This is a genomic window from Nocardia sp. CA-129566 (assembly GCF_050956075.1).
GTDB lineage: Bacteria > Actinomycetota > Actinomycetes > Mycobacteriales > Mycobacteriaceae > Nocardia.
This window is the reverse complement of record NZ_CP192085.1, coordinates 4,876,152-4,933,822: the sequence shown is the minus strand read 5'-3', so window position 1 is coordinate 4,933,822 and position 57,671 is coordinate 4,876,152. Positions and strand designations below refer to the sequence as shown.

Below are 57,671 nucleotides of genomic sequence, written 5' to 3'. Positions count from 1 at the left end.
CGGTGGCCGTGAGCTTCGCGGTCATCATCGCGACGAGCACGGCACAGCGGCGGTGGTCCCGGGCGGTCGCGAATGCCGTGGAGTTGACGCTCGTCTCGACTCCGCCGTTCTGGCTGGGAATCGTCCTGCTGTCGGTCTTCAGCTTCCAGTTGAAGATCTTTCCGGTGGCGGGGAACAAGGGATTCGCTTCGCTGGTGCTTCCCGCACTCGCACTGGGGCTTTCGCTCGGCGCGGTGGTCTCGCAGGTGCTACGCGACGGACTGGAGCGAGCGCTGGAGGAACCCTTCGCGGTGACGGTGAAATCCTGGTCGGTCAGTGAGACCGCGTTGCGGCTGCGCCACGGATTACGGCATGCGGCCGTACCGGCGGTGACCTTGACGGGATGGCTGGTCGGCGGCCTGCTGGGCGGCACGGTCATCACCGAAGCGGTTTTCGGCCGACCGGGGCTGGGCAGGGTGACCGTGGATGCCGTGCTGGCGCAAGACCTTCCGGTCGTGCTGGCGGTCGCGATCCTTGCCGCCCTCATTTATGTCGTGACCAGCACAATTGTCGATCTGCTCGCACTCTGGCTGGATCCGCGGCTGCGCACCGGCGCACGGCGAGGTGAACCGCGATGACGACACCTACTGAGGCGAGCGGAATCGTCCGCCGGATCGCTGTCCGCGACTTTGCCATCGCGCCCGGTGTCGCTGTCGCGACAGTGGTGCTTGCCGTGATCGCCATCGCGGTGCTCGCGCCCTCGATGCTGACCGGGCAGGATCCGCTGGCCGCGAATCCGCTTGCCGCGCAACTCCCGCCCGATGCGCGCCACTTGTTCGGGACCGACCATCTCGGACGCGACGTCTTCACCCGTGTCGTCTACGGCGCCCGCTACTCGCTGTTCATCGGTGCCACCGCGATCGCCATCGCGGTGGTCGCCGGAACCGCGCTCGGCCTGGCGGCCGGTCTGGCTCGCGGTCTGCTCGACGAGCTGATCACGCGATTCCTCGACGTGGTCTCCGCATTCCCGGATCTTCTGCTGGCACTGGTATTGATCTCCTTCACCGGCCCCGGAACCACGAATCTGATCTGCGCGCTCGGCGTCGCCTCGATTCCCCGCTTCGCCCGGGTCGTGCGCGCCCGGACGCTCATCGTCCGCGAATCCGGATATGTGGAGCAGGCCCGCACGTTCGGGCTCACCCGCACGACATTGATACGGCGCCATATCCTTCCGCACGCGATCGCTCAGGTCCCGATTCTCGCCACCATCGGCCTCGGCACCGCGATTCTCGGCGCCGCGGGGCTGAGCTTCCTGGGGCTGGGGCCGAAGCCGCCGACTCCGGAATGGGGTTCCATGCTCGCCGAGGGCCGCAACTATCTCCGCAATGCCTGGTGGATCGCCGTCCTTCCCGGCGTGGCGGTAACAGCCACGGTCATCGCACTGAGTTCCCTTGGGCGGCACTGGCAACGGCACTATGACGGGAGGACCCGGGCATGAGCGATCAGAGTCTGGTGTCGATCACCAATCTGCGGATCGGCTTTCCGGCGAAGACGAAGTCCGGCGATGTCGTGAAGGGCATCGATCTGCGGATCGATGCGGGCGAGGCCGTCGCGATCGTCGGCGAGTCCGGCTCCGGAAAGTCGGTGACCGCACGCACTTTGGCGGGTCTGTCCGCAACCGGCGCGGTGGTGCGGGCGGACCGCTTCGACCTCTTCGGGCAGGACGCACGCGGGTATCGAGAGCGTCAATGGCGTCGAATCCGGGGCAGCCACATAGGCTTCGTCCTGCAGGACGCACTCGTGTCACTCGATCCGCTGCGTCGGATCGGACAGCAGCTGTCCGAGGCACAGCGTGCCCTGACCGACTTGCGCGGCCGTGAGATCGGCACGCGCAGTGTGGAACTGCTCACTTCGGTCGGCGTCTCGGAGCCTCAACTGCGGCTGCGGCAATACCCGCACGAACTCTCTGGCGGACTGCGTCAGCGAGCGCTCATCGCGGCGGCCATCGCGGGTGATCCCCGCCTGATCATCGCCGACGAGCCGACCACAGCCCTCGACGTCACCGTGCAGCGGCAAATCCTGGATCTGCTGCGGCAGCGCAAGGAAGCGGGCAATGCGCTGCTGCTGATCAGCCATGACCTGGCGGTGGTCGCGGAGCTGGCCGATCGGGTGCTGGTCATGAAGGACGGCGAGATCGTCGAACAGGGAGACACCCGCGATGTCCTGACCCGACCGGCGCATCCTTATACGCACAGTCTGCTCGCGGCGGTGCCGTCGGCCTCCTCGCGCGGTACGACGCTGTCCGGCTCCGACCGCAGGCCACTTCCGCCCCGGACCGTCGACCACACGCGAATCGTGTTGTCGGTCCAGGGTCTTCGCAAGACCTACGGTGCCGGACCGGCCGCGCGCACCGTGGTCGAAGACGTCGACTTCGACCTGTTCGCCGGCGAAACCCTCGGAATAGTAGGCGAATCGGGATCCGGTAAGACAACGACTGCGCGCATGGCATTGAGCCTCATCGCACCGACCGCCGGCCGTGTCGTCGTCGACGGCGAACCGTGGAGCGAATACTCCGAGAGCGAACTACGCCGCCATCGCGGCACCGCGCAACTCATCGCCCAGGACCCGTCGAGTTCGTTCGACCCGCGCTACACCGTGGAGCGCCTCATCGGAGAAAGCCTGAACGCCATCGGCATTCGAGGCCGCGCCCGCTGCGCCCGGGTACGCGAGACCCTGGATGCGGTGCGACTCGGCCACGACCTCCTGAACCGCCATCCCCGCACCCTGTCCGGTGGGCAGCGCCAGCGGGTCGCCATCGCCCGCGCCCTCGCCCCCAACCCCACACTGATCGTCGCCGACGAGCCGGTGTCCGCCCTCGACGTATCGGTGCAGGCCCAGATCCTCGACCTGCTCGCCGAACTCCAGGCCGAATTCGGCACCGCCCTCCTCCTCATCTCCCACGACCTCGGCGTAGTGCACCACATCGCGGATCGCGTAATCGTCATGAAGGACGGCCGCACAGTCGAATCCGGCGAAGTCGACTCGGTACTCCGATCGCCCCGACACGAATACACCCGCCAACTGGTAGCCTCCGTCCCCCACCTGCCCGACCGCGAAGACCAGCCCTCGGCCGGCTTCTCCACACCGTCGAGATAGCTGTGACGTGGCGACAGCGTACTCACGGCCGCAGAATCTCCGCCCTGCAAGCGATTAGGAACAATGATGCGAACCGAGAAGATCGAATTCACCAGCGGCCGACAGCGTCTGGTCGGCGACCTTCACCTCCCCGAACCCGGCGGGGTGCGGTGGTGTTGACCGGTCCGTTTTCGGTGTGCGCGAGCAAGTTACGGGCGTCTGCGCGCAAAGGTTCGCCGATCCGGGCTATGCGGCATCGCCCTTCGATCGCGGCCACCGAGGCGAGGTTCCGGGCCGAGGTTGCCCGCGAGCATGCCTTCGGGTTGACCGCGGGCCAGTACTCGACGGTGCCGGTATCGTGCTCCCGCTGCGCGATCTGAGCGAACTGTCCGAGCAGTATGGCGAAATTCTCGACCATAGTTCCAGGAGCGCTAGTACCCGGTGCTCAACCGATGATCTTTGGAAATTCGTCGATGAATCCGCCGCGTGCTATCAGCCTGCGGGCATCTTCGTTGGTCATCGGTGCGGCGAACAGGTAGCCCTGCCCGCGAGTGCAGCCCAGCTCGATCAATGTTCGCGCAGCTTCCGGATTTTCGATGCCCGCAGCCGAGACCGCTAGTCCGAAACCGGCGGCCAGCCCGATGATGGCCCGGACGACCATGGCGTCCTCGTTGTTCGCACGCAGTTGTTGTACGAACGAGTGGTGTATCTCGAGGTAGTCGACCGGTAGCCGCCGTAGCATCGCGATGGAGCCGTTGTAGGTGCCGAATCCGCCGATGCCCACCTTGATTCCGAGTCGTTTCAGACGCCGCACGATGGCGATTGCTGTTTCGAAGTCAGTGTCGGCGTCCTCGGCGAGTTCGATCGACACCGATGTGGGTTCGGCGCCGGTTCGACGAACTATCCCATCGACGATGTCCACGAAATCCGGTTCCGCGAGCAGCAGGGGCGAGACATTGATCCGCAGTATCAGGTCTCGCGCAAGCCCCTGGCCACGCCATCCAACGAATTCCGTACAGGCTGCGCGAATGACCCACCACCCCAGTTCGACCGCGAGACCGGCCTTTTCGGCTGCGCGTAGGAAGGACGACGGCAAGAGTAAGCCCTGCTCAGGATGATTCCATCGCACTAACGCCTCGACGGCCACCAGCGCTCCGGAGTGCAAATCGACCTCGGGCAAATAGTGCAGTACCAGTTGCCCGGATCGGATGGCGTGACGTAGTTGTACTTCGATAGACGGACTGCTCGACTGTGATCGGTTGCGAATCAACCCGAGTTGGTCGAGCAGAGGGTTGAGATCGGCCTGCGGCTGACGTAACCCGACCGAGGTCAGTTCACGGCAAAGCTGCCGGTGCAGTACCGGCAGCGTCAATAGTTCATGGCCCCCTGGCACGCCGTCGCGGAGAAGGCGGATGAGCCGGGCGGTGTATGCGGGGTAGGTCTCAGCGTCAAGCTTCTTCGAGATCCCGTTGGGCGGTGCGGAAGTCAGGACGGCTGTTCCTTCGGTGACTATCTCGTTCAGCACGGCTTGCCCATCTGCCGACTGGTTGAGTCCGAGTGCGCGCCCGGAGTAGCAGCAGTCCAGGATCACGACCCTCGCCTGGGCGGGGCTGTCCACGTAGAGGTCACGGAACGCATCAAACGGAATCCCGCCTATTCCAGGGCGATCCGGATGCGTACCAGCCACAGCCAGATGCAGCTCACCACGCCGTGGACCCAGCACCCCATGCCCGGCGAAGTAGATCAGTAACAGATCACGGGCTTCAGCCGCCGCTGCCGCGATGGCCAAGCCAATCGCCAATGGTGACGCAGTCTCCGGAAGCAGCGCGCAATGTTCGACGTGGAGCGATCCATGTACCGGGTCGGTGAGCACATCACGCAACTCGATCGCCCCGGCATGCACACCCGGCAGATCCGGCAAATGCTCATAGATGTCGATTCCGATAAGTACCGCCCGCGAGGTCTTCTGATCCGGTAAGCGCATCCCGGCATTTCCTCACCCGCTGGGAATCACTGGCCAGCGTCGATCACCGTCTGTAGCAACCCGGCCACATCCGGTACCCGTTGGGCATCGATAGTCACCGATTTGCCACCAGGGCTGCGGATTTCGATATGGATATCGGAATGCCGAGGCTGCGCGAACCATGCCTTCAGCGATGTCGCCAACACCGACAACACCCCGCCGCTGCCGACCGCGACGGTCGCCAACTCCACCAGCGAACCCATGTCACCCGGATTCGGAACCGCATCGATCGCTGCCACTCTTCCGCGAAGTTCAGGCTCTCGACGCAACCAGCCGACCAACTCTGCCATCTGTCGAGCACTGTTCGCGCCGACGACCGACAGCGTAATTTCTGTGTCCATAGTGCCCCCGTGTCGCACGCTGATGATCGTCGAAGCCACTTGCACGATACCGCGAACACCGAAGTCCCAGGCCCAGAACCATTTCGAACCCCGCCCCTGCTTACCGCCCGACCAGCCGCGATTGCCGAGATGGCGATCCAGTCACGCGTTCTCTCCTGACTGATCACCCCGACATCCGAACACCGGCAGGGCGCTCCGGGTCGACCTCACCGGGGACGGGTGAAAAGGCCCTCGCCGAAGGCTTTCGTCCGGGCGGCGAGGGCGATCCGGGGATGTCGGCCGCCGAGCATCGGGTCGCAACAATACACGTCGATGAAGTCCCTTGCATTGCAAGGACTCTCGGCATCGATAGCCTCGACAGTACTCGGGTGCGCCCCGCCGTACCCGAGTACTGGCGTTGCACCCCAGCCGATTTCGTTCCCTTTTTCGGGAACCTGGTCTCGTCGCCGGCCAGCACCGCGTCGCGGTCGCCGAGATGTTCGACCACGCAGTCGCGCACGCCGTCGACATCCCAATCGGCCTTACACAGCAACCGTAGCGCGGATAGATCGCCTTCGAGTCCACAGTGGATTCGAAGGCGGTCTACTGTGCACTCGGGAGGGATTGCGGCAGGCCGAATATGGGGAGGACAGTGTTTTCGAAGCGGGTCATGGCACCGATTCGGTCGCCGGCGAGAGTGAGGACGAAGAGGCCGGATCCGTGGATGCCGGTGGAGGGGTGTCGGTAGACCCCGAATGCCGGCTGACCGTTGGCTCGCGTCGGCACCAGTTCGAATCTCTGTGCCGAGCCGAAAATGAGTGCGAAGAAGCGGGCCACGATGTCTCGGCCCTGGTATTCCAGCGGCACCGGTGGCATCGACATGAAGACGTCGTCGGTCAACAGAGCCACCAACGCGTCGATGTCGGCAGATTCGTAGGCGCTGACGAACTTCGCCACGATCGCGTCCTCGGCAGGTGAGTCGCTCGCAGGCGGCTGCTCTCGGGCAGTAGTCACCGGCAGTCGGCGCTGCATTCCTGCACGCGCGCGTTTGAGGGCGCTTTTGACCGATTCGACGGTCGTGTCCAGCATGTCGGCTACTTCGTTCGCGTGGAATCCGAGGACGTCGCGCAGGATGAGGACGGCGAGTTGGCGAGGCGGCAAGATCTGCAGGGCGGTCACAAAGGCCAGGGAAATGGATTCGGTTTGCTCGTAGCGCGCCTCCGGACCGAGCGGCACACTGATCGCACCGTCCAAAAGGGCGTCGGGATAGGGCTCGAGCCAGTGGATTTCGCCGAGTCCAGTGGGTTCCGGTAGTTCGATTCCCGGGATGTCCCACTGCTGTGCGGGACGTCGGCGAGCAGAGCGCAGCGCGTCGAGGCACCGGTTGGTGGCGATGCGGTAGAGCCAGGTGCGAAGTGAGGCGCGCCCGTCGAATCGTTCGAGACCTCGCCAAGCGGCGAGCATCGTGTCCTGGAGAGCGTCCTCGGCATCCTGAAACGATCCGAGCATCCGGTAGCAGTGCACCTGTAGCTCGCGACGGTGTGGCTCGGTCAGCGCACGGAATGCCTCGCCGTCGCCGGCCTGCGCCCTCGACATCAGGTCCGTTCTCGCCAACTCCACTCCCGCCACCTCATTCCTTGTGTGCAGTTCCATCCCGTATGGACGCCGGCCAAGGCGCGAAAGGGGCGGTCGCGCAGCGCCTCCTTTTCCGATGCCGCGGCGTCTAGACCAGTGATAGCCGACAACATTGTCAAAGGAGCACGGAAATGGGAAAGATCGTCATCAGCGCAAATGCCACACTCGATGGAGTGGTCCAAGACCCGGACGGCGAGGAAGGCTTCGAGCTGGGCGGCTGGTTCCACCAGTTCGCGGGGGGCAAGGACCTCGAAGACTGGGCCGCCAACGAGACGGAGGAAGCGCTGGGTGCCGAGGCGCTACTGCTGGGCAGGCGCAGCAGTGAGTGGTTCGCGTCCCGGATGCGATCCGGCGATGGCGCGGATGTCCGCGTAAGCCGCAAGTGGGCGGACAGAATGAACAGCATCCCCAAATACGTCGTGTCGTCGACTCTCGAACATCCTCAGTGGAGCAACACCACGGTCCTCAACGGCGATGCAGCAAAGGAGATTTCGGAGCTGAAGCGGAAAGTGGACGGGGAAATCCTGGTCTACGGCAGCTATCAGCTCGTGCGCGCACTGATAAAACAGAACCTGGCCGATGAACTGCGGCTGGTAGTTTTCCCGGTCGTGCTGGGAACCGGCCTGCGTATCTTCGACGAGACCAGCGACATGAAGCCGCTGCACCTGGTCAACACACGAAAGATGGGTGACGGCCTGGTGCTCCACACCTACGAATTCGTGCAAGGCCAACGGCTGTAGACGGCAACGAAGTCGCGGTCGTCGGTGTTGAAGCAGCGTCCCCCGTTTTGACGGAATTCGGGCGAAGCTTGGTGGCGGGCGGGTTGATGGGGTCGCGGAGCTGGCGTAGGTCATGAACGAGACCCACTCGGTGTTGATGTCGAGCTCCATCGCCCGCACCGTGCCCGCACGGTGCAGCAGTTCGCCGAGGGTGATCTGGAGCCTTCAGACCACGTCTTACGTGGTTGTGATTCGTCCGCTGTGTCGGAACCGCTTGTGTGGCGGGCGGTGTTGTTCGGGTCACACCGACTTGAACTTGACACCGATGTCATCGAATAACGTCGGATCGTCCTCGAGCCGACCGCCGGACGAGGACGTGAAGGAGGAATCCACGATGAGCACAGTCTTGGGATACCGGAATTTCGGTGCGGCCGACGTCCAGGAGTTCTTCGAGCGGCCGGATCCGTCGCCCGGTCCCACCGAGGTCCTGATCCGCGTCGCGGCCGCGGGAGTGAACCCGCTCGATCACCTGCTGCGGTCGGGGCAGATTCGCGACTTGAACGGCCACGTGCCCTTTCCTCAGGTCATGGGGATGGAGGCGGCGGGGACGGTGCTCGCGGTGGGGGACGACGTGACCGGCTTGGCCGTCGGTAACCGGGTCACCGGGTTCGCGCTGACCGGGGCGGGCACGTATGCGGGAACGACTCTGCTGCTCGGCGAGTCCACGGCGCGTATCCCCGACACGCTGCCGTGGACCTGGGCGGCGACCATCCCCGTCGCCGGCACCACCGCGCTGGACGTGCTCGACCAGCTCGCCCTGCCCGCCGGGGCCACGCTGCTGGTGAACGGGATCGGCGGTGGAGTCGGCATTGCGCTGGCCCAGCTCGCGCAGGACCGGGACCTGGCCGTGGTCGGCACGGGCAGCACGGCCAAACGGGATCTCGCTACGGCGACCGGTGCGACCTTCGTCGACTACACCGCAGGTGACGTTGTGGAACGGCTCCGCGCGCACGCCCCGGACGGGTTCGACGCCGTGGTCGACAACGTCGGCGGCGAGTCCCTGCGCGACATCGCGCCACTGGCGAAGAAGCCGGACACGCTCGTCGCCGTCGGGGACCCGTCGGTGACCGAGCTCGGGGGGTTGATGGTCCACCGCCGCCTCGACAGAGCAAGCCTCGAACGCGTTGCCGAGCTGATGGCCACCCGGCGGCTCGATCCGCACATCACCCAGACCTACCCGCTCGCGCGGGCACAGGAGGCACTGGCAGTCGTCGAATCTCGCGGCGCCATAGGCAAGCTCGTCATCGACATGAGTCTCTGACCGCGTTCCGGTCGGAGTCACCCTGGCGCACGCCTGAGCCGGTGCCGGGTGTTCACCTCGATCAGCTCGTCGAGGGCGTCTCTGGCCTCGACGAGCCGGGTGATGTCGGCGGTCAGCCGGTTGCGTTCCCCGACCATCGTGGTGAAAGCATCCTCGGCGACATCCACATCGTCGCTGTCCACGCACGGCAGCAACCGGGCGATCACCTTGCTGCTCAGGCCCGCGTCGAACAACTGCCGGATGACTCGGACCCGCGCGACCTCCGCCATCATGTAGAGCCGCTGTCCACCGACGGATCGAGAGCTGTGCAGTAGACCCTGCTGCTCGTAGTATCGCAGCGAGCGGGCGCTGACCCCTGTCCGCCGAGCCAGTTCACCAATCCGCATTCTCGGAGCAAGAGATGTTGTGGTCACGAAGCACCCATCCCGCGCACTGACAGGTATCGCACTCCACCAGCTTAGACCATGCCTCATGTCGTCGATTTCGTCGGTTTCTTAGCAGGTCAATGCTGCGCAGCCGACTCTCGGTGACGGGGAGTCGATCCAAGCATTCGTCTCAGGCGATGACGGTTTCGATCCGGATAAAGCCGCCGAACGCGACTTCGGTTTCGTCCGACTGCAACAGCTCGCACTCGAGCACCTGATCGGCTGAGGCGAACACCGGGCATCGGACCGGACAGGCCCCCATCGCATGCCGTTGCGGCAGACCGGATCCGGTCCCACCCCACCGGCAAATCCGGGGTCAGGAAAGCGCGGCCGCGCCGACCTCGGTCCTGTGCCTCGGAGTCCGGATCAATCGCGCGTTCTCAATGCGGTAGCTCGCGCTGGTTGCCTCGGCGCGGTACCGCTCGCGTCGGTGCCCGCCGAGCGGAGCGGATCGTTTCTCACCGACATCGAAACCGCGACCGGACTGGCGGTGGTGCGGGTCCGTTGCGGCGAAGACGCCTGGCTAGGGGGCGACGATCCCACCAGCGGCCGTCTCTTCGAGACCGATGACAGATCGGACCTGCCGCCGCAAGGCCTGGAGGATCCATCGGTCTGCGACGCTGTCACCCAGGTGCCTCCGAAAGCACCTGGGTGACACCACCTTCTAGGTTGCCGCCGTCAGTATCGTCCGCGGCACGAGCACCGATCGCCGTGTCCGCAGGAGCGCCAAGGCTCGGCGCAGTAACCGATGACCACCTTGGCGTCGCATACCTCACCGAGGTCATCGGGGAGTTCGACGGTGCCTATGAGTTCGGGCCGGTCGGGCTGCAACGGGCCCAGCCGGCTGCCGTCGAGATCCACGACGCCCCAATACAGCGCCGGATATTCGCTGCTGGCGACGCAGTGGACATCGATCCAGCGGCATTGGCAAGCCGCCTCGCCGTGGTCGTGTAGTCCCGGCCGGAACTTGAGCACGATATTCGTGCTCGGTTCGGCACACGGCGCCTCGATGAAGAGCTGGATCGCGTGTGCCCACCGCGCCCGCTTGGCGGGCACGAATGGGAACATCGACCCGGACAGCCGCAGGTCGAGCTTCCGATTCCACGGTCCCTGTGCTGGTTTCGGCAGGCTCACGCCCTGCCAGGCATCGGGGAGATCGCGCCGCAGATCGAACAGCCGCAGCCCGTCGCCGGGAAGGCGGCACTGAGCCGCACTCAGCGCGGCGGTGCGCAATGCCTCGCCGCCCTCGCGCGCGGTGTAGTTCAGGTGCAGCACCACATCGCTGAGCGCGTCGAAGTCGAAATAGTTCGTCTCCGGTGGCAATTCGATGCGCCACCGGCCGACCGCACCGGCGAACTCGAACGGCAGATACCGCTCGTCGTGGAAGTTCAGTTCGAACATCCCCGAATCGTTCTGACCGCTGGAGGTCGCGATGGCCTCGGTCGCGGCGTAGGAACGCAGTACCCGGCCGTCGTCAATGGCGGCGGCGTATCCGTTGTCCGAAGATATACAGCCGCAATCCGATCCGGACTGCTTGTCACAGCAGACCGCTGGCGTTTGCGCCAGTCGCGGATCGACCCGGGTGTGACTGCTCAACAAGGTGAGTCGGCAGTGCACGCCGGTGTACGGACCGACCACGCACGGAATAGTGACCGTGACGTTCTTGATCCGGCGCAGATAGTGCCCCGGGTAGTCGACGTCGAAGAGCCATTCCGGCAGCTCGATCTCGGCATAGCCGGTCGCCTGCAGGTGCACGAAGGCCAGCGGGAACGCCTGGCGCAACGAAATGTGCTTGGTGAGTTCGTATTCGCGGCAGTTCTCGTCCAGATACGCCTTGTCCATCTGCGCCACCGCGAGCTGCAACCGCTCCCCCGCCATCAATCCGGCACGCAGATTGTCGAAATCGTCCGAGCCGACGAAGGATCGGGTGGTGTGCCCGCGTTCGTAATTGAACGCGCGCTCGGCCTTGCGTGCCGCACAACGCGCGAGCTCGTACATGCGGAAGTACTGTGCCGAGGTCTCCTGCTGCAGGTACAGGTACATTTCGTGACTGGTGAACTTGTCACGCAGGAAATCCTGCACTCGGGCGGCGTTTTCCACCTCGCGTCGCTGAGTGTTCAGCTCGGTCAGCGCCATATCCCGGCGCCGTTCTGCGCCGAGGATCTGCCGTTCGATCTGCTCGATCTCGACGGAGATGACATCGACCTGCTGGCGCCAGTCGGCGAGCCTGCGATCCCAGGAACCCTCGGTATTGCTCAGGCCCGCCGCGGTGTTCGCGTTATCGCTGACGGCGTTCAGAATCCGTGCGGCGGTCGAGAATCCGGCGCCGAGCTTATTGCCGACCGGCCACTGGCTGAACATCAACGGTGTTCCAGCAATGCCGGCGATACCGATCCAGAGATCCGGAAACAGGCTGACACCCTGTGCGATCGCTTCCAACACATTGCCCGCGATCCGTGAGCCCAGCGCGACACCGGTGAGTGCCTCGTAGCCGGATTCGCCGGAGTTGAGACCGCCGACGATCAGATTCTGGTAGTAGCGCAACCGGGTCTGGGCGCCCTCCTTCGTCTTGCCGAGCGCCTGCACCTGCCAGTCGGCGTCGCGCCACTGGTTGCGACGCTGATCCAGGGTGAGTTCGACCAGCTGGCGTTCCTGCGTCTGGCGCAGGGCGGCCAGGTATTCGGCATCGGCCTTCTCGTGCGCGGCGAGCAACTGCCCACCGAGCGCTCGCACTTCACCGGCCAGCTCCCGCGCGCGCTGCACCAGAACCGTGAAACGGTATGGCTCGCAGCACGGTTCGCAGCAGCCCTCGGAGCCGCAAGCGCAGCCGGTGAGCTGCCAGCCGTCGCGGCGCGGGTCGTCGCCGAAGTACCGCATATCGATGCCGGGTGTACCGTCGCGCAGCCTGCGACCGTTCACACATTCGCGGATCGCCGCGAGCCGGTCAGCGGTCCGGTCGTAGAGCGCGAGCAGCCGTGGGTTGAGCGGCGCGCGGCGCGGGATGAACCTGCTGACTGTGCGTGCAGTCGAATCATCCTGCGCAAGGATGATTTCCGGGCGTGCGCCAAGGATCCGATCCACCTCGGTGAGGACTACTTCGGCGCGTCGCGTTGCCTCCGGATTGTTGCGGCAGCGCAGCACGTCGGCCCAGGCGAGCATCGTCTCCAGGTAGCGAAGCAGCAACGCCCGGTCGCGAGCGCGATCGCCATCCACCGGCCCGGTCGGGCAGCAGGTTTGGTCGCGCCGCGATAGGGCGAGTTCGACTTCACCGTCGGCGGAGTCGCTGTCGCCGTCGCTGTGCTCGTCCGCTGCCGTGTTGACGCATACCGACCAGGTGTTGTCGGTCGCGCCCGGAATGCGCACCAGCTCATACCATTTGAGTGCGGCGTCGAACTTGCAGTCAGCGCGCAACGCACCGCCAACTGTTGTGGCGACGGAGAACAGCGTGAGCGGTTCCAGTGGAGCACCGGGGCACACATAGGCGAAGAAGGGATAGCCATCCAGCCCGCCGACCTCGGCGCCGGGTGGCACGGCCGGTGGTGCAGCGAGCTGCGGCACCGTGATCGCGCTGTCGGTGGCCAGGTCGTACCGGAAGCCGGGCGGCGTCGGGTCTGCCTCATGGCCCTTCGGGCGGTGGCCACCGATGACCTGGAAGCGCAGCGAATCGCCCGCTCTTCCGGTGAACACCAGTTTCGGAACGGCCTGCGGATCCAGGACAACCGGGTCGGTCGATCGGCGCGAGGGCTCGAATCGGCCGTCGCGTGCGCGCGACCAGACCAGGTGCACGACCGAGCCTGTCGGCCAATCCAGCAGTGCGGGAAGCTTTTCCGGGCGATGCCAGTCCGAGATCTCGTCGGTTTTGCCGCGGCCAGCGTCCGCGTCCTGATGCACCGCATCGAAACTTCTAGCGTCCTGCAGCCAGAAGTAGTATTCGTCGACGACGGACTCGGCGGTCTGTGCGCAGGTGACACAGCGTCCAAGCGAATCATGCTCGCAGACAACGAATCCCGCACCGGCAGGTGGGAGGCCCGCCGCGGCGACCCGAACGAATCGAGTGCCGAGTCGCGCCGCTGCCTTGATCCACATCGGCAACCGCTCGTGGTCGGTATCCGACAGTTCGCCTGCGAGCACGCCATGCCGAGCTGCCTCGCGTACAACGTTTCCAGTGTGCGCATCGGCAGCAGCGGACTCACCATTGGCAGCGCGCACCTTGGCAGCTCCCTTGCCGCCACCGGGGGCCTTCGCAGCGCCGCCTCCACCTCTGGCCTTCGCAGCGGCACCCTTGGTGCGACCGCGCGCCTTGACGGTGCCGCTCTCGGCACTTGCGCCATCGGCGTTGCCATCGCCGCCATCCGAACCTCCGTCCCCATCGCCGGGCGGCAGTGCTCGCATGACCGGGGCGAGCCAGGATAGGCGGGCGTCCGCGGGCTCACCGAGCAGATCCATTCCCTCGGGCAGCGGCCCGGGCAGCAGCAGGCTGATTCGAGCGGCTTCCGCGGCCTGCGAAGCCGTCAACCCGGGATGCGCCGGTGGCCGCCGACCGGGCCACCATTCCGTACCGCCCGGCACCGCGACGGTCAGCCTGCGGCGGCGCAATTCGGCCTCGAGGAGGGTGAACGCCTCCACCCGGCGCGCCTTGGCGAGTTCGTCCCACTCGATCCAGTTCTCCCGGTACTGCTCACGTTCGGCGATGCACTGCCAGGTCAGGAAGGATTCGAAGCGGCCGTCCCAGACCTCGGCGAATTCGGCCGTGACGGCCAGCCCCGGCTCCAGACCGAGCCTGGCACGCTGCACGAACGCCTGCGCGCTGCTGATCGCGTCCTGAATCCGGCTGGCTCGCTCACCCGTTCCGGTCTCCACGTCCTGCAGCAGAAGATCGCTCAAATCCCGTGCCCTGGTGGCGAATCGGCCGGGTGCGAACGGAAGCGGCACCCGATTCATCCCGCACAGCCAGGCGACCAATGCGTCACGAGCCCGCACCCGCAGACCGTCGTTGAGCGCCTGCACATCCAGATAGCGCCGGGGCGAATCATTTTCGAAGCATCCGTCCTGGACGAACCGGGTGAGGTTGTCATTGCCCGCATCCGGTGCCAACTCGGGCCGGTCCGAAGCCCAGCGAGCCGGTTTCGCGTCCTCGATGCGCGATACGCGGAAGCGATGCTCGAGCCGATCGAGCCACATCTCACCGCGCCAGACCCGAGCGACCCATGCCTCGGACTCCAGATCCGGTGTGGCGATGTGATAGTCGCCGCCGACCGCGAAATAGGTCAGTACCAGCGGCGCGTGCCGCACATCCACCCCGAGATGACGAACCAGCTGCGCCGGGTCGTCGGGCTGACGTTCGGCCGCCTCGAGGAATACCCGCCAGGCGGGCCGTTCCCTGGCCGCCTTGGTTTCGGCGCGCAACCCCGTGTAGTCGTAAAGCCTTTCCCACCAATCGAACAGCGCGGCCTGTCTGCGACCGCTCACGCCCGCGCGCTGGTCGTTCGTCGGCGACCGATACGGATCGGTGACCGGCAGCAGGTCCAGATCGAACCAGGCGCGATGGGTTCCGAACGACGACGGGCCGGTGCGTGGATATGTCTGTCCGGCAACGGCTTCCGGATGGTCGAGCAGATACCCCAGCTCGGACTGCGGTTCGCGGGGCAGCGTAGCGGCGGAGAGCCCGAGCCGGTGCGCGATCAGGACGGATTTGAAGGCCCGCTGGTAGGTGCGCCGGATATCGCGCAGGCTGGAGGTGTAGCGGCCGTGCAGGTAGTTGTGCGCCGCGCCATCGACGTCGACGCATTCATCCAGCGGAATGTCCACCGTGTTGCGGTAGAGCCGATGGTGCGGCACCGCGACCAGTGTGTCGCCGGTGTCCGGGCCGGTGTATTTGACCTGGAATCCGGTGTGCCGTGGCCGGACCCGTTCCACCTCGTCGAATCTCGGCTCGCGCTGGTCGAATTCGACCGTGATCTCGTATGCGCCGCCACGCAATTCGATCGGGGTCGACTGGTAGTCCGCTGCGTCCTCACCGGGCCAGTTGTGGTTCAACAGGATCCACGACCGCTGACCACGGCGCAGAGTGATGCGCCAGCGCAGGTCGTCGCAGCGGTCGCAGTCGGGTGCCTCGCCGTCGGGAGTCGGTCCCCCCGCGGCGAATTCATACCGTCCGCCATTTTCCACGACCAAGCTGCCCGACCAGGTCACTGTGAAAGGCTGTGCGCCGAACAGTGGTTCGCCGTCCTCGTCGCGCAGTGCGAACCCGTTGCGCACGGCCACCAAGCGGAGTTGTTCGGGCGAGAGCGTCAGGTCCATCGTTGGGATTACGGTGGGCACGGGGGCATTCCACTCGTTGCGGCCCGCGTCGAACATCGACAGCGGCCCGCTCAGTTCGCGCCAGGCGGGAGCGTTTCCAGCCACCGAGAATTCGCCGAGCAGACCGGTGCCGAGCAAGCCCAGCAGCGCGGCGTACGCACCGCCGGTTGGTGCGGTGGGCCAGATCGGGACAGGTGGTTTGCCGGAATCATCCTCCCACGGGGTGTGCCCGGTGTTCTCGTCACCGTGCAGCGCCCGCAGCAGCCGTGCCACCTCGACTGCACCCACCTCGGTGGTGCCCTGCGGCGCGGCCGCGCGCACATGGTCGGCGAGATGTTCGGCGATGATTTTGCAGCGCCGATGGAACAGGGCGAATTCCCTTTGCACGAAGGCGAAGCGGGTCTGCTCATCCGGTTCGTGCACGAGGGTGTGCACAGCGACCTCGAACGAACCGAACAGCAGCGCGAACGGCACCAGTGCCGCACGCGGCATGAAGTACAACTCCGACACCGCTTTTCGCTCCACCTCGGTCAGCGGCCGCAGGTGGCTGAGCCGCTGTGCGAGCGCCGCGTCGTCCAGCGGGAGCTGGGTCCACAGCGTCTGCGTCGCGATGTCGTAGTGCAATGGCCCGCTGGGCTCGGCATTCCACATGGCGGGCGTGGTGTCGGCTGCGGCCAGCGGCGTGGCGAAGCGCCGCCGGTCCGCCGGTACCGGTGTGCCCTCGCATTCGAGTACCGACGGGAAGAACCGCTCGGCAAGTGAGCGCAGCGAATCAGCGGGAACCGTTGGCAGATAACCGAATTCATCGGTCAGTGCGGCACCGATCCGGGACAGCGTCCAGGTGCCCGCGTCGTCGGCGGTCACTTCGAGCAGCTGACGCCGCAACGCCCAGAGGCCGTGACCGTCCTCGTCGTCGGGGAGGCCGAGCGGATCGTCGAGCGATTCGTTCGGTGTCGGCAGCGGGAATGGGTCGTCGCCATCGAGGTGGGCATCGGCGAACAGGAACAAGACCTCGCCGACGGTGAATTCGGACAGGTAGATCTTCAGCAGCACCTCGGCGAAGCGCAGGGTGCTTGTTGGCTGGCCATACCAGGTGTCGGTGGCCACATCCGGGTTGAATCCGGCCAGCCGCGACAGCGGCGCCAGATTCTGCGCCATCAGCTTGGCGAGCTCGGGTTGGTCGGCGAGTTCTGGACGGACGCGTTCGGCGGAGCCCTCGATGCCATCGATCAGCGTCCGCAGCGCCCAGTTCCAGTGTTGCGCGTCCGGGCCCAGCCATAGTGCGAGCAGATGGGTTCGGTCGGCGCCGGTGCCGGACGGGTCGGTCGCGTCCGGATCGGCCAGCGGCAGGCACAGCAGTTCGCGCAGCACGAACAGCGCACACAGCTGGCGCAGGAACTGCGGGTTGATCTTCGGGCCGTGGAACAGCTCCAAGACCGTGCAGATATCCGACAACTCGTCGAAAGTCACGGTGCTGACGGGATTCTCGCGCAAACGCCGCCACAGTCGAATGAAGACGGCGAGTCGGCGAAGTGCGTCGGTGGTGCTGTGATCGCCGAAATCGATGGTCAGGTCATCCGGGCAGCACGGCTGGCACGGCGGATACACCAGCCCCTCGCCGTCCCGCGATCCGCTGCCTGACCCACCGTCGGGGCCGAACGGCACGAACCCGCACTCCCACAGCGCGAGGAATTCGCAGTAGTCCAAACCGGTGCGCCGCAGGAACTCCGGCACCCGGCGCACCACATCGAGCCAATCCTCGTCGCCTTCGCCGTCCTGGTCCGCCGGGAAACCGTAGACCTCGCGCAGTACGAGTCGTCCCGGCGTCGCGGCATCGGCGATATCGTTGCGATAGAGCAGTTCGGACTCCTCAGGAGTGATCCGCAGATACTCCAATACCAGCGGCAACCGAAGCGGAAAACGCCACTGGTGCCGCACATAGGTGTCCGGCTCGTATTCGGCATCGATCGCGAATTCGGTAATGTCCCTGCGGAAGTGACGCATGGCCGAGTACCTGCTCGAACCCGTGGCCTCCAGGTAACTGCGATTGATATCGAGCGCTTGCGGATACGGCAGTGCCGGATCGGTGAAATCGGACCGCAGTACGTCATAGGCCGCGGGGACCTCGACCGGGGTCGCAGGCGAAGAATGCTGCGGCAGCGCGGCGAACAGGGTGTCCGAATCATGTGCCCAAGGATCGCCACCGACGCTGCCATCCGTGGACAGTCGATGACCGGCCAATTCGTATGCGGCGGTGTCATATACGGCCCCCGAGCCGTCCGTCGGCCGCGTTACCAACGCTTCGAGGCTCTCGTTGACCAGGTCGATCACCGGAATCTGGGTTGTCAGATCGGCTTCGGTCGCATGCAGCTGACCGACTGGGCCTCTGCGGGCCGCGAGCAGGGCTCCGAGGTCGGCCTCTTCTCCGTGGCCTCGCGGGTCCTCGCAGGTCGACCCCGCCGAAACCTGGAGCAACTCGTGCAGGTAGGCAACCGGGCCCAGTGGCGAAAGATGTTCGGGTGGAATGCAATCGATCAGCGATCCGTCGGGATTGACCGGTTGGAACGGGCCGGGCGGCGCCGGCGGATACGGTTCGAACTCGCTCGCCTGGTGATAGATCGCAGCGGCGTAGTTGTAGGCGACCGAACCCGACAGCGCGAACCCGAAGTCGGCGAGCGAGAGCCGGGCGACGTGAACGGCGTCGGTGAATCCGCGCGCGTAGAGCGCCTCCATCAGGGAGAATCGCAGGTCCTGCGCACCGATATCGGTGAGCACCCACAGCTGCCGAATCGCGTTGAGTGCGAAGGTAAGCCAGCGCTGCGCCGCCGGATCTTCGGGGAGCACATCCGTGACGGTCGCGGCAAGTGCTGCCGGATCCAGATCGGCGGCGAAGGTGAACGCGGTTCCGCCGGAATGGGACGGATACGTATTCGCGAAGGCCGCGAAGACGTCCCGGCCGGATCGTCCGAGCATCGGCGGTCCAGCATTGCCCGGGTTCTGCGCATTGCCGGGATCCTTGTTCACCGTGAAGAATCGGCGCAGATGTCGGATGAACGCCTCCGTGCGCTCCGCGGGTGTGCCAGGTGCGGTGAACGGTGGTAACAGGTCTGCGCGCGCGGCGAAGAACTCGCGCCACTGCTTGTCGGTAACCGCGACCAGCTTCGCGACAGTGTCGATACCGAGCGGCGGCTGCTTCAGCGCCGTGATCAGATCCGCGGAATGCCCGGTGACGGCCAGCAGCAACAGTTCCAGATAGGCCGCGGGCCGCTTCGTGGTCGCTTCCGGCTGCCAGAAGTCCGCGTCGATGGTCGCGGTCGGCTTGTCATGTGCCAGCCAGTCGGTGATCAGTGCGTCGATCGGAGCGGCCAGGGGGACCTCCGCCAATCCGCTCGTTCCACCTAGCGCATGCAGCCGCCGGGCCACCTGGATGGCCGTGAGCGCAGCGCCGGACACCGTCGACGGTGCTGCGGGCGTGGTGATCACACCACTGTCGCGAGCCACCTCGATGGCTGTCAGCAGTTGCGGTTCGAGAGTGAGGCGCGCCATGTCGAATCGTTGTTCCGGGCCGACCTGGCTCGGCACCTGTGCGGTCAGCGCGTAGAAGTACGCGGCCGGAACGACGAAACTCGGCTTCAGTCCTGCCTTTTCGGTCGCTTCGGTGAGCACCACACCGGCGGTCGGTATCGTGGTCGCCGTCCCGGCACCGGTGATCAACGGGAAATCGAACCGCGCCCGGCTGGCGGCGATGCTCAACCGCTCCTCGGCAATGGCCGCCGCGGCCGAGTAGACGAAACCGGCCAGTCGCAGCGCCTCCGCCTCATGCGTGCCGTAATAGCCGTTCAGCTCGGCATCGAAACGGCCTCTTGCCTTTTCGATGTTGTCGTCGCTGATGTACGGATCGACCTTCGGTTTGGTGTAGAGCGCGCCGAACGGGTCGAACCCGAGTGTGGGATCCGGCTGAGGCGGCGGGAAAGCGGTTCTGTTCCACACGATTTCGTTGGCGATCTGGCGACACTGTGCCGGGGTCAACGGCGCCGCGTCCAGCAGTGTCCCCGTGGCACCACCCGGATCCTTGGCCAGGACCTTGTCGATCGCCTTGACCAGCTCACTGAACAACGGCGCCTGCCCGTCGGGCGGCAGGTCGACGAAGGCCAGATTCGGATCGCGCCCTGCGGCGGACGCGGGCAAGGTGACGAACGCGCTCGCCGACGCGTGGAAGTAGTCCGTCTGATCGGTCGAAAGCGTCCCTTGCGTGGTGATCGCGACGTTGTAGTGCACACGACGCTGGGCGATCACGAGAGAGCCCTTGCTCAGCTCCAGTCGCAGATCGTACGAGGTCGAGGTCGGGTATTCCGCGGATGTATGCGCAGGATCGACCACGATGACCGCCGTCGCCGCCGATTCCAGACGTCGGACAGTCGGCTTCGGCGGGCCGAGCGGATCGGGCGGGTCGGCGGCATCAATGTAGTGCTGCAGGATCTGGGTGTTGTTGATATCGACCGAATTGTCGACAGTGCTGGCCAGATGCGGATCCGCCAACCCAGCGGCCTTGCCCAGCAGCGCACCCCGGACGCTATCGGCGAAGCTCGAGTCGTATGCGGTGATCTTCAGATCGGCGAGAATGGTTTTGAAATCATTCGGAGCCATGGGTTCCGACGGCGCAAGCCGCAGGATGATCAAATCGGGCACAGGTCCTCCCCCTGCCGTGAGCCGTTGGGCTCGAATTTTCATGGATACAAAGAGTTCCTGTGCGAACGCCGACCAGCACAGGGCGACACGAACACCGTGCCGAAGACTTCTGTTCACTTATCGAGATGCCCGGTCGCGGTGTCGACTCGATGGACTTATCGTGCACCGAGTCGACCGCACCGCGGAAGCCTACGGTCGAGTCACCGGACCGTGGCATCACCATGGTCGCCGCTACTTTTTCCTGGGCAGATACAGGTTCCAAACCTGCTTTTCGGCGGTGGCCGTATAGTCGCGAAGAACGTGGTCGTACCGGATCATTTGCTGTATCGGCTTCTGCCCTGGGGCATATGGGATGTACGGCGCTCGCAGGCCGGCCGTCAATGGCGACGCAAAAACTGGATGCCCTGTCAGGTCCGCGAAAGCCTGCGCTTGCTCAGGAGAGAGTTGGCAGCTCACCATTCGTATAGGTTGCCCCGGCAACAGATTTGGGTTCGTCAGTGTTGTGGACGCCACCTGCGCCTCATGCACGATAAGCATCCCGTGCGGAGTGGCTGTTATGAACCTGTCCCCTTTCCCGTCGATCGCGGCGTGGATGATGACATCGTGTGTGCCGGGCCATGGTTTTCCGAATTGGGCGACTGTCGCACTACTGGTGTCGCCACCTATACGCGTGAATGTCTTCCCGAATTCCACTTCGGCATCATTTTCGAGAAATGACATGGTACGACCCATGATCACGGTTTCCGGTACGCGCAGACGCAGACGCGGACGTGGAAGAACGAACTCGGCGCCCGCCCCGAGCAGCGTCTCGGCGACACCAAGTGCGACGGTCGTGTAGAACTCGGCTCCCTGCGCTACTTCGGATTTCGGCTCCGGTCCATCGATCACACTCAGTATCGACTGCGCTGTCTTGGGGTTGAACTGATGGGCAACAATTGCAGACACGACGGTCGGTACAGCTACCAGCGGGTTGTTGCGCAGAGCTGATTTGACCCCGATATCGCGCTCTTGTGCCACATACTTCCGCGTGGCGTCATTGCTGACCGTAGGGACCAACCCCTGGCTGGCGAGTTCCGGCGGTAGCGCGCCTCCCTCAGGGAGTTCGGCGTGTTCTTGGCGTGCCTGTTCTTCCGGCAACACATAGATACCTTCACCGGCTTCATTGACCGCGTCCGGCGGGGGTATCGGGGTCGGCTCCGGCGCGCCCGCATCGAGATCCGGTTCCGTCTGGGTGCCGGTAGGATCCATTCCGCCTACGGGATTTGCTTTGCAATACATGTAGATGTTCGTGCCGTCAACGGGGCCTGCTGGATCGCAACTGGCCCAGCGCGCGAGCCAGGACGCGTAATAGCGCGCACCGTGATAGGACAGCCCGCTTTCGTCGTCGCGCTCTTTCCCGGTGTGGCGGTAGCGTTTCAGGCTGACCTCGGCAGCGTTGCGCCCGGTTTGGAATGCCGTAGTGCCGTAGGGGTGATAGTCCTCATAAGTGATCAACGCACCGTGCTGGTCGAGTTCGACGCTGCTCGTTTCGAGATGGTTCCCGAGTTGGTATCGGATCTGTGCGGTGGTCTCGGTCTCGACGAGAGCGATACGATGCTTGTCGTCCATGACATGCAAGGTTGCGCGTTCTCGGATCATGTCTCCGGCAGTGTATTCACGGTAGATCTCGAAGCCGCCCAAATAGATTCGCTCGTTCTTGACTGCGCCGGTTCGCGTTTCGGTGACCTTGCGGGCCCGCTGGCCGGTGACGTCGTAGGTGTAGTACGTGGTTTCTGGTGCGCCGTCGTGGACCACCTGCTGGGCACTGGCGCTCAGCTGATCTCTGTGATCCCAGCGCATCAGAGCCAGGTGCGTCATTGCTGTCATATCGCCGTGCGGGTTGTAGTCGTATCTGGCGCGGTAGCTGCCCGAGGCCACATATTCCGGGAGGTCGTCCGGGTCGCCGGGCAGGCTGGTGGCCAGTAGACGATTGCTGTCCAGTGCGTACTGGTATCGGCGCTGCCATAGGGTCTGTCCGGGTTGGTCGATGTTGCTTCCTGAATGATGGACAAGCGCCATGATGTTACCGACGGCGTCGTGACGGTAGAGTTCGATGTAGTCGCGCAGGCCCTGCAGGTCGTTCGGGTGGATACGCGCACCGACGAACGGGTAATCGCGGCGGTTGATATCACCGGGGGTGAGCGCGAAATCGGTTTGCCCGCCGTGCTCGCGCCCGCTGGCCGCAATCAATCGATAGCGCGCGTCGTACACGTAATCGCTTGTGGCGCCAGCTCGTACAGTGGCATTCACTGCGGCGTCGGCTATGCGGACGATATTGCCGACCGCGTCGTATGTGTAGTGCAGATCCTGGACCACAGCCGGATCATGGAAGAGCGCCGAGGCGGTGGCGTCGGGGCTGGTGGGGCGGGTCGTGCGGAGATCGGTCAGGCGGAAAGTGAATGGGTCGTAGTGGTATTCGGTCGAGGCGCCGTTGCCGTACTCGATGCGAACTCGTTGACCTTTCGCGTTGTAGTCGATTTTGGTGACGAACGACGTGGCCATAGCCGCACCGCCCAGATTCACCGCTACCTGTTCGAGCAGGTTGGCCTCGTTGAATGTCGCGCGGTAGGCGCTGCCGTCGGGCGACGTCATCGTCGTCGGGCGGTTGAGGGCGTCGAAGCATGTCTCGGTTGTCAGCGGTGTTTCCGACTCCAGCATGGATTCTGCGGCGGAGGCGATTTCGTCGAGATCGGTCAACCCGGCAAGAGCCGACCAGTCCGGGGTGGTCTTGTAGTCGCGTACGAAGCGGCGATCGTTGGTGAGCAGGTTGCCTTTGAAGTCGTAACGTCCGCTGGTCAACACGCCTGCGCTGTCGTAGACGCGAAACACCTTGCCACGCAGATTGGCACCGGGGTCGGAATGTGCCTCGCCGTACACATGCCGTTGAACGAGTATCTCCGGTTCCGGCGGCAACGCAGGGTTGCGCGGGTCACCCGAGAGTGTCGTATCGCCTGCGGCACAGACAAACATACTGTCCGCGCGATGCAGGCCGTCATAGGTCAGGTGGGTGCGGAAACCACGACTGTTCCAGCCGAACCAGGATTTTCCTGCCGCATCGAGCAAGGTCCAGCGCTCACCGGCGTCCATACTGTGTTGGAAGAGCAATCGACCGGCGATGTCGTAGCCAGGGGCGATACCTGCCGGGGCCAGGTTCTGGGGATCGTCGAACGGGTGCTGGCCGTCGGGCAGCGGCGCAGTGACGTACTGCGTGGCGCGGTTACCCCGCGCATCGTGCACCCAGAGCGGTTTGCCCTCGGCGTCGAACTTGGTGAAAGTGATGTGCTTTTCGTCGATCCCGCCCGCGCGGTTGTGGGCGATGGTCACTACCGGGCGCGCGAGGCTGTCGAGCAGCGTGAGCGCGGGCGTAGCGGCATGCGCGACGGTCAGCTGCGCTGCGCGGCGCTCGGCGGGGATTGCCGATGCGCTCATCCGCGCGTACCAGGCGTTTCCAGGCTCGAGGACAGTATCGTTCGCGTCGTATTCGGTGCTGTGCCACGGCGAGAACTCGACCCGGCTGAAACTGCCGTCGGGTGAATTGGCGCGGACCTGTCGCCCGACCGCATCGTAGAAGATCACCGGTGTGACGCCGATTTCGCGAGGTTCTTCGAATCGGTGACCGACCTCGGCCGGGCTGAAGTAGGACTCGTACTGTTTTACCGGCTTGCCCTTGTTGTTCAGGATCGTCTTGCCGGTGGCCGCCCAACGTATCGGACCGCCGGGCGATTCGGGCTCGGCCTGGACCTTCTTGACGATGACCTGCGCGCCACCGTCGGAGTACTCGAACGCCGTCTGGAGCGGGCTGTGGGTTTGCTGGTCGGCGTGCCGCTCGCGCATTATCGCCGCCGCGGACGGCGGATGTTCGCCCCAGACGATCGTGCCATTACGGACGGTCCCGCCGAGGTAGTAGAGGAAGCGGGATGTCGCGCCGCCGAGCAGACTCTGTGCGATCGTCGCAGCGAAGTCTTCGGTTACGAAGAAGGCCGCCAAACGGGCTGGATCCGGATCGATTGCCGCATCGTCGAATTCATCGAGGCTGTCGCCCTCACCGTTCTTGCCACTGACTGCAGTCACCGCCAGCAGGCCGAGAATGTCATAGCGGGCATGCGAGAAGTTGCCGTTGATATCACGAATCCGCCGTGGCGACAGTACCCTGAAGTCGAAATCCGTTACCTCGGTACGATTTCCGAGCGCGTCCGTACTCGACAGCAGGTACAGATCGCGTGGATCCAACGCGACCACGGTGACATTTCCGAACGGATCGGTGTATCGCTCGGGCAGAAAGAAATGCTGCGGCGCGTCGACCTGATAGCCGGCGATCCCGGAGCAGATCCAATGCTGGCCCGCCGTATCCGCACCCAGCCGTTGAGCCAGCACCGGTCCACCGAGATAGCCACTGGCCGAACCATTTTCCAGCGCGGCGGCGACATCTGCGACCAGCTTGTCACCGAATACAGCCGTCAGCAGCGCATCGGTCAGTGCCAGCGTGTAGGTCTCGAAGGGCAGAGCCCGAGCGTTGAGCGTGCCGAATGGAAGTGGGGTGTCCAGAGCGGCGTCGAAGAACAAAGAGCGCGTCAACTCGACGACCCGCTGTTGTGGCCGTGCGCGATTGGGCAACTGGTGATAGGGAATCGATTCGATCGGCATCCCGACAACGGGATAGCGGTCACTCAGCTGCAATCCACGCAACTGCTCGAGCGCGAAATAGCGCCCTGCGGCCGGTGTGATACCGCTCAGCTCGGATGCCTTTGTCTCACACGACAAGCGCAGCCGGTAGTTGTCCGGCTCGGTGACCACGTCGTCGGTGTAGCGCGTCTCGACATAGGCGAGGTGGAGCTCGCCCTGGACAGCGGCGACCAATGTCTCCGCTCCGGGCGGCAGCAGCGGGTCATTTAGCGGCACCGCCTGCCAGCGCGGGTATCCAACCGTCACGGACTGAAGGATGTTGCCGTACTCGTCGACCCGCACATTCAGCGCATGGGTGATGCGCGGGTCGGGCATCACCGTCTCCGCGCGGAGATCGAGCTCGTAGTGATAGCTGATCGACTCACTCTCCGTCGTGTGGAAAACGGCGTGCCGCTCGCCGATTCGCGGCTGCACCAGCCGGATGTGGCAGGAATGTGCGGTGGCCGAGAAGAGCCGCACAGGTATCTGCTGTCCCCGTGCCAGCGCTGCCATGTCGAGTTCGTAAACCTCCTGCCGCAGTGGCGCATCGCGGCAGGCCCGCATCGCCTCCCGTCGCTCATCAGCGGTGAGGTTCTGGGCATCGAGATCCGGTTCTGGAAACGCGCCCTCCTGGAAGGTCCCGAGGAATTGTCGATGGTTCTCGAGCGAGTGCGGAAAATACTCGTGGTCGAACTGGTGCAGGATCTGTTCACTGATGGTCGCTCCGGTGTGGTACCACGTCACAGTCTTGACCGGTGGCTGATAGAGCCGGTGATCCTGAGTTATGTATGGGCTGTTGATGTTTGCGCCAGCGAAGATGCCGAAATCCTCGACATCGACCTGCTCGACGCGGCCGAAGCCCCGAAACTCGCGTTCCGGGCCGTCGAAGTAGCCGTGATGGTAGCTGTAGGTGCTGGAGAAACTCGTATTGCGCCAGCGGTCGCGCGCGGTCACCTGCTCCACTACGTATACCGGGAAGGGCAGCTTGGTCTTCCAAGGAGCACCCGCCAGCCTGTCCTGTAGGTAGAACTTGGTCGAAGGTGCGTAGCGGATTTCGGTCTCAGCGCCGAGGTTGTTCTTCATCGCGACGAGCAAGTGCGGCTTCTTGCCGCCCATCAGATCGACATAGCGCAGTGGTCGGCCCGCTTCACTCGGCAGCGGCGAGGACCACACCAGGCATGCGGTGCCGTTACCGAGGAGATCGAGTGCCTGCACGCCGGTCGGCGCAGCGACCGGCGGAACAACGTTGATTGCCACTGGATCTCCCCAACAGTTGCCCGACTGGTTGAGGAAGACGCGGATGCCGTCGGCATGCAGATAGAGGATGTCTGTCGTGCCGGAGCCATCGATGTCGGCTACCAGCACGCGCTTGCTGTCGAACTGGTCGGGCCGGTCGAACCATGGCGCGCGATCCATTGTCACTTTGGGGCCGAAACGACCGTAGCCGAGGTTCGGCCAGTAGCTGACTTCGCCATTGCGGATGCGGACCAGATCGGTCAGTCCGTCTCCGCTCATATCGGCGAGGTGGATCGTCTGCTCGGGATCGGCAAAGATCAGTGCCGGGCCGCGGGTTTCGTCTCGCGCCGTTGGGACGCGCCGCTCGGCACCGAAGCCGTCCTCACCGAGTGCGGGATGCCAGACCAGCGCGTCGTCTTCGGTGATCAGCACATCGGCCAGCCCGTCGCCGTCCAGGTCGACGAACCGCAGATTCGGATCATTCCAATTGTGGTTGGGGAGCTGGCCGAACAGTGTGAACGGGGCCCAGTCGGCGTCCTCGCGTTCGTAGAAACCTGGATCGGGTCTGTCGAACCGAACAATGTCCGGGCGTCCGTCTCCGGCTAGATCGACGAACTTGAGGCCGGCCAACGCCGCTGCGGGCTTCGGAGTGACCAGTTCGGGCGGTGCGAATCGGGCAGTGCGGTGCGCATCACCGTTTTGCCCAATCGGGTTGACCGGGCTGAGGTTTCGCTTGTAGAACCAGCTGTCGCCCTGCTCGGTCAGGATGCCCGGCAGCCCCTCGCCGTCGAGGTCGACCCACTGGTATCCATCGCTGGAGCCAGCAGGCAGTCCCGCCAGGCTCTCGCTATCGATTTCGTGCAGCTTGCTTTGGATCTCGGCTTCGCTGTACGCGAATTCGACCGGAGGCAGCGACCGGGAGCGGTAGCCACCGTCATGACGCCGGTATCCGTGCTGAGTGACCGCGGTAAGCAGCGAGTAGATCGGATTGCGCGCGTTGGTGGGGTCGACATCGTGGGCATAGGTGAAGTCGGTCGACCGGACCAGACACTCGACGCCGACCTCCGGCTCGTCGGCAAAGTGGTGGAACATCAGGGCCCGGCGGCACAGGCGGTAGGTGCGCACCTCGAAGCCGGACCGGTAGGAGGAGAACGGATCCGGTCGATCATCCCAGCCCGGGGCATCCTGCGGCAGCGGGTTGGTTCGATCGTGCTCGCCATAGTCGAAGACCAGCTCGAAGTACCACTGGTCCTCGGTCGGCAATGCGGGCCAGGCGGCTACTGGATCGAGAATCGGGAAGTACGGCGTGTGATTGCCATAGCGAATTCGCTTGGGGTAGCGGTTGGCATTGCGAATTCGATTGCGTTCGTTGGTTTTTCCAGTGTCGATCTGTTCGTCGTTCTCGGATTTGTAGTCATAGCTGATGACGTTGCCCTTGTCGTCGTAGCTCGCGCAGATCAACCAGCTGAAGATGCGACTCCGATCGGCGGGGTCGGCGATCCGAGTCTGCGCGGTCCTGCCGTACCAGGTTGTGACGTTGTCGCGAGAAATCGAGCGCCAGAAGACATCTGCCGCGTCGGTGAGGTTCGTCCAGCGTTCGATGCGCGCGAACAACCCCTCGACGCGAGGGCGATAGCGCTGGACACGGTAGCGTACGCCACCCACGACGCGCGTCGGCAGATCTTCCCGAACCCAATCGCCGTTGGTCGCGACAAGCACCGGCACCAGATCCTCGGCGCCGGAGAGGATGAAGACGTCGGATTCCGCGGCGTCATCGTATTGCGGCAGACCCTTATCGGTTTTGCGGGTGATCGCGGGAAGTCCGAGACTCCAACCCATTCCGAACGGACCGTTGCCCGCGCCTGAGTCGTAGCCGAGCGTCAGCTGTGGGCCGAAACCCCCACGGCCAGGGCTGACGCTGATGGGTACGGTCAAGGATCCGGTGCCGGTCACCGGGTTGGCGGCGAACTTCTCGCCGATCCCTTTGATCGCACCACCACCCTTCGGAAGGATGATGGCCGGTGGCTGCAGCCCGGTTGTACCGGCCTGCGCCTGTTCGCTCCCCGTATCGGATCGGCCCGAAATCGGCTCGCTCGGCCGAGATTGGTCAACCATATCGCTACTCCCCTGTCATCAGCCAGAATGATTCGAATAAACTTGTCGCACAACAGTTCCCGTACGCCCCACTCCGATATCTGTTGCCAAGATCCGGCCGCGGGCATCATCATCGGCCCGCCCCGGGGTCAGCGACGCAACCGCAGTGCCGGTGGTTCGCGCCCGGCACCGCAGCTGGCGCACCGTTACTTCCGTGGATGTTGCAGAGCTTCCTCGACCGCCGCGAGGGCGTCGACCGGGGTTCGGTTCTGGCCGTTGCTGTTCTGGCCGAGCTGCCGCCAGCCATCGCCGTTCGGGCCGCGCAGCTGAACCCAGATGTCGCGGGTCTTCTCCAGCAGTTCCCGCTGCTCGATCTCGTTCAATGCGGACATGAATTCCTCCTCTATTCCCACGCCGCACGCCGCGGCGAAATCCTGCGGCGACATGCCGTTGGCGGCGTTCATGTCGCAAGCCCCGAACGGTGGGCAGCCCTCGGGCAGACCACCACCGAAGCCTTGGCCATCGGTGTATTGATGCGCGATCTGACCGGGCAGATTCGGGTTGCGGCCGTAACCCGCGCCGATCACCCGCAACCCATCGGGCCGGTCGGACCACATGCCGTGGAAGTCGCCGCGGTTGGCGTAACCGATGACCCGGCGCGTGTCTCCCAGCCAGTCGGCGATATTCCAGTACGCGCAATTGATTCCGTGGGACTGATCGCCGTCGGGATTGCCGCCGGATTCGACGTCGATCATCGTGATCATCCGCGGATGCGGACCACCGGCCTGCTCGACCATCTCCCGGTAGGTGCGCACGGTGTCGAGCCAGTTCGGCCGCCAGTAGAAGTAGACGATGAAACACGCCAAACGGCCCGAATCGACTGCCCGGCATGCCCATTCGTAATTCGTGGCGAAGTTCGGGTCACGGAATATGCCGTCGTTCGACCGGAAGCTCAGGATTGCGTACGGATAGGAATCATCCACCGGCGCCTGAAAATATGACACATCAGCAAAAAGACTGTCGACCATCTGATCTCCCTCGATTTCGTCCATCCGAATTTCCCCCGAGCCGTCGTGTCGCCGTATCCCCCGCATCGGCGCCGTGAAACGTCGATGAAACGCCGGCGAGAGGCGAGGGCCGGAGACTTCTCGCTGGTAAGAGGAGCCCCCGGCGCCCGTTCGGCGCGATGGACCAATGCTGGAACCGATCCGCACCTCTGCGGTAGTCCTCGGTCGGATGAGCGAACCGGGTGTTCCATTTGCTGGACCGCGACCGATAAGACGCATGGTGCTCGGTTCGTTGCGTTATCTGCATGGGAGGACAGACGGTGAACGAAGCGACAGCGGAAAAGACGGAGGCCGCGGGGGGACGCGGGGTGCTCGAGGGGGCATTCGCCTTGCTGGAGGCGCTCACGCACGGTGACGAGATGGGCTTGACCCAACTGGCAACGGCCGCGGGATTACCGAAGGCAACGGCCTACCGGCTGCTCAATCAGTTGGTCGTGGAGGGGGCCGTGCAGCGACGCCGCGGCCGCTATCAGATCGGCCCCCGGGTATTTCGGCTCGGGCAGACCTGGCAGCCCGCGCGATTGCTGCGCGCGGCCTCAGCCCATCCGCTCGCACAGCTAACCGCGGCGACCGAGCGTGGCGGCTTCAGCCTCGCGGTGACCGATCGAGGACACACCATGCTCATCGGCGGCATCGGGCGCGAGATCGATGAGATCTTCCCACTGCGAGCGGGGGTCCTGCTGCCGCCGGGCACCGCAGCCGAGCAGGTCTTGGCTGTCGGTCATGCGAATCCTGCACCGCCGGAGGGCTTTTCATCGCGCGAGTGGAGTCGCCGAGTCTCCATGACGAGAGAAAGGGAACTCGCCTACGACACCGACCTGAGCCGCTTCGGACTCGCCTGCGTCGCCGCACCTGTACGCGGACCCGCGGGTGAGATCGTCGCCACGCTGGCGGCGACGGTGACCGAACTCCAACGGGTCCCCGCGATGGCCGAAGCGATACTGCGGGCAGCTGGCTTGGTCAGCGCCAACCTCACCCGACTGCTCAGATCGCACGGAGTCATATCGCTGTGATGCGCTCGGGGCGGGCACCCAGATAATTCTTTAGGTGCCCGCCCCGGTGGCTCGCCGTTTACACGTCGGATGCCACATCAATCGAGGTTCAGCCGAGAGAATCGTAAGAAGCCGGCACGTCGGCCCGGCGAGTCATGGGCTGTCATATCACGGAAGTCTTTCCAGCTCTGCGGATATCGATCGAGGCCTCCACTCAATGTGGGGATACGGCCCGTGCGCCACGCCGATGAGAAGGGCCCTAATGCGGAACGTTCGCCCGGTCGACTCCTCGGTCGAGACCGCCCTCACACGCCTATCGCATGACAGCGCGAGATCGACGGAACACGGATTCGTCGTCCCGAAGGATCCACCTCACCTCACGCCGGCCGCTCCTCGCGCCCCGTTGCGCCTCATTCGGTATCTCGCGTCCGAGGCCGCGATAACCCGGACGCCCGAGCATTGACCGGTACCGCTCGATGGATCAGCCGCCCCGCATTGACGCAGCACGTGCTCGAGTGCACTCGAGCACCCACGATGAGCGGCTCGGCCACGGCGCGTCTCCGGTTTCCGCCCTCGCCACGCCCCGGGACCCTGATCGACTTCTGGTCGTTGATCAGCCCCAGCACCTTTCGTAAGGCGGAAGAGAAACCGCGGCTTGCTGGCCCGGCCCTGACATCCGAGCGGATTCGCAGCGCTGGGCCGCCCTACGACCCGGAATGCGGCATTGTGGGCATTCCGACGTCGGCGGCTCAGGGCGATCGCTCCGGCTCGGACGGGACGCGATCCTCCCTCAATGGGCTCCGGGTGCTGCCGACTGGGAGTCCCGGGTTTGCCGAGCACTCGTGAGCGGGCCACGGCCGTACCAGACCGCGAGTGTGGCCAAAGCCAGCAGCACACCGGCGAATATCAGGACTGCGGGCAGCGAGACGGCGTCGACGACTGCTCCCCCGGCCAGTGCGCCGACTCCGATTGCCAGGTTGAACACCGCGACCCACAGGGCAGAGGCTGCTTCCACTGTCTTGGGTGCCGCGGTGATCATCCATGTCTGCAGGCTCACTGATACTCCGCCGAAGACCAAGCCCCACCCGATCAGCAGGATCACTGCGCCGATGGGGCCACGACCGAGCAGCGGGTAGAGCAGTACCAGTGTGGTCAGGCCGGCGGCGATGCCGAGCACGGTCGAGTGCAGGGCTCGCCCGAGGGCCGCGCCCGCGAGGAAGTTCCCAACTATGCCCGCGATGCCGAATCCCAGTAGCAGGGGGCCGACGAACACGGCATCGATTCCGGCCAGCTGTTGCAGCGTCGGCCCGACAAAGGTGTAGGCCGCGAAGTGCCCGATCACGAGAAGGAACGTGGCCAGGATGCCCGCCCGTACGCCGCGGTTGCGGAATTGGTCGACGAGTTGGCGAAGTCCGACGGGTTGCGTGGCGACCAAGGGTGGCAGGACCGCGACCAGGACGACGGATACAACGAGGGCCAGAATGCTCAGCGCCGCCAATGCCAGGCGCCAGCCCGCTGAAGCACCGAGTGCCGTCCCGAGCGGGACGCCGAGCACGTTCGCGGCTCCGACCCCGCCGAAGATCACTGCGGTGGCTCTCGGCACGGCCTTCTCGGTCACCAGCCGCACGGCCAGACCAGCGGCGACTGCCCAGAACCCGCCGATCGCGATGCCGACCAGCGCCCTGGACGCCAGCAGTGTTGCGAAGTTGGGTGCCATCGCGGAAATCGCGTTGGCAACGGTCATGAGTCCCATCAGGACCACGAGCAGCACCCGGCGATCGAGTCGGCCGATGACCAGCGGAACCACGGGCGCCGCGAAGGCGGCCACGATACTGGCTCCGGTCACCGTCAACCCGGCCGCGCCCTGCGAGATCCGCAGCGCCGAGCCCACCGGGGACAGCAGCCCGATCGGCAACTGTTCGGCCGTCACCAGCAAAAACGTGCCGACCGCCACTGTCGTCACGCGGACCAGCGATTTGCTTGCGGGGCAACGGGATTGGTTGCGTATTGCGTCGTGGTCAAAGCCACCCCTCCGATTCGGTAGCGATCGTTCCCATACGAGGGACCCTAATACGGGAACGATCGCTCCACAACTGTGGTAGCCTGACGCCGTGGCACGTCCGCGGGAATTCGACGAGCAGGAGGTGGTCGCCAAGGCGACCGCCTTGTTTCGGCGGCACGGCTACCACGCCACCTCAGTGCGTGAGCTGGGGGAAGAGTTGGACCTCAAGCCCAGCAGCCTGTATCGGACCTTCACCGACAAGCACACCCTGTTCCTGCGCGCGCTGGACTACTACCGCGCGCGCGACTCCGCCGAAGCCGAACGCCGCCTCGAAGCATCCGGTTTGTGCCGGGAAGCGTTGCGGGACTGGATGATCTGGATGATCAGTGGCGCGCCCCATGACGACCCCGCCGACGGGTGCTTCGTGGTCAACACCGCGACCGAACTCGGTACCACCGACGTCGCCGTGCAACAAAGGGTCGAAGCGGCTTTCGATGTCACCCGCGACGCGCTGGACGCAGTGCTGCGCCGTGGCCGCACCACAGGTGAGCTGCCGCCCGATCTCGATATCGACACGGCGGTCGAATCCTTGTTCACCACGGTGCTGGGCCTGCGCGTCAGAGAACGTGCCCGCCACGACCCCGCTCGACTGATCGCCGCAATAGATTTCGCGATCCGCTCTCTCGGCCCGGTGCCCGAGGGCCCACCGGAGCTGAGCCATCCCCATGACGAACGCCGAACAAAGGAACAGCCTGCCCGCGCTGAGTGACCATCTTGAAATCGGCTTGAGCGAGCGTCCCCCGGGTGGAGTGTTCGAGGCTCTGCATCTTCCGTCCGCAGGTCTCATGGGTCATGAGGCCCTTGAACTCGTAGGGGTGCCGCCCCCTGTCGTTGCTGCGGACCCACTACGCCTTGCACCTGCCCGACCTCGGCGGCACCCACCGGAAGTTACGCGATCCCGACACCCGCGCCGACGAGTGAGCAGGCATTGCCCCGGTGGCTGGGGCCGTACTCGTCGTCGACGCCGACTGATCACGAAGAGGATCGATTTCAGGACGCCGAAATCGAAGCCCGGCGCACCTTGCGGCCCGAGCCAGCTTCAGGATTCCGTTGGGCTACTTTGCACTTCCTGACAGCTTGGGGATTCCAGGCCCCAGATCTTCGTCACCATTCCCCGCTTCGTCACCGAAGTCGAACGAGCGACTGGCCTGCAGAACCGCAGCCCTCGCCGCGAAGGCGTAGCCGAACAGTACTGCGGTAATCGCAGGCACAGCGACGATCCCAAGCCCCCACCACGCCGGGAACCAAACTGTGCCCGAGATCAACAACGCCGCAGTGATCCACAGAATATGACGACGGGCCTCACGGTCCGGCTCCAATCGAGACAGCCACGGAAACGTCAGCATGACTACCACGCAACACGGAAACACCACCGTCAGTGCCGAAGAATCGTTGTTCGCCACCGCGAAGCAGGAAACCATAGTGACTATCCCGACCAGGCAGATATGGCGACGGGCCGCACGGTCCGACTCCAATCGGAACAGCGGAATCGTCAGCAAGACCACCACACAGCACGGAAACACCACCGTCAGTGCCGCCAATCCGTTTTTCGCCACCGCGAAATAGGAAATCACCGCGACTATCCCGACCAGGCAGACCCCCCAGTAGCAGTCCAACACACGCCGCGGCGTCGGTCGGACCGTGTTCACCATGTCGTCAGTGTATCGACCCGAACAGGCCGAGCTATCGCCGACGACCGGAGGCCGGGGCGGTCTCGGCCTGCCACCGTCCCAGGGCCTCGGCCGACTGGTGTATTTCGCGAGGCTACGCACCGAGGCGTGCCCCGACAGCGCCATCAGGGGTGGACGCGCTGGTCTCGGCGGCGTGGGTGAGCTTGCTGTGTCTGAGTTGATGCAGCGTGAACAGTCCGCGTTCATCGCTATCGTGTGCTTCTCGAGTGTCGCCGCGCTCGGTCGTCAGGGCTGGGACGTGTCGCTTCCGGACGCGGCGGGTGGCGGTGGGTAGTCGTCGACGGTCATTGCGTTGTAGACACTGGCGGTTTTGCTGGTGAGGCGGAGGAAGGTGCGGGCGGCTCCCGCGGGGAGGACGGAGAGCAGGCGGGTGGCCTGGACCAGGCCGCGCACCCCGAGGCGCGAGGTGGGAATCAGGGTTTTCGCCGCGCTCGTCGCCACCTGGCGACTGCCCCGCACATGCGGTGCCATCGCGCGCTCGTAGGCGGGGAAAGCGCGCTCGGGGTCGCCGCCCGTCCGCGCCAGCTCGCCGGCCAGGACGTAGGCGCCCACGACCGCGAGCGTGGTGCTACCGCCGACGGCGGGGCCGGGACAGTAGCCCGCGTCGCCGACGAGTGTGACCCTGCCCTGTGACCAGGTGTCCATGTGCAGCTGGGTGATGGAATCGAAGTAGAAGGCCGGGGTGTGGTCGAGCGCGTCCAGCCAGCCCGCCACCTCGGCGTCCACACCGTAGAAAGCGTTGCGCAGCAGATCTTTCTGCCGCGATACATCGTGGTGGTGGAAGTCGAGTTCGCGCTCGGTCCGGAACAGGAACAATGCCCGCGCATCGTCGAGATGGCGTGCGCGGTACATCCCGGCGGTGCGCCCGACACCCACATGGATGCGGAGTTCACCGTCGACGCCCGCGGTGCCGGGAAGCGACACCACCGCGAGATAGGCCCCGGTGGAAGCACTGAATCGAGCCTCGTCCCCGAAGACGAGGCGGCGCACGTTGGAGTGCAGCCCGTCCGCACCGACGACCAGGTCGAAGCGGCGCGGCGCGGCGTTCTCGAACTGCACCTCACCGTCGGGAGATATCGCAGTGATCGAGTCGGCGAACAGGTACTCGACGTCGTCGCATGTTGCCTCGTAGTAGATCTCGCTCAGATCGTCCCGCATGATCTCCGCGTGCCGATCGGAGGTGGCACCGAAGAGCTTGGCCAGGTCTACCCGGGCGGGCCGCCGGTCCCCTTCCGGGCAGAGCGTCAACCGGCTCGTACCGGTGACCCGCGACTCGATGCGATCGAGCACGCCCATCTTCTCCGAGATGTCCATCGCGGGCCGGAACAGGTCGACCGCGTGGCCACCGGTCTTGCGCGGAACCGGCGCGCGCTCGACCACCGTGACCGAAAAACCGTGCCTGGTGAGCCAATACGCCAGCACCGGACCGGCGATACTGGCACCGGAAATGAGAATCCGCATGGGTAGGTCTCCTTGAATGTGAATCGACGGTCAGCGGATGTCCTCCCAGAGCGCGCGCTCGTCGCCTGCCGGGTCATCGACAGGACTGATGTCGTCGGTGAGCAGGCCGGTGGTGCGGCCGACGGTGTCGTAGGGTGCCCAGCCGGGTGCCCCGTGCGTAATGAAGTCGACCCAAACCTGGTGGGTCCGGTCCGCGACAGTCTGCGACGGCACCTCGCCCAGGAGTGGGCCCAGCTCGGGATGGGTGATGGTGTCGAAGACGAAGGGGACCTCGGCACCGTGGCACGCGCCCAGTCCGTGGTTGGCCCGCGGCTCGGGATGGTCGAAGCGGTACATCCAGGTCCCGGTTGCTCCTGCGGCGCTCCGGGCCTCGGCAACCCGGATCGCCGGTATGCGGTAGTACCAGTCGGTGATCACGGCAGCGAGGATGTCGCCTGGGCTGGCGTCGGGGCGGTTGGCTCGGTAGACGGCCAGGTCGTTCCCGGCGAGGCCGTATGCACCCGCCATCATGGCAAGCGCCGGCTCGTCGATGGCGGCGATGGCGCCTGTCGGGACGAGGAACAGTCGTCCCTCGTCTCGGTTCGACCCGATCAGTAGCGGAACATCGACGCCGTGGCCTGCCGTGATCGCGTCGATCGGCATGGTAAGCAGGACCGAGCCGTCGAGGGTGGGCGCGAACGGCAGCAGGCTCAGTGCGAGCCGCCCCCACTTGGCAGGGTCGGGCACTGTCTGAACCTCGGTCACCAGGTCGGATGCGGCCTGCACGAGGGTGTTCATCGAGACGGCTTTGATCGCCTCCCGATCCGGCGGGACGCCGAGCGCCTCGGCGAGGTAGCCGCCGACGGTGCAGGCCTCCTCGCTGGTGAGTGTGTGAGCAGTGGCCCCGCTCTGCGCGATGGCCTGCGCGAACAGGCCCTGCGCCAGCGGCATCGACAGCAGCGTCGTCACGCTCATCGCCCCGGCCGACTCGCCCGCGACGGTGACACGCGCCGGATCGCCTCCGAACGCCGCGATATTGTCCTGCACCCAGTGCAGCGCCGCCAACTGATCGAGCAGGCCGAGATTGGCGGTGCCGTCGTCGAGGAACAAGTAGCCTTCGGCGGCAAGCCGGTAGTTGACGGTCACGCAGACCACACCGTCACGCGCGAAGGCGGTGCCGTCGTATTCGGGGAGCGACGAGGACCCATTCGTGAACGAGCCGCCGTGCAGCCACACGAGCACCGGCAGCCCCCGCGCACCGGGATCGGGTGTCCACACGTTCAGGTTCAAGCAGTCTGCCCCCGGGATCACCACCTCCGGGAACAGCCGGGCGAACTGCGGCGGATAGTCCCCTTTGGGCGCCGTCGGCCCATACGCCGTCGCGTCCAGCTCGCCCTCCCAGGGCTGGACCGGCTGCGGCGGCCGCATCCGGTTCACGCCGAACGGCGGTGCCGCGTAAGGGATTCCGAGAAACGCGTGGACGTCGAATTCGGCCTTGCCGCGAACGACTCCGTTTCCGAGTCGCACCACCGAGCGTTGCACCATGGCACCCATCCGTAGCTTCGTTGCAATGTATTTCTGATATGTGGCATTCTGTCGCCGGTCGGCATGCGTGTCAAGACAACCGCAGCGAGGACGAGCAGTAGGTGAACCGCGTTCGCGGCGTAACGCCTGCCGCAGATCGACCCGAAGACCTCGAGCTGCTGTCGGCCTGCTGCGCGCTGATCGACGGCCCTCGTCAACTCACCTTCGCGTACCAGGTCACACGGCGGCGCCACCGAGACCGATATTGTGCTGCAAGACGATTCGCGCCCCATCCACTTGGCGTGCACCGGCTGGACCCCAACGGTAGCTCGGCACATTGCGCCAGTCCGCTCGGGCAAACGAATGCCCTTGGACAGAAGTCCGCGCAGCGCACAGTTCTCGCTCACCAGCACCGCGGCCGCCGCCCCTCGCTGGGTGCCGGGCACGGCCGGCTGGCGGCTTACGGTGGTCCGTGTGGCCCCCTCGCCCCGCTAGTCCGATCATGAGGCCGCCCACCGCGCCGCAAGCGTGGTCTGGACCGTTGCGGTCGCTAGGTGGTTGCGGCACGGCTTCCGGCTCCTTGGGATGCGCCGATCGGGGCGAGGGAGCAATGCGGTCTCGGCTGATCGGCGTGACGACGCCGACGTGGTGTCAGCCAGCGCGGCAGAGTTCCTGCACGGCGAGGGAGAGCGTCTGCTGGCGCAACGAGGGCTGCAGCGAGTTGGTATTCATGAACAGCGCGACCCGGCGATGGCCGACCTGCATCACGCTGGAGGTGTACCCGTCGATGTCTCCCAAAGAGCCGTAGGCAGTTCCGCATGGAGTCGCGGCGATCATCAGGCCGAGGCCGTAGCTGATGCCGGGGATACCGGCACCGGCGTAGAACGCGTCGGCACCTGGCGTGGGCCGCTCCATCTCTGCGATCAGGTCCTTCGAGAAGAGTTCCCCGCCGAGCAGGGCTCCGAGAAACCGGTCGACGTCGTCGCCTGTCGACACCATCGCTGCCGCCGCCCCGGCCGCGCTGGCGCTTGTCCGGGTGGTCGCGTCGATTGCGGGACCGGAACGAGGCGGCAGCGGAGCGTCGAAAACGTAGCCGCGCGCCTGCCGGGGGGCAGCCGTGGTCTCGGTCGGGAAGGTCGTGCTGCTCAGGTGGAGGGGGTCGATCAGACGCGATTGCACTTCGTCCTGGATCGCATGACCGGTGACCTGATGAACGATCTCGCCGAGGACGATGTAGTTGGTGCTCGAGTAACGGAAGCCCGTCCCGGGCGCGAAGTATGGCGAATGCTCCACGCCCATGGCGATGAGCTGCGCGGGGGTGTAGGTGGCGCCGGGGTTGAAGCCGGGATCATCCGAGTAGTCGAAGAGTCCGCTGGTGTGGTTGAGCAGTTCCCGCACGGTGATCTGTTCGGCGTTCGGTACCGGTTCGGGCAGGAGCCCCGCGATCGGCTGGTCGAGTGTGAGCTGATGCTCCGTGACGAGCTGCAATACCACCGTGGCCACGAAGGTCTTGGTTATGGAAGCGATCCGGAACTGGTAGTCGGGGTGCATCGGTCGGTTTGCGGGAATGTCCGCGAGGCCGGCAGCCGTCTGCCGCGCCGGCCTCCCGTCGTCGCTCGTCACCACAGCTATGCCGGGAACACCGTCGGCTTTGACGAGATCCTGGATCTCCGCCGGTAACGCCTTGGGGGGCGGCTCACCCATCGCCTGGGCTGGTGACCAGGCGGCAACTCCGATCAGCGCAGCGATGACCGGAGCGACACAACGCTTCAACCTCATGAGCGTTCTCCTTCATGACTAGACACGATCGCCAGTCTGCTACACATCTGAGATAGTATGCAAGTAGGCAACAAATCTAGATGATGTTGCACGAGGCAAGCATGCTGCAATGGGGTACGGATCGGTGCCATGCTGCATAGGCTCGGTAGTGCGACTCGAGACCGGAGTCGTTCGCGGCAAGGCCGAATTCGGCGTCCACGCGTTTCTCGGAATCCCTTACGCGGCACCGCCGTTCAGTACGGCCGGCTCGCGCTTCGGTCGAAGATCGCGCGGCCCGCCACACTCGCCGATTCAATCTGGGCGCCGCTGCACATCGGTGATGACGTCCTCAACGCTGCAGCCCAGCCGAAATCGGCACCGTCACCAAAGCCGCACCACCTCGGATACCGCCGACTCACATGAACACTCGGATAGCGAACATTTCAGATGCCAGGACCCGACGTTCGGGCAGCGGATGGCGTTGCATCCGGGGCGTCGTTGTGGAGGAGGAAGTCAGGGAGGTCGCCATAGCCGTTCGCAAAGCAGCCGAGCGTATTCAATAAATTGATCGCCGACTTCGAACGCCGATACTTCCGGACAGTGACTCTCGGGCCACTTTTCGCAGCAGGTTTCGGACTGCTGTTCTACCAGCTATGTAGTCGAATACGCCGGCAGGTCGTGGCTACTCCGCATCCGGATCGCTGTTCTTCCCGCGGGGTAGGAGCGCGTTGACGACCCTGGCGGAACGATCAGCGTCGAGGTGCTGGCCGGTGATGAGCCCGAGGTAGGAATAGGACTCCATGACGCGGACCAGCACGTACGGCAGATCTTCGGACGGGATCGATGACTGCAGGCGACCGACGGCGGTCTCCTCGCGGACGATCTCGGCGACCAGCTGGGTCAGCCGGGCCTCGAAACCGGACGCCTTGGTTGTCAGCAGGCGCAGGGCCAGCTCGCCCTCGCGGTCGATGAAGCGCTGCATGCCCGGATTCGCGTTGACGGCGCGCATGACGTCGTTCATGACGGCTGCGGCCGGAGACTGACCGGGCACGGCGGGCGGTCTGGAGTGGCAATGAGCCTTCCGCGAGCGGGTGATGGTGGGTTCGATCAGTGACCACAGAATCTCGGTGAGCAACTGGTCGCGGGAGCCGACCCAGCGATACAGGGTGGCGCGGTCCACGGTAAGTGCCCGAGCCAGCGTCTGCATGTCCACGCGGTCACCGGCGAGGAAGGTTCTGCGGGCCTGGTGGAAGGCGTCGAGGGCAGTAGGACGCGAGGTCGCGGTGCCCTCGAGGTGGCGCCGCAACGGTGTGTCATGGGGGTCCTGTCTTGCCATCCGCTCATCCTCTCTGGGTTGTCGTAACACGCATGCGGACTGGCGACAGTCTGCTACATATCAGAGATGCATTGCAACAAAACTACGGATTGGTGCATCGATGCAAGATCGGTGGTGTGACTCGAGAACGGAGTCGTTCGCGGCAAGACTGAACCGGCCGGATCGGCGGCAACCGCGGTACATGTGTTCAGCAGGCGCCTGCACCCGCTGTCCATGCCCGGCTCCAAGCCGCAGGCAGCTCACGGCGTCCTGCTGGTGTGGAATCCTGCGGATGGCTCGACGATGAGTTCTATAGCTTGCGTGCGGTCAGCACCGGTTGGAAGAATCCGGTCTTGTCGGGCATATGCCAACTGAGGGATCCGAATCCGGCGGCGTGGGCGAAACCGGAGATCTGGCCGCGGGTCATCGCCCAGTATCGAGTGTGCCCCACGGTCGTAATCCATCGATCTTGATACGAGGCGACTTGGAACAGTTCCACGTCGTAGTGTTCCCCGTCGTCGGCCCAGTCCCATAGCTGGAATGTGACCACTCGTCCGGATGCGGAGTCGTGTGTTTGCGGCATGGTGGAGCGCGGGCGCGCTCGGCGGATCGCGTCGTAGTCGCGGGTGGTGGCCAGGAGAATGCCGCCTGGGCGCAGTACCCCGTCGCATCTCCCGGCAGGCGCCGACCACATCCGTCGAGTCGAGCAGGTGGGGTATCGCGTTGTCGGCACACACGACGACGTCGAAGCTGTCATCGCGAAATGGTAAGGATCGCATATCCGCAGTGACTACCGGCAAAAGGAGGCCGCGGGTCATAGCTTCGGCAGCAGCGCGTTGTGCCGCAACGGAACTCAGATCTGATGCCACAGTGTTGTAGCCGAGCTCGGCGAAGCCCAACGCTTGCGTTCCGATCCCGCAAGCAACATCGAGTACGCGCTCGGAGTCGCCCTGGCACACCGATCGTATGAGCCGATCAAGTGCACGGCTCTGCTCGACGATCGCGTCGTTCCAGTCCTGGTAGATCAGGTCGTATGTGGCGGCGAGGCCGTCATAGAACCCCCTCGCCGAATCGTGCACCATCCGACCACGGTAGCGAGGCGGACGGGATGGACACATCCGATATTCGGCTTGTGTCACGGCCGGTGCCCGGCCAGGACCCTACGGTTAGTAGGTCAGTGCTACGCCCTGCAACGCCTGGGGGTGTCGTCCTCCGACACGCCGAGGCAGCTGCGATAGTCCGTTCCTTACGGGGGATGCACTCCCCTGGCTGCATCGACGACGCCAATACCTGCGGCCGACGTTGGCATCGAGGACGGCTCGGACGACGGCGCCGGTGACGGTGATTCGATCCACCCCACAGAAACCCCCACCATGGCGAGAAACGCTCGGATTCGATGGGTGCTGTCCAGCCGTCACATCTTGTCGAAACCCGTTGCGAACAGCGATAACAGGATCCATTGAGACTTCCCTGAACGACAGGTGGTCGCAGGTCAAAGTCCATCCGGCTCGGAGCTGTCATCGAACAAACCCCGCATTTTCCATACTCGCTAGGCCCGCCCACCGCTCGAGGACCTCCCGACTGCCGCGTGCCGTCTCGGGGATGTCGATGTAGTGGTTCTCGGCGACGGTCGCAGTATTGCCCAACTGACGCCCTGCCCGCTCCGGGCTCGAACGCACGGTCGTCGGTCGCGGCACCTTGCGGAAAGTGCGCGAAGTGACAATGCGTGGTCGGTTCGCAGACCATGCATCAGGCGTTGCCTTACAACGAGATTCGAGGTTGGTGAAGTGCCATGGCCCTGCTCTTGTGTAGCCTATGGTGCACACGGAAGGGGCAGACATGGATCCGTTGACCATCATCGTGACAGCTTTGATTGCTGGTGCGGCTGCTGGGGGCTCGGACGCCGCGTCGGCGGCTGTTCGTGACGGCTATGCGGCGATCCGTAGCCGTATCGGTCGTGTTGCCGGCGATTCCGAAACCCAGACGGCGATCGAAGCCAATGACGTGGCACCGGGCACCAACATCGCGGAGGTTCGAGCAGCGCTGGCACGAGCTCAGGCCGGCGACGACGAACAGCTTCGGGCCGCCGCCGTCGAATTGTTGTCGCAATTGCCATCCGATCGAGTCGATCAGGCCAGGATTCGGATCGATGTGAGTGACGCGCAGGGTGTACAGATCGGTGACCACAACACCCAGAGCAACACCTTCGGCTAATTCGTGCGGAGTCGACTGAACCCGCGCGGCACACAGGGGTTGGTGTGGAGCACGAGTCGAACGACGTGACGAACGGCGACGCGGACACTGCTGCCCGTGTCGTTCAGGGTGTCCAAATAGGTAGCCACAATACCCAGTACATCTACAACTACTCTCTTGTGACCGAGGGGGTCGCGCCGCCGCCGCTGATCACCTTCTCCGGGCAGATCGAATCCCCCTACCGGGGATTGCGGTGGTTCACCGACCGCGACGCACCGTTCTTCTTCGGCCGTGACAGCTCCATCGACGCTGTGCTGCAACGACTCTCACGATGCGTGCGAGAGCCGAACATTCTCATGCTCTCGGGTGTCTCGGGGGCGGGCAAGTCATCGCTGTTGCATGCTGGTGTCCTGCCACGGATCCGGGGTGGCGGCCTCCCCGGCGCAGCGCAGACGCACACGTGGCCATGCGTGGTACTGAAGCCTGGGCACCAGCCGTTCGATGAACTCGCCTGGGCGACAGCGCAACTGGGTCTGGACGCTGCGACGGTGCGTCGAGAGCTGCGCGAAGACCCAACCGGGTTCGCGCTCACCGTGTCCCAAGCTGTCATGGGCTCGACCGGTTCGCCGTCCGAATCTGGCGATCGCAGACTGATGTTGGTCGTCGACCAGTTCGAGCAATTGTTCACACAATGCCGTGACCGCGCACAACAACAGGCGTTCGTCGACGCCCTGCACGCCGCGGCGACGACTGCCCCCAGTTCCCATGCGCCGGCGCTGGTGGTCCTGGTCGTCCGCGCTGACTTCGAAGCCCGTTGCGCCGACTACGACCAGCTGACGGACGCGGTCCAGGACCGGTATCTGGTGACCGCGATGACCGAGCGTCAGCTGCGTCTGGCGATCACCGAGCCTGCCAAGGCCGCAGGGTCCCGAGTCGATGACGACCTCACCGAACAGTTGCTGCGCGAAATGCGAACCCCCAGATCCGGGGCCGCAGGCGCAACCCTGCCCGAGGTTTCCGGTGCCGGAGTGCTACCGCTGCTTTCCGACGCGCTGGACCGGGCATGGCGCACCCGCTCCGGTACCGAGCTCACCCTCGCGGACTATGAACGCACCGGCGGGATCGAAAGCGCCGTAGCCGACAGCGCGCAACACACCTACAACCGACTCACCCCGCGTCGAAAAGACTCGGCGCGACGGATCTTCACCCGACTGACCATCACCGGCGCCGACGGCACCGACACCGCGGACCGGGTCGAGCGCGGCGACCTCGCCGGGTCCGGCGACGAGATCGACGACATCGATGCCGTGCTGGAAGCGTTCGTCGCCGAACGCCTCCTCACCGTGGGTGCCGGCACCGTAGAGATCAGCCACGAAATCCTGCTGTCCACCTGGCCTCTTCTGCGGGAATGGCTCGCCGATACACACGAGATCCGCACGGTCTGCTCCCGTCTCCGGACCACCGCGGAGGAATGGGACCGCTCGCGCGACTCCGCGTACCTCTATGCCGGAAGCATCCTGGAAACCGCCGTCGCCACCAGGGACCGGATCGCGGCGGACCCGGCGCGATATCCCGCTCTCGATGGCCTGGCGAACGAATTCCTCGACCTCAGCATCCGAGCAGACAAGCGCCGTACCCGACTGCGTGGGGCCTTCACAGCATTGCTGCTGGTCCTCGTCGTCGGTCTGAGCGCCGCCACCATTACCGCATTCCGAGCGAGCAACGAGTCGGCGCGCCAACGCGACCTCGCGGTGGCGCGCCAATTGATCAGCCAGAGCGAACGTCTCGCCACCACCGACCCCTTCGGCTCTCGGCTCACCGCTCTCGCCGCGTGGCGCATCAACCCCGGCGCCGAATCCCGGTACGCAATGCTCACCGCGGCCCGTAACCCTCGAACCGCGGCGCTCTCGGGGCACTCGGGCAGGGCGTTGTCGATGTCCTTCACCCCGGATGGGAGGACCCTCGCCACTGTCGACGGGGGCAGTGAGGTACGACTGTGGGATGTGGCGGGCCGACGGCTGACCGGAGTTGCTTTCGCCGACCCCGCCCAACGAGCCTTGTACAAGGTGGTGTTCAGTCCGGACGGCAAAATCCTGGCCACCAGCGACGACCTCTCACAGGTACGTCTGTGGGATGTCGAGAGCCGCCGCCCTATCGGCGACGAATTCTTCAGCGGCAACGGCCCACTGGCGTCGCTGGTGTTCAGCCCGGACGGGAAAATTCTCGCCACGAGCAATGAGTCGACAGTGCGATTATGGGATGTCGCCAGCCGCACACCGATCGGGCCCGCGCTGACCAATAGCATCGACCCGAAGACGTATTCGGTGGCGTTCAGCCCGAACGGGACGACCCTCGCCACCGCAGGCACCGACAACACGGTCCGACTGTGGGATGTCGCCAACCGCAGACTCGTCGACAAGCCCCTCACCGACCACACCGGCACCGTGCGGTCGGTGGCGTTCAGCCCGGACGGCACAACTCTTGCCACCACCAGCGACGACACCACCATCCGGCTGTGGGACACCGCCAGCCATCAGCCCCTCGGCAAACCCCTCACTGGCCACACCGCCACGGTGCGGTCGGTGGCGTTCAGCCCGGACGGCACAACTCTTGCCACCACCAGCGACGACACCACCATCCGGCTGTGGGACACCGCCAGCCATCAGCCCCTCGGCGCCCCTCTCACCGACCCGACCGGTCCCGTGGACTTGGCGGTGTTCCACCCGGATGGACAAACTTTGGCCACCGACAGCGGCGACGGCAAGGTGTGGTTGTGGGATATCAGGGGTCGTCGACCCATCGGTGGCTCGATCATCAGCCAGAGCGCGGCGCCGTTGTCGGTGGTATTCAGCCCGACCGCAACCACTCTCGCTGCTACCGATCCCAGCGGCAAAGTACAGCTGTGGGACGTCGCCAGCCGCCAACCCATCGGCAACCCCCTCGCAGACCCCACCGGCAGCCCGATCGTGTCGGTTACATTCAGCCCGAACGGGGAAACACTCGCCACCACCAGCGACGGGCCGAGAGTGCTGTTCTGGGACGTCTCGAGCCGACCGATCGGCGTCCTGACCAGCCGAATCGGCTCGATCCGGCGGGCGGTGTTCAGCCCGGACGGAAAAACCCTGGCGACCGCGGACTATGTCGGCAGGCTGCAGTTATGGGATATTGCCAGCCGCCAGCCGATCGGCAAAGCCCTCGGCATCCAGTTCAGCGACAGTTCGGTGACTTTCAGCCCCAACGGGAAAACTCTCGCCGCCCTCGGCAATGGCGAGGTGCGGCTGTGGGACGTCGCCAGCCGCCAACCTCTCGGCAATCCTCTTGCCGACCCCACCGGCAGGGCGATCTGGTGGATCACATTCAGCCCGGACGGGACAACACTCGCCACCACCAGTGACACCGGCACGGTGCGGCTGTGGGATATCGCGGCCCGCCGCCCTGATCGCGACCCCTTCATAGATCTCAGCAGCTCACTCGAACAGGTGACATTCAGCCCGGACGGGACGCTACTCGCCGCTACCAGCCAGACCGGCACGGTGCGGCTGTGGGATATCGCGAGCCGCCGTCCCATCAGCGACCACATCACCTCCTTCCACAACCGTTTCCAGGACTCACTGAAATTCAGCTCGGATGGAAAGACTCTCGCCACCAGCGACTTGAATGGCAAACTGTGGGATGTCAGCGCCGTTGTCGACGTCGTTTCGTCGCTATGCGCTTGGGCCAACGGGTCATTCGATTACGACAGTTGGAAGCGCTACGTACCAGACGACACAACCTACCGGCCACTGTGCTCGTGAAAGCACGCAAGGCAGGTCTCCACCGGTCCCCGGCCGCTACCCACGTCTGGGTACTCAGCAACAGCCGGGTCGTCACGCGGTGGTCGCGGACTTTCCGCCGCAGTGGCGCACATTATGCGCGATCACCTGCATCACCAGGCGCGCGGTGCCGACATTGAGGTTGTCCGTGCAGTAGGCACGGTTGCGCGAATTCTTCACCGCGCTGCGGGAACTACTGGCACCGGGACCGCCGACTTCCGCAGCGAACTCCTCACCGCCACAGCCGACCACCGTGCAGGTGGCATAGCCGCGGATCCCGGTGCTGGTGGCCGCCATGGGCCCGCAGGTGCTGCGCGTGACCGGCGACTCGCCGACGGCACCCTTCCCTACCTGGCTCAGAGCCCCGCTAGCTCAATCACCGAGTCCCGCAGGGAAACCGGATCCGGCAGAGGACCAGCATAGATAGAACGCGCAAGACTGGTGCGCCACCATCCACCCGATCGCACTGTAATCGGCCATTGGCTCAAGCGTGCGCCGTTTTGCCGCCGTCGATGACCAACTGCGCCCCGGTCAGGTAAGGATGTTCGCCGGAGGCCAGGGTGAGTGCAAATGATGCGATCTCCTCGGGTGTGGCGAGCCTGCCGAGGCCGGGCACATTCGTTTTCGCCCACTGTTTCATGGCCACCTGGTAGGCGTCGTCTGGGAGGTTGCCGATGGGGCTGGCATTGCGTACCAATTCGGTATCAGTGGTGCCGGGCACGAGTGCGTTGACGCGAATTCCGTCGCCGGCGTAGTCGAGGGCGGCCGATTGCACCAGGCCGACCAGGCCGCGCTTGCTCGCGGTGTAAGCGGTTCGACCAGCGTCGGTGGCAAGGGCGTTCGAGGATGAAGTCACCACGATCGTGCCGCCGCCAGCGCGGATCATATGCGGCAGTTCGTATTTCATCGCGAGGAAACAGCCGCGCAAGTTGGTGTGCAGCACCCGGTCGAATTCCTCGATGCTGTACTCGTGCAGCTTCTTCTGGATGGTGATGCCGGCGTTGTTGAAGGCGACGTGCAGGCCGCCGTACTTGTCGACGGCCGCGTCGACGAACTTACGGACGTCGTCCTCCACGAGCACGTCGGCGTGGAAGTAGGTGGCTTCGCCGCCGGCGGCACGGATATCGCGTTCCACCCCGTGTCCGCGCTCGACCCTGCGGCCGCAGAACGCCACCCGGGCGCCCTCGGCCGCAAACAGTTTCGCCGCGGCGGCGCCGATGCCGGAGGTGGCGCCGGTGATCACCACGACGTGGTTCTCGAAGCGGCGCCGGCCCGTCGGCTGGAATCGGGGCGGATTGGAGTCGGTACCCAGCGCCACACCGGCGGCCAGTCCAGCGGCGCCGGCTGCGATACCGGTCGCGGCCACGGCGCCGAGCAGTTTTCGGCGACTCGGCTTGGCAGTGGAGGTGTGGGGGGTGGTGGCATCCTCGGTCATAGGTTCACTCTCGCGAGTTCCGGTGTGCGGCGGATCGAACCGTGGGTCCGTTCCGGTGGCCTCCGGAACGAGGCGCGTCCTCCGCTGGTAGGAGACCAGCGGCAGCGGTGTAGCTGCCTCGGCACCATCGGCCCGACCGGCCGAGCCGACAGGACCTGGGATCGGCGCTGCCGGCGAGTTCGGCGGCGGTGTCTGCGGCGCCTCGGTGCAAAGCGGAGGCGGTCAGCCCGGGCAGCCACGGCGTGCGAAGGGCCGTGGCCAGCGATCCGTCCAACGAGGACATCGGGGGCGCCGACGAACTCGACGCGTGAATCCCATCATCCGCGTGGCTCAGCGGAAGTACGGATATTCCTGCACCCAGTGCAAGCCGCGGCTGCGCAACGGGAAATCGTCGAGGTCCACCGAGGTCAGCGTGATCGACACCGGTTGTCCGGCGATCGTGCCGGTCAGCGTCAAACGCTGCGGTGCGGGCCGGTCGAAGCCGAAGCTGCCCAGCACCGCTGGTCGCTCGGTCATCGCGCTCGGCGGCGCGAGCAGGGCAAGGCTGTGGGCGTCGGAATCGACCATTGCGATTACCGGGACCAGCCGCCCGTCCATCCGCTGCACTGCGGCGCCATCGCGATCGAAAACCACCCGCTGCCAACGCAATTCGTCGGTGGTCAGCGGTGGAAGGGGCTTGCCGTCCACGCTGAACTCGGTGACCGCCCAGATGCCGTATAGCGGAGGTTGCGGTCGTCCCGCACCCTGTTCGGTCCATCGATCCCAGCCGGTGTAGGCGTTCGAGAACAGCAACCACAGCCCGAGTGTGATCTGCGCCGCGGCCGCGATTCGGTCGGCTCGCGGCGTTCGAAACAGTGGGCGCGTCGTCGACGAGCCGGTGGGCCGGTCCAGCACCAGCACGTTCACCAGGCGCCGGGCCTGCGGCGCGAGCAGTACCAGGCACTGCAGCATGAGGTGGAACGACAGAATTTTCGCGGGCACGTCGTAGGTCATGTCCAGCACGAACACCTGGGTCGTGCACACCAGGCTCAGCATCGCGCCCACCAGCGCGGTACGCGGCACGAACAGCAGCACTCCGCCGAGCAGTTCCGCGCAGCCCAACAGGATTTCATACGGCGGCGACACCCCGATCTGGTTCCAGAGCACCGCCATGGGGCTGAAGTCCCCGTACGGCTGGATCAGCCGGCTCAGCGGCGTGGGCGGCATCTGCGTCGGGATGGCCTTGGCCATCCCGTACGCGACCATCTGCCCTGCCAGGCACAACCGCACGAACAGCAGGAACCACGGCTGCACCGCCCGGTAGTCCGGCCGTTTCCGATCCAGCACGCTCCAGATCAGGGTCCCGAGCACCGCGACAACGCCGACGACGAACACCAGCACCCAGAAGTAGGCCTGATCTCCGCTGATGGACGCCGTGTTCGCCGCGACGGATGAGCCGAACACCCACGTGCCGGTCCAGTCGACGATTGGGCGCAACGCGCGGGCCATCCCGTAGTTCACCCAGTCGGGCAGCCATTGACGGGCGAGGCCGAGGAACTCCGACACGATCGACGGATACACCAGGCAGAACAGCCCGAAATATAGAAAACCGAAGCGGAACGCCACGCGGGTGGCGCCGCTCCAGGGGCGAGTACCGGGATTCGCGACGCTCGCGGCGCCGTCTGCCCGATCGAGGATGGCTTCCGCGGTCACGGCGGTCCCTTCCAGTTCGAGTTGACGCAGACCGAAGGTATCGAAAAGTCTGTTGCCAGTTCGGAGATCGACCGGATCCGCCGAACCGGCGACCCACCGCAAGATCTCGGTCAGCCAAACTACAGGTAGTCCTGCATCCAGTGGAATCCGCGGCGGCGCAGCGGAAAGGAGTTCGGGCCGACCCGGATCGAGCGACAGCGACACCTGCTCGTGCAACGCGCCGATCAGCAGTGTGTCCGCGGTGGGCTGGGTGATGGTGAAACTTGCCAGACGGGTGGGCGACGCGTCCCGGGATCGCGACGGCTGCGACAGCACAAGAGTGTGGGCGTCGTTGTCGACCTGCGCTAAGACCGGCATGAACGGTCATCCATTTTCTCCGCGCTCACGTTCGGCGGGTCGAAAATTGAGCGGCGCCAACGGTTCTCGTCGGTGACCAGGGGCGGCACCGGATGTCCCGCGCCGGCGAACTCGCCGACAGTCCAAATGCCGTACAGCGGGGGCTTCGGACTGCGTATCCGTACGGGCCGACCGGACTGCGCTGGACCGATAACTGGTACGCCGTTGGGACGCAACACGGTCAGCGCCGGGCGATCGCTACGACTACCTACCGCGCGGCCTGCTGACACCGGCTACGGGCAGGGGTTGCCGTCGAAACCGGGGTCCAGGGCCCGTTCGATGATGTATGCGACGGTGGGTGATTGCGGCAGTGTCTCGTGCTGATATGGATCGGTCGGGCACAGGTCCTGGACCATGACATTGTCGACGGTGGCTCCGGGACCGGCTTGTAAAAAGGTCGCTTCCGGCGGGGTGGACGCATTGTCGAGTCGGCTCGCGATCGCGGTATAGGCGATCCCGGGAACCGTGTCGCCATCCGCGTTGAGTTCCCGCAGGAATTCACTGCCGGCGAGCTGCTGCACAAACGCTACTCCCATGAGCGGAGCCGCCAACCACTCGGGGCTTTGCGGGGTTTGGACATGGGTGTCCAGCAGTCCCCACACGCTCATACCGTGATTGGTGCCGACCAGGGTGATGAGGTGCCCGACCTTGTCTGCGCCCCCGGCGAACCGCACATACTGCCGCGCCACCACCGCACCCTGCGAATGACCGACGAGTGCGACTTTCGCCGCCCCCGTCGCGGCCCGCACTTGTTCGACGAACGCCGCGATCTCCACCGTCGACGCACGGATGTCACCGGTCGCGTACTGCCCCGGAATCGCGCCGCGCACACTGGAGGTATCACGGCCGTAGTTCAGCGAGAACACGCAGTACCCAGCCGATTTCAGCCGCGGTGCGAGCACATCCCATGCGTTCTGGTTGTCCCAGGTTCCGTGGATGAGCACGACCGGTTCAGGATGCGCCGCAGTCGGCGCGCACGTCCAGTCGTCCGATCCTGGCGGCGCGACACTGCCATCAGGATTCTTGCCCCACGGAAGTGTCGCCGCTGTGTCCGCTGACGCCGGCACTTCGGTCACAGCGATGGGCGACACGGCCACAACGACGCCCAAAAGGATTGTGCGCCATCGACTTCGAACCGCCATCGGATCTCCTCTCGGCAACCTCGCATAGTATGGTACGTGAATGTACCGTCGCTGTGGCGGCCCCGACCAACCGGGGCCCTTGGCAGCCCATTCCGCTGGAATTCGCTGCAGCACGGGTGCTGATCTCGCTGAGTGGTTCTTGGACGATGACGCCATGGCGGTGGTGTGGAGAGGGGTTCGTACCGTGCGTGGAGTGGGTGCGATGTTGGTTCTGCTTGTGTTGCTGGTGGGTTCGGCGCCGAGCGCGGTCGCGACCGGAGAGGAGGACGGTGCGGGATGGACGGCCGAATCGCAGGCTTATGCGCCGGATGATTTCCATACGGCGCCGTATCTGGGTAATGGGCGGATCGGGACGGTGTTGCCGCCGAGCGGGGGTGGCTATCACGATTACGGCGCGCAGGTGCAGACCTCGTTTCCGTTGCAGCAGTCCCGCTATACCGGGACCTATCTGGGTGGTTTCTATGCGCGGCAATCCCTGGCGGGAAATTCGTGGAACAACACACAGGTGATCGCGGCGTTGCCGGCATGGTCGGGGTTCGCCGTCGGTGTGGCGGGTAAGGAGTACGGGCCCGATGTCGATGCGGCGACCGTGCGAAACTATCGGCAGTCTTTGGACTTTCGTACCGCGACGGTGACTACCGTCGCAGACTGGGTTCCAGATCCGCAGCATCGCGTTGAGGTGCGTTACGACACTTTCGTGTCCCGATCGCAACCCGACCTGGCCGTGCAGAAGCTCACTCTCACCCCGCGCTTTTCCGGTGATGTGGAAGTGACCGATTCGATCGACGCCGCGGCGGGGCGGCGGGTGCGCCCCGTCGCCGCGACCGCTGATGTGGAGTCGCGTCGCACGGCGGTCGGGGTCGTTGCGGAGGGCACCGAGGACACGGCGTTCCTTGTGTCCAGTGACGACATCCCTGCAGGGGCAACCGGCACGGCGCTGCCGGACGGCAGTGGTATCCGTTACGGCACGCACGTGGAGGGCGACCGGTCCTACACCTTCGTCAAGTATGTCGGCATCACCTCCACCGATTACGACGTCGATCCACAGGCTCGGGCCATCGAGGCGTCCGAATCGGGGCGGGAGCGAGGTTTCGGCGCCGTACATGCCGAGCACGCCCAGGCGTGGGATCGGTTGTGGCAGCCCGCCATCGATATCACCGGGCGTGCGGACTATCACCGGTGGACGCTCAGTGCTCTGTATGCGGTGCTGGCCAGTGTGCGCGAGGGCGAGCGCTGGTCGCTGCAACCGGCGGGGTTGTCTTCCGACGACTACGGCGGGCTCACCTATTGGGATGCCGAAACCTGGATCTTCCCAACACTTCTGGCACTGTATCCACTGCTCGCCCGCACGGTGGTCGACTTCCGTGCTGCGGCGTTGCCTGCGGCCGAGGCCAACGCACGCGCCTACGGTCTGCCTGGCGCGCTGTATCCCTGGGACGACGGACCCGCACAGCGGTGCGCCTCACCGGCGGTGTGCGGACTGGTCGAGGAGCATTTGCACAACGAGATTGCCCTGGCCCAATGGCAGTACTTCCTCGCCACTGGTGACGAGGGTTGGCTGCGCGCCGAGGGCGCACCGGTGATCGTTGCGATCGCCGACTATCTCACCGCCCGCGTCGGCCCGAAACTGCCCGATGGCAAATACCATTTCGCTCCGGCCGGAGGTGCCGACGAGTATGTCCCGGTCTCGGTCGACAACGCGTTGACCAACGCCGGGGTGATGAACACGATGCGCATCGCGGCGCTGGCCGCGCAGCGGGCCGGTGTACCGGTGGATCCGCGCTGGGCCGATATCGCGGCGAATATGGCGATGCCGCCCGATATCGAGCCAGGGGTGCCCGCCGAATACCTCGGCTACCGCGGCGCACCCGTCAAACAGGCCGACACGGTGCTGCTGAGCTACCCGTTCTCTTATGCGGCGCAAGGCTATTCACCTGCAGCCACGCTGCGCTACTACTTCGACCGTACTGATCCCGATGGCCCGAACATGAGCAACAGCGTGGGTGCGATCCTCAGCGCGCAACTGGATCCGTGCCGCACACAAGAATTCCTCGATCGATCCGCACAACCGTATGTGCGCGCACCGTACGGATTCCAGTCCGAGGCCCGCGGCGATCGCTCGGGCGCCAATGCGCTCGGGCAGTCGGCGTGGGTGTTCGTCACCGGGTCGGCGGGGTTCCTGCAGGGACTGGTGTACGGGCCGACCGGACTGCGCTGGACCGATACCGGTGCCCGCCTGGATCCGATGCTGCCCAGCGGATTCCCCGACGGCATGACCGTGCGCGGGCTGGCCATCGGTGACAGCAGGCTCACCATCCGCATCGAGTCGGCCACCACGACGGTCACCGCCGACTCCGGCCCCCCGGTCACCCTGGATACGCCGTTGGGACGCAACACGGTCAGCGCCGGGCAATCACTACGACTGCCTACCCGCGCGGCCTGCTGACATCGGCTAGACGGGGCACTCGGGTTCTGGAAGACGGTGCCGGAGGCGTTCCCCGAGACCCGCAAGCAACGTTGCTGGTTGCACAAACAGGCGAATGTTCTTGCCGCGCTGCCACATCGGCGCATCCCGCGTAACGGTGGGGCGTTTCACAAGGGCAACCCGCTCGAGCGGCCGATCGATATCACGCCCACCGAACCGGCTGCCGAATCACCCGGTCAGGAGGTGGCTCGAACCACGGTTCACACGATCGAGGTTGATGCACCGACCGGCCTATGGCCGCGAATGGTCAGGCGGTGGAAATCGCGCCGTAGTGCGTTTTTCATGCGCATACCGACGGAGTATCGGCAGGCCGAATGCTGTCTCACCGTCCTCGGCGCGTCGCCCGCCCACGCCGTGCACCGAGTAGGCTGCACCCTCCCAGAACAGCACTCGGTCGAACACGACGTCATCGCCCTCCCGCCGGAAACGCCTCGCGGTTACCTTGCTGCACGCGACGAAACCAGATCCGAACGAGCCACCAGCCAGCTGCAGCAGCAGCAGAGGCACCGCGGCCTCGTCATCGAGATCGCCGTGGTGAGCAACCGGTGTGAGGGTGAGCCCGCCCGTGAATCGAGGATCCAATTCCATCCGCTGCACGCCCTCGAAACAGACCTCGGTCCGATATTCGAACTCCCCGAAGTCGTTGCTGCGCAACACCAACTCCCGATGACTGACCGTATACCGATAAACATGTAGATCGCCGGCGACAGCGAAAGGAAGGTGGCTCACACATCCACAGTGCCACCGTCACCACACTGCCGGTATCCGGCCACGACCCACGGAGCAAACGGACGTTCCCGTCCGCCTCATCCACAGTTCTCGACAATATCTCGCCGACGCGACCCGAGGACCGTGTACGCAATCCGGGATTCGGAAATTTCGGCATCGTCGTGCGGGCGGTGCCGTAGCGCACCGGTCGAGTTCGGCGCATCACAGAGTCACACAGCAATCACTCCGTTACGTCACGCATTTGAAATTGCCCAGATATGCCATATATCGGCGCAGGTCAGAACATAGAATCTTCGGTCATACTCGTGCGCAAGTACAATCGAGCACGCAGCACAGGTATCCAACAGATTTGTTGCGAACACATTTGCGAAGGGGTATTCGGCACAGATCTACATCATTTTCGATGCAAATTCGTGTACGGGTGATCTGCACTCGACAAATTACCGGTCAGCTCCATCAATCGGTCGCGCCGATCATCGGACAGTGCGAAATCGGCTTCGATAGCCACATCCACCCGAGGTATAGGTGTTTCCAACCCGAGGGATGATGATCTTCTGCGCACTCGACGAGGAGAGTTGGTGATGTTCACATACGGGAGGCCGTCAACGGACGAGGCTGTCCCGAAAGTATTTAGTTGAAGGAAGATCATGAACAAGAACTCGATTCGCGCAGCCGTGGCAGCTGCAGCGCTCGCACCAATGATCGCCCTCGGTTCCGGCGTTGCTACGTCGGCCCCGGCCGACCAACCTGCCCCGGTCCTAGTGGCGCCTGCCTCCGAACAAGCACCCGTGCAGGTCGAACCTGCCATCTTGTGGTGGAACCCGCTCCTGTGGTGGGTCTGCTTCGTCCCGCCGATCTTCCCCCTCGGTACGGGCATCTGTCTTGCATGACGACAGCTTCGTGACAACGTCGCACGTCACACCCCAGATCGTGTTGTGATCGGTCAACGCACCTCCGACCAGACGCCACGCAAAAGAACCCACAGCGACGAGGCTCATCGCCGCCATCCCGATAGGCCTCGCCAGCAGACATGTCGACGCTATTCGCGCCGCGCGGAATGGTCGCGGCTCCAGCGATGGGATTGGATATGTTCAGGAAAATTGCGGGAGCTGCGGCTGCACTCGCAGGAGGCGCAACGCTGGTCGGGGTGCAGGTAGGCACTGCGCATGCCACAGATCCGTCGGTGCTGGGCGGTGGCTCCGGCATCATTGTCAACGACGAGGGCATATGCACGCTCACCACGATTGGGCACGATGCCGCAGGCCGACTGGTCGGCCTCACCGCAGCTCACTGCGGTGAGCCGGGTACCACGGTCGTTGCCGAGGCCAACCGGGAGGCCGGTGTCGTGGGCACCTTCGCCTACACGAACAGCGATATGGATTACGCCGTCATCGTGTTCGATCCGGGAAAGGTCCTACCCGTGAACCGCGTGGGTAATACGACGATTACCGGGTTGGGCGGTCCAGTGCAGTTTCCGGATATCGCTTGCAAGCAGGGCTACACCACGGGCCAGACCTGTGGCCTGGGCTACGGAGATGTGTTCCAGTCCACCAACTGGGCCTGGACACAGATATGTGTCCTTCCTGGTGACTCCGGCGGGCCGATCGTGGTCGGAACGACGCTGGTCGGCATGGTCAACGGTTACCTCACCGTGCCGTGCCTCGGCCCGATGCTCGGCGGGAACATGGCCGCCATCATCGAAGACATCAACGCGCGCGGTGACACCGGAGCGGGCTTCCACCCGATCTAGCTGAACACCGAACCGACCGATGCGATGGGGCCGCGAACCAGCATCACCGCATTCTCGCGCCGGGGTCCAACCAATCGCGGTTGGCGATGATGCCGCTCTCGATGGCACGTTCAACCAGAAACACGCGCTTCTGATTCTGCGGCAAGGCCTCGACGTCGAATATTTTGAACAATGCGCGCAGGTGCGTCTTGACCGTGGCCACGCTCAGGTGCAGCTGGCGTGCGATCTTCCCGTTCGACGCCGGGTAGGTGAACGTGCTGTGAGCGTCGTACGGGCGACACAGTGCCTCCAGAATCAGATACTGGGCGTCGGTCAGCGCATCCCGGGTTGGCAGGTTGACCTGAACAATCGTTTTTTCATCCGCGGGTGAGTGGCCGTCCGTGAAGACGAACAGCGATTCCCCGAGGCGCATCGAATCACCGGACTCGAGCTTTCGAAAACCGCCGATACGCTCGCCGTTGACGAAAGTCCCATTTGTCGAAAGCCCATTGTCGATGACGACCCAGCAGCCGCCGACGCGCTCGATGATGGCGTGCAGACGCGATACGGTCGCGTCGTCTTTCACGGTTATGTCGGCTGCCTCGGACCGCCCGATCGTCACACTGGACGCGCCGTGATCGAGTGGAATCTCACGCCAACTTCCGCCGATCCGGTGGGACAAAGTGGCATCACTGGCTGACTGCCGCCGCGCAACCTCGCCTGTTGCTGAGCGCGATCCGTTACGCAGCGCCTGACGTCCGTGTGACGTGGACATGATGCATCGTTCCCAATTCGAAGTACTTCATGCCTCGGGTACCGATCCCTCTAACACAGAATGCGCTATCTCTCCGCTAATTGCACGATAATTAACTGCGTCAGCGCGGAACAAGGGCCTGTGCGTGCCTGAGGTCCATTTCCGTGCCTCGTCCGGATCGCAGGTGCGATAACCGGATGTCGGGTCGACTGTTCGGTCTCGACTGCGGCCCCAAGAAGGGACGCCAGTCGCAGCAGATCGTCGGCCACGTCGACGCGAGAATCACGCAGCCTATGTGCACCCCGGCTCAGCGACACGATGGCGACCTTGTCAGCGCACCCGCAGCCCCGCATCACCCTCGACTCCGTGCCGTCGGCGACGAACCATGCGGCATCCCGGTCGATCGCGTACGGACCACAAACCGTCCCGTCAGTCACGGAGTACGGAACGAAGAAACTGCCCCTGACCAGGTCGCGAGGATCTTCTCTGTCGGGCGGACGTAGTGTTTCCGGGAGCGGCGAGGTAGACGACGAGGTTTTGTCCGGGGGGTGCCGTCCGAGATTCCGAGACTGTCAGCTCACATCCCGCATGCCCAGCCTGCATAATCGCCGGATCCAGCCGACGCCGTGGTTGTCCAAGATGGCCAGATACCCGCCGACGCGCGCGATCATATGACCAGCCGAGGATTAGAACAGGCAGCAGCATCCAGGTGACGTTTCCGGTCGTAAGCAGACGGATCGATACGCCCCTGGATCAATCAAATCGGCCTCGTGCCAAGCCTTTTCGCGACAGCGGACCCTGCATGTCCGAGTCCGTCCATGCACCCCACCCCGTCGAGCAACCGAACCTGATCCGGTAAGTCCCTGTGACCGGCATGC

32 protein-coding genes and 3 pseudogenes (1 of these 35 only partly in view) are annotated in these 57,671 nt (G+C 64.8%); 11 read left to right on the top strand and 24 right to left on the bottom strand.

Annotation, left to right across the window (positions count from 1 at the left end):
- The 3 genes in view from ACQP0C_RS21295 to ACQP0C_RS21285 are tightly spaced (each overlapping or abutting the next) and all read left to right on the top strand, a layout consistent with a single transcriptional unit that may run on beyond the window.
- On the top strand, positions 1 to 617 hold the 3' portion of the coding sequence (locus ACQP0C_RS21295; RefSeq protein WP_433722362.1) for an ABC transporter permease. Its footprint begins 298 nt before the window's first position; the window shows 617 of its 915 coding nt (coding positions 299–915); its start codon lies beyond the left edge, outside the window; it ends in the stop codon at positions 615 to 617.
- On the top strand, positions 614 to 1,477 hold the full coding sequence (locus ACQP0C_RS21290) for an ABC transporter permease (protein ID WP_433722360.1): 864 nt from the start codon (positions 614 to 616) through the stop codon (positions 1,475 to 1,477). Before ACQP0C_RS21295 ends, ACQP0C_RS21290 begins: the two co-directional genes overlap by 4 nt.
- Positions 1,474 to 3,135 (top strand): dipeptide ABC transporter ATP-binding protein, encoded by a 1,662-nt coding sequence (locus ACQP0C_RS21285; RefSeq protein ID WP_433722358.1) that lies wholly within the window; start codon positions 1,474 to 1,476, stop codon positions 3,133 to 3,135. Before ACQP0C_RS21290 ends, ACQP0C_RS21285 begins: the two co-directional genes overlap by 4 nt.
- Positions 3,136 to 3,223: 88 nt before the next feature.
- Here ACQP0C_RS21285 and ACQP0C_RS21280 read toward each other — a convergent pair whose 3' ends face one another.
- From ACQP0C_RS21280 to ACQP0C_RS21260, 5 genes and pseudogenes are all read right to left on the bottom strand, one after another.
- Complete coding sequence (locus tag ACQP0C_RS21280) at positions 3,224 to 3,532, bottom strand: hypothetical protein (RefSeq protein WP_433722356.1); 309 nt, start codon at positions 3,530 to 3,532, stop codon at positions 3,224 to 3,226.
- A gap of 27 nt (positions 3,533 to 3,559) precedes the next feature.
- The gene (locus ACQP0C_RS21275) at positions 3,560 to 5,098 is read right to left on the bottom strand and encodes a caspase, EACC1-associated type (RefSeq protein WP_433722354.1); all 1,539 of its coding nucleotides are present in this window, start codon (positions 5,096 to 5,098) and stop codon (positions 3,560 to 3,562) included.
- 26 nt (positions 5,099 to 5,124) lie between these two features.
- Positions 5,125 to 5,478: an effector-associated constant component EACC1 gene (locus tag ACQP0C_RS21270; protein ID WP_433722352.1), complete on the bottom strand. Its 354-nt coding sequence runs from the start codon at positions 5,476 to 5,478 to the stop codon at positions 5,125 to 5,127.
- 370 nt (positions 5,479 to 5,848) lie between these two features.
- A pseudogene (locus ACQP0C_RS21265) lies at positions 5,849 to 6,013 on the bottom strand (transposase); the annotation flags it as partial.
- 47 nt (positions 6,014 to 6,060) lie between these two features.
- The gene (locus tag ACQP0C_RS21260) at positions 6,061 to 7,053 is read right to left on the bottom strand and encodes a sigma-70 family RNA polymerase sigma factor (protein ID WP_433734610.1); all 993 of its coding nucleotides are present in this window, start codon (positions 7,051 to 7,053) and stop codon (positions 6,061 to 6,063) included.
- A gap of 170 nt (positions 7,054 to 7,223) precedes the next feature.
- Between ACQP0C_RS21260 and ACQP0C_RS21255 the strand changes: the two genes are divergently transcribed.
- Entirely contained in the window at positions 7,224 to 7,832 is a 609-nt protein-coding gene (locus ACQP0C_RS21255) for a dihydrofolate reductase family protein (protein ID WP_433722350.1), read from the top strand.
- 373 nt (positions 7,833 to 8,205) lie between these two features.
- Positions 8,206 to 9,132: an NADP-dependent oxidoreductase gene (locus tag ACQP0C_RS21250; protein ID WP_433722349.1), complete on the top strand. Its 927-nt coding sequence runs from the start codon at positions 8,206 to 8,208 to the stop codon at positions 9,130 to 9,132.
- A 17-nt stretch (positions 9,133 to 9,149) separates the two neighbouring features.
- Here ACQP0C_RS21250 and ACQP0C_RS21245 read toward each other — a convergent pair whose 3' ends face one another.
- From ACQP0C_RS21245 to ACQP0C_RS21225, 5 genes and pseudogenes are all read right to left on the bottom strand, one after another.
- A complete protein-coding gene (locus ACQP0C_RS21245) occupies positions 9,150 to 9,518 on the bottom strand; it encodes a MerR family transcriptional regulator (RefSeq protein ID WP_433722347.1) in 369 nt (122 codons plus the stop codon).
- 717 nt (positions 9,519 to 10,235) lie between these two features.
- Positions 10,236 to 20,546 carry a neuraminidase-like domain-containing protein gene (locus ACQP0C_RS21240; RefSeq protein ID WP_433722345.1) on the bottom strand — a complete coding sequence of 3,437 codons (10,311 nt, stop codon included), beginning with the start codon at positions 20,544 to 20,546 and terminating at the stop codon, positions 10,236 to 10,238.
- Between the two features lie 231 nt (positions 20,547 to 20,777).
- Positions 20,778 to 26,915 (bottom strand): toxin TcdB middle/N-terminal domain-containing protein, encoded by a 6,138-nt coding sequence (locus ACQP0C_RS21235; protein ID WP_433734609.1) that lies wholly within the window; start codon positions 26,913 to 26,915, stop codon positions 20,778 to 20,780.
- Between the two features lie 705 nt (positions 26,916 to 27,620).
- Positions 27,621 to 28,598: pseudogene (locus tag ACQP0C_RS21230) on the bottom strand (SpvB/TcaC N-terminal domain-containing protein); the annotation flags it as partial.
- A gap of 185 nt (positions 28,599 to 28,783) precedes the next feature.
- Positions 28,784 to 29,605 (bottom strand): hypothetical protein, encoded by an 822-nt coding sequence (locus ACQP0C_RS21225; RefSeq protein ID WP_433734608.1) that lies wholly within the window; start codon positions 29,603 to 29,605, stop codon positions 28,784 to 28,786.
- 299 nt (positions 29,606 to 29,904) lie between these two features.
- On the opposite strand from ACQP0C_RS21225, the gene ACQP0C_RS21220 reads away from it, so the two are divergent.
- Positions 29,905 to 30,657, top strand: coding sequence for a helix-turn-helix domain-containing protein (locus ACQP0C_RS21220; RefSeq protein ID WP_433722343.1), 753 nt, complete (start codon positions 29,905 to 29,907; stop codon positions 30,655 to 30,657).
- A gap of 769 nt (positions 30,658 to 31,426) precedes the next feature.
- On the opposite strand, the gene ACQP0C_RS21215 is transcribed toward ACQP0C_RS21220, so the two are convergent.
- A complete protein-coding gene (locus ACQP0C_RS21215; protein WP_433722341.1) occupies positions 31,427 to 32,599 on the bottom strand; it encodes an MFS transporter in 1,173 nt (390 codons plus the stop codon).
- Between the two features lie 148 nt (positions 32,600 to 32,747).
- Between ACQP0C_RS21215 and ACQP0C_RS21210 the strand changes: the two genes are divergently transcribed.
- Entirely contained in the window at positions 32,748 to 33,407 is a 660-nt protein-coding gene (locus ACQP0C_RS21210) for a TetR/AcrR family transcriptional regulator (protein ID WP_433722339.1), read from the top strand.
- Between the two features lie 346 nt (positions 33,408 to 33,753).
- Here ACQP0C_RS21210 and ACQP0C_RS21205 read toward each other — a convergent pair whose 3' ends face one another.
- The 7 genes and pseudogenes from ACQP0C_RS21205 to ACQP0C_RS21175 form a co-directional block, all read right to left on the bottom strand.
- On the bottom strand, positions 33,754 to 34,350 hold the full coding sequence (locus ACQP0C_RS21205; RefSeq protein ID WP_433722337.1) for a hypothetical protein: 597 nt from the start codon (positions 34,348 to 34,350) through the stop codon (positions 33,754 to 33,756).
- A 264-nt stretch (positions 34,351 to 34,614) separates the two neighbouring features.
- Complete coding sequence (locus ACQP0C_RS21200) at positions 34,615 to 35,850, bottom strand: FAD-dependent monooxygenase (RefSeq protein ID WP_433722335.1); 1,236 nt, start codon at positions 35,848 to 35,850, stop codon at positions 34,615 to 34,617.
- A gap of 30 nt (positions 35,851 to 35,880) precedes the next feature.
- A complete protein-coding gene (locus ACQP0C_RS21195; RefSeq protein WP_433722333.1) occupies positions 35,881 to 37,374 on the bottom strand; it encodes a carboxylesterase/lipase family protein in 1,494 nt (497 codons plus the stop codon).
- A gap of 216 nt (positions 37,375 to 37,590) precedes the next feature.
- Positions 37,591 to 37,736, bottom strand: a pseudogene (locus ACQP0C_RS21190) (lipid-transfer protein); the annotation flags it as partial.
- A gap of 268 nt (positions 37,737 to 38,004) precedes the next feature.
- A complete protein-coding gene (locus tag ACQP0C_RS21185) occupies positions 38,005 to 39,132 on the bottom strand; it encodes a serine hydrolase domain-containing protein (RefSeq protein ID WP_433722331.1) in 1,128 nt (375 codons plus the stop codon).
- 661 nt (positions 39,133 to 39,793) lie between these two features.
- Positions 39,794 to 40,447 carry a QsdR family transcriptional regulator gene (locus ACQP0C_RS21180; RefSeq protein ID WP_433722329.1) on the bottom strand — a complete coding sequence of 218 codons (654 nt, stop codon included), beginning with the start codon at positions 40,445 to 40,447 and terminating at the stop codon, positions 39,794 to 39,796.
- A 239-nt stretch (positions 40,448 to 40,686) separates the two neighbouring features.
- Positions 40,687 to 41,508 carry a class I SAM-dependent methyltransferase gene (locus tag ACQP0C_RS21175; RefSeq protein ID WP_433722328.1) on the bottom strand — a complete coding sequence of 274 codons (822 nt, stop codon included), beginning with the start codon at positions 41,506 to 41,508 and terminating at the stop codon, positions 40,687 to 40,689.
- Between the two features lie 757 nt (positions 41,509 to 42,265).
- Between ACQP0C_RS21175 and ACQP0C_RS21170 the strand changes: the two genes are divergently transcribed.
- Complete coding sequence (locus ACQP0C_RS21170; protein WP_433722326.1) at positions 42,266 to 42,640, top strand: hypothetical protein; 375 nt, start codon at positions 42,266 to 42,268, stop codon at positions 42,638 to 42,640.
- A gap of 44 nt (positions 42,641 to 42,684) precedes the next feature.
- Complete coding sequence (locus ACQP0C_RS21165; protein WP_433722324.1) at positions 42,685 to 46,413, top strand: hypothetical protein; 3,729 nt, start codon at positions 42,685 to 42,687, stop codon at positions 46,411 to 46,413.
- Between the two features lie 72 nt (positions 46,414 to 46,485).
- Here the strand turns inward: ACQP0C_RS21165 and ACQP0C_RS21160 are convergent, their stop codons facing one another.
- The 4 genes from ACQP0C_RS21160 to ACQP0C_RS21145 form a co-directional block, all read right to left on the bottom strand.
- On the bottom strand, positions 46,486 to 46,728 hold the full coding sequence (locus ACQP0C_RS21160; RefSeq protein WP_433722322.1) for a hypothetical protein: 243 nt from the start codon (positions 46,726 to 46,728) through the stop codon (positions 46,486 to 46,488).
- Between the two features lie 187 nt (positions 46,729 to 46,915).
- Complete coding sequence (locus ACQP0C_RS21155; protein WP_433722320.1) at positions 46,916 to 47,866, bottom strand: SDR family NAD(P)-dependent oxidoreductase; 951 nt, start codon at positions 47,864 to 47,866, stop codon at positions 46,916 to 46,918.
- Positions 47,867 to 48,196: 330 nt separating this feature from the next.
- Positions 48,197 to 49,915, bottom strand: coding sequence for a DoxX family protein (locus ACQP0C_RS21150; RefSeq protein ID WP_433722318.1), 1,719 nt, complete (start codon positions 49,913 to 49,915; stop codon positions 48,197 to 48,199).
- Between the two features lie 272 nt (positions 49,916 to 50,187).
- On the bottom strand, positions 50,188 to 50,898 hold the full coding sequence (locus ACQP0C_RS21145; protein WP_433722316.1) for an esterase/lipase family protein: 711 nt from the start codon (positions 50,896 to 50,898) through the stop codon (positions 50,188 to 50,190).
- Between the two features lie 400 nt (positions 50,899 to 51,298).
- On the opposite strand from ACQP0C_RS21145, the gene ACQP0C_RS21140 reads away from it, so the two are divergent.
- A complete protein-coding gene (locus ACQP0C_RS21140; RefSeq protein WP_433722314.1) occupies positions 51,299 to 53,542 on the top strand; it encodes a hypothetical protein in 2,244 nt (747 codons plus the stop codon).
- A gap of 270 nt (positions 53,543 to 53,812) precedes the next feature.
- Here the strand turns inward: ACQP0C_RS21140 and ACQP0C_RS21135 are convergent, their stop codons facing one another.
- A complete protein-coding gene (locus tag ACQP0C_RS21135; protein ID WP_433722312.1) occupies positions 53,813 to 54,235 on the bottom strand; it encodes a hypothetical protein in 423 nt (140 codons plus the stop codon).
- A gap of 1,162 nt (positions 54,236 to 55,397) precedes the next feature.
- On the opposite strand from ACQP0C_RS21135, the gene ACQP0C_RS21130 reads away from it, so the two are divergent.
- Entirely contained in the window at positions 55,398 to 56,060 is a 663-nt protein-coding gene (locus ACQP0C_RS21130; protein ID WP_433722310.1) for a serine protease, read from the top strand.
- A 43-nt stretch (positions 56,061 to 56,103) separates the two neighbouring features.
- Here the strand turns inward: ACQP0C_RS21130 and ACQP0C_RS21125 are convergent, their stop codons facing one another.
- Positions 56,104 to 56,814, bottom strand: a complete 711-nt coding sequence (locus ACQP0C_RS21125; RefSeq protein ID WP_433722308.1) for an FHA domain-containing protein — start codon at positions 56,812 to 56,814, stop codon at positions 56,104 to 56,106.
- Between the last annotated feature and the right edge of the window lie 857 nt (positions 56,815 to 57,671).

Coding starts and splice junctions, on each gene's coding strand:
- ACQP0C_RS21290 (WP_433722360.1), top strand. CDS start 614: ATGACGACACCTACTGAGGCGAGCGGAATCGTCCGCCGGATCGCTGTC.
- ACQP0C_RS21285 (WP_433722358.1), top strand. CDS start 1,474: ATGAGCGATCAGAGTCTGGTGTCGATCACCAATCTGCGGATCGGCTTT.
- ACQP0C_RS21280 (WP_433722356.1), bottom strand. CDS start 3,532: ATGGTCGAGAATTTCGCCATACTGCTCGGACAGTTCGCTCAGATCGCG.
- ACQP0C_RS21275 (WP_433722354.1), bottom strand. CDS start 5,098: ATGCGCTTACCGGATCAGAAGACCTCGCGGGCGGTACTTATCGGAATC.
- ACQP0C_RS21270 (WP_433722352.1), bottom strand. CDS start 5,478: ATGGACACAGAAATTACGCTGTCGGTCGTCGGCGCGAACAGTGCTCGA.
- ACQP0C_RS21260 (WP_433734610.1), bottom strand. CDS start 7,053: ATGTCGAGGGCGCAGGCCGGCGACGGCGAGGCATTCCGTGCGCTGACC.
- ACQP0C_RS21255 (WP_433722350.1), top strand. CDS start 7,224: ATGGGAAAGATCGTCATCAGCGCAAATGCCACACTCGATGGAGTGGTC.
- ACQP0C_RS21250 (WP_433722349.1), top strand. CDS start 8,206: ATGAGCACAGTCTTGGGATACCGGAATTTCGGTGCGGCCGACGTCCAG.
- ACQP0C_RS21245 (WP_433722347.1), bottom strand. CDS start 9,518: ATGCGGATTGGTGAACTGGCTCGGCGGACAGGGGTCAGCGCCCGCTCG.
- ACQP0C_RS21225 (WP_433734608.1), bottom strand. CDS start 29,605: ATGGTCGACAGTCTTTTTGCTGATGTGTCATATTTTCAGGCGCCGGTG.
- ACQP0C_RS21205 (WP_433722337.1), bottom strand. CDS start 34,350: ATGGTGAACACGGTCCGACCGACGCCGCGGCGTGTGTTGGACTGCTAC.
- ACQP0C_RS21200 (WP_433722335.1), bottom strand. CDS start 35,850: ATGCGGATTCTCATTTCCGGTGCCAGTATCGCCGGTCCGGTGCTGGCG.
- ACQP0C_RS21195 (WP_433722333.1), bottom strand. CDS start 37,374: ATGGTGCAACGCTCGGTGGTGCGACTCGGAAACGGAGTCGTTCGCGGC.
- ACQP0C_RS21185 (WP_433722331.1), bottom strand. CDS start 39,132: ATGAGGTTGAAGCGTTGTGTCGCTCCGGTCATCGCTGCGCTGATCGGA.
- ACQP0C_RS21180 (WP_433722329.1), bottom strand. CDS start 40,447: ATGGCAAGACAGGACCCCCATGACACACCGTTGCGGCGCCACCTCGAG.
- ACQP0C_RS21175 (WP_433722328.1), bottom strand. CDS start 41,508: ATGGTGCACGATTCGGCGAGGGGGTTCTATGACGGCCTCGCCGCCACA.
- ACQP0C_RS21170 (WP_433722326.1), top strand. CDS start 42,266: ATGGATCCGTTGACCATCATCGTGACAGCTTTGATTGCTGGTGCGGCT.
- ACQP0C_RS21160 (WP_433722322.1), bottom strand. CDS start 46,728: ATGGCGGCCACCAGCACCGGGATCCGCGGCTATGCCACCTGCACGGTG.
- ACQP0C_RS21155 (WP_433722320.1), bottom strand. CDS start 47,866: ATGACCGAGGATGCCACCACCCCCCACACCTCCACTGCCAAGCCGAGT.
- ACQP0C_RS21150 (WP_433722318.1), bottom strand. CDS start 49,915: ATGCCGGTCTTAGCGCAGGTCGACAACGACGCCCACACTCTTGTGCTG.
- ACQP0C_RS21140 (WP_433722314.1), top strand. CDS start 51,299: ATGTTGGTTCTGCTTGTGTTGCTGGTGGGTTCGGCGCCGAGCGCGGTC.
- ACQP0C_RS21130 (WP_433722310.1), top strand. CDS start 55,398: ATGTTCAGGAAAATTGCGGGAGCTGCGGCTGCACTCGCAGGAGGCGCA.
- ACQP0C_RS21125 (WP_433722308.1), bottom strand. CDS start 56,814: ATGTCCACGTCACACGGACGTCAGGCGCTGCGTAACGGATCGCGCTCA.